Source organism: Colwellia sp. KS18-150 (assembly GCF_057551365.1).
On sequence record NZ_BAAJMC010000001.1, the window covers coordinates 403,701 to 461,371 of the forward strand.

The following is a 57,671-nucleotide window of genomic DNA, read 5'->3' on the forward strand; positions in this document are numbered from 1 at the left end:
GAAGCTTTGCAAAAGCGTAGCTTTATATTGGCTCATGGCTCAAGCACACCGCAAAACCGTGTTACAGAGTCATTAATATATGATCGAATTGCCGCTAGTTTTGATATCAACAGTTGGCCTGTTGTAGCGCCAAAAGCGTTTGTTGGACACACTATTGGGCCTGCAAGTGGTGATCAAATGGCGATGGCATTAGGTGTCTTTAACGATAATATAATGCCAGGTGTCACAACCATTGATAAAGTCGCAGATGACGTACATAGTGATAGATTACATATCGCTACAGACCACTGGCATTGCCCTGATATGGATATTGCTTTTATTAACTCAAAAGGTTTTGGCGGTAACAATGCTACCGCAGCAGTCTTATCACCGAAAGTGACCTTAGCCATGATTGCTAAGCGTTATAGTGATGAGGTGATGAGTGAATATCAACAGAAATTAGCTAAGATTGAGCAAGCACAAGATGTTTATCGTCAACGTGCTAATCAAGGAGAGTTCGATATCATTTATAAATTTGGTGATGGTTTACTCGATGAATCAGCTATTGATATTAATGATGAGAGTTTAACTTTTGCCGAGTTTAAACATGCGGTGACTCTGCCTACTAAAAACCCGTTTGCGGATATGACCTAGTAGGAACAAGTTAAATCATAATAAAGAAGCAGCTTAGGCTGCTTTTTTATTATCCATAAGTTGGTAAATGGCGCCAGAGAAAGGGAATCGATTATGATTGATTTTACCTTAGAAAATAGCATATGATTTCTATAAGAAATGAAAGCGCTTACATTCGTGCTTGTTATAAATATAATTAAAATAAATAAGCGAGTTAGCATTATGCAGGGTAAAAAAGTAAATTGTATCTGGGCACTAACATGCGTCCTTCTTATCTCTTGTGGCGGCTCAGGCTCAGGAGAAACTAGTAATCAAACCTCAACAGTCGTTGAGGAGACTCCAGCAGTAGAAACCTTGTTAGTAATCCCAAATGTTATTCAAAATACGTTAAATGATGAAATATCAGCTGATGATGCCATTCGCAATATGGCTATCGGTATTAACTTGGGGAATACACTTGATGCTCCGACTGAAGGTGAATGGGCTTTAGCAGCGCAAGAGTATTATATACAAGCGATTAAAGATGCTGGCTTTAAGCATGTACGTATTCCCATTACTTGGGGTAATCATATTGGCAGTGCTGTACCTTATGAAATAGAGGTTGAATTTTTAGATAGGGTCGAGCAAGTAGTAACTTGGGCGTTAGATAGAGAGTTATATGTCATTATTAATGTCCACCATGATGATTGGCTGAAAACTGATTTCGATAATATCAGTACCCGAAATCGATTTGATTCTATTTGGTTGCAAGTGGCTGAGCGATTCAAACATGCATCGGCTAAACTCATTTTTGAAATCTTAAATGAGCCACAAGGGTTAGCATTAGCTGATACCAATACCCTCAACCTGCGCGCATTAGAAATTATTCGTAATCAAACCAGCAATCGTTTAGTGGTTTTTTCTGGCACAGAATGGTCAAATGTCGACAAGTTAGTAGAGGTGGCAATACCCGATCCGCAAGATCAATTTTTAATTGGCAATTTCCATAGTTATGATCCTTGGGAGTTTGCAGGACAATGCCAAGCAGAGTGGGGAAGCGAAGCTGATAAAGCAGCATTAACAGCAATCTACCAAAAAGCTGCTGATTGGTCACAGCTAAATAATATACCAGTGATGGTAAATGAGTTTGGCTCAGCAAAATATGATTTCACACAACCAGAAAACATCTGCCAGCAAGCGCAGCGGGAAGCTTATATATTAGAACATGTAACGAACGCGAGAAGCTTTGGCATTGCAGCTACTTTTTGGGATGATGGCGGCTCATTTAGCACTTATAATCGCGCAGAAAATACTTGGGGCCCAGAAAAGGATATTCTTGTTTCTCAGTAGCTATTATTTTAAAACATCTATACTCAAGTATGGTGTCACTGGATTATTTTGGTAATATGCAGTTAATATTTTTGCTATTTATCTATTAACACTATGACGCCATTGATTTTTTGGGGAGCAATTTTCTTTACCCTAGCACTGATCTTTTACTCTGTCGGCATATGGGATGATTTTAGACATAAAACCCTTAAAAAATGGCATATTGCCATGTTTGGTTTCGGTGTTATTACCGATAGCATTGGTACCTTGTGTATGTACCTCCATGTCGGCCATCTGATTTTTACCGCCCATTCTATTTCAGGGTTTCTTGGTTTATTTTTGATGATTTTCCACTTCTGTTGGGCTTTTTTAGCGATATGGAAAAACGATCTGCCGTTACAAAAGACCTTTCATCGTTTTAGTATTTTGGTGTGGAGCTTTTGGATGATCTCTTATATTTCTGGCTTATATCTTGGGATTTCAAGACTTTAATACCATTCCATCTAAGAAAGTGGTCACTTCTTTAGATGGATTGGTATAATTTATTGTAAACGTTAACCAACATTTGGCGACTCTGTTCTGGGTTGCCACTCCCACCATTGCTGTTCACCATCAGTAGCTTTATCTTTGGCGTTATCAGGCGCTTTTGTTTGATAGATATCCCAAGTCACTAAATAGTCAGGATTGATAATTTTCACCCCTTTTTGACTGGTATGAAACTCGCCTTTAGGGGCATTAAACCAACAAGATAAATTAGTGGGTAAAATAAAGTTAGCGCCATCACCTACTTTAGGACTTGTAGTATCAGCAGTTGCTAACTCTATGGTAATGCCCATTTCTTTATCAACACTAATAACACGCCCTGCGACTATGTTCTGTTTTAATGGTTCGCCTTTTGAAGTGAAGTAACTAAGCCCCACTAAACAAGTTTTATTTAAGGTATCATCGATTGAATTAAGCATGAATTTATCTTTTGAAAATAGAATACTCAGTCATACTAGGTATGACTGAGTATAAAGTGGTTATTATTCTAGTCTATTTCAGTCTAGATAACTAATGTGCTAGAGGCGCAACACCGGTAGCAGGGTTATCTGCTAAACCTGTATCGCGAGCATGCTCTTCAAAACTTTTGTTTTTCCAAAAGAATGCGCCAGGCATGGTGGTTGGAATAACTAAGATATAAAACAAAGCTCTACCTATCATGGCAGTAAAGCAATTTAGCAATGCTAACACTATCCAAGCAACGAATAATGCAGAGTCACTGTAGCCTGCTATCTGTATGGCTAATAAGCCACCGGCAACCACAATGTTTAGTGCTAATAACCAGTTGCGGAAAAGGTAAGTTTTACCAAAGGTAGTACATTGTACATAATGGGCAGCACCACCTTCATTTTCGCTACGGTTTAAATCATGATTGTGGATGACTAAACCAATGGCTTCAATGATTAAGCCTAGGGTAAACGCGCTAGTAAAGACTAATGCTGCTTCTGTAATATCAATACCCATTACTATTAGGGTACTTATTACAATAACACCAGAAACTAAAGCGCCTAATGACAAGCTGTTACCCACAAATGACGTAGCAGTTTGCAAGTGATTCCAAAACGGTCTAGCTTTAATTTGGTAACATTTATTCATATAGAATAAACCTGCCGCACCTGAAACTAAGGCAAAAATTCCTGCGCCAGTGACAAAGCTATCGACAGGAACTCCTGCTACTAAATCTGCGATGTTTAAGTCAATAGATTGTTGGATAAACTCAACCGCCCAGGTATTATTAGGTAGTGCAAATAATGCCGTTAAACCACAACCAGCACTAAACATAGCTAAACCAAAACCTTCACGCGCCATTGGTGAATAACGTAGGTTGTTGAAACCACGATAGAAGCGCATCGGTTTTCCTAAATGCGTGACACTCATTAATAGCGCAAAGCTAGTCATCACTAAAGCGATAACTGAAAGTGGTAAAAACATGTCAGAGCTAACAAAAGTTGTTAACGACTCAATACCAAATAAAGCACCAATAAAAGGAATAGCAAAAGTACCTAATGCCGCTTGCGCAAACAGGGTAAATAAAACCAACGGATTCTCACGAGAATTTAAACGTGAAAAGTTCCAGTGTTTTGCTTTACCTGCTTTTTGATCAATGACAGGTTTATAGTTTCCTTCGCTATCTTTATGGTATTTAACTGGCATGGAGTCAGTACGACTCATTTCATCAGGCATGGTTTTCGTTTGTTGGAAACGAATGTTCGGATGCGTGATTTCAGGTGTAGGAAAGCCAGGTATTTCGGTTTTACATTGTTCACGATTTTCCGGTGTATTTTCAATAACACCAAAATCAAGGGCATTACCAACACAGGCGGAAACACAAGCTGGTTTTAAACCTACCTCAAGACGGTCTACACACATATTACATTTAGATACTTGCCCTTTTACTGGGTCAAGTTGTGGTGCGTTATATGGACATACCCAAGTACAATATCCACAACCAAAACAGGTTTCAGGATCTTGTAATACTGCGCCATATTCAGCATGTTTTGTATATGCTTTGGTAGGGCAACCTTTTAAACATACAGGGTCATCACAATGGTTACACGCCATTGAAATGTTCATTCGTTTGTAATCAGGGTAAGAGCCACCTTCAACATAACCTACAGAGCGGAAAGCTAAATGTGAAGGGTTTTCATTTTTTTCAGAACACGCCGCTTCACAGGCATGACAACCAATACAGTTATCAGCGGTGAAGAAAAATCCATGTTGTTTATTTCGATTTGGGTTACTACCCACTTCAGGGTTTTCGTTGATAAACATAGATCTTTCAGTCGGAAGGCCTGTTAGATCGACTAAATCAATCAGTTGACCATATCTATTTTTATCTTTGATCTCTTGATCCGGCAAGTAAGCATACTTTTGCTCTTGAGTACGTACTTCCCAATGGTTTGAACGACCTTCTTGCTCTTTACCTACCGACATGGTCGATGGATCAAAACTTTGCACGTCTTGTCCGGCGGAGTCTTTTGCTACTTCATTACTCATAATCTTTTCTACCTTATCTGCCGAATTAATATTCGCGACGTTCTACGTTCAAACGTGCCGCTTCTTCTTGATCCACTTTCTCAATGCGTGTTGAACATTGTTTAAAAGCAGGTTGGCGTGAATGAGGGTCTAATAACCCTAAGGTTAAGCGGTTCACACAGTCGTGGAAATGAAATGGTATAAATACCATATTACGTGGTACACGCTGCGTTAGCTGGACAAGCACTACCGCATCACCACGACGACTAGTTAAACGAACATAAGTTTGATGTTCAATGCCTAATTCGGCAGCAGCATCAGGGTTCATTTCCATGTATGGCGTTGGACTAAACTTATTACAGTTACCAATTTTACCGGTTCGAGTACGGGTATGAAAATGTTCTACAACGCGGCCGCTGTTTAACCAGAATGGGTATTCTGCACATGGCTGTTCATTGTTATTAAAGAATTTAATCGGAAGTAAATTTGCTTTACCTGAAGGTGTTTGGAATTTGCCATCAGTATATAAACGAGGATCACCTTTTATACCTTCAGCATCATCTCGATAAGGCCATTGAATACCACGGGCTTTAATGATTTTCTCGTAGCTCATGCCTGATATGTCTAACGTTCTCTCGTTACCATAAGCATTTTTACCTTTCGAAAGTTGTTTCATTTCATTAAAGGCTTCTTCTGGCTCTTCCGGGAATTTGATGATTTGACCGTTATCGAAACGCTTGGCCATTTCATTGAAAATATCAAAGTCAGGCTTTGAATTAGCGTAAGGAGGTAAAACGCGATCAATTAAATTAACACGACGCTCGGTATTAGTATGACAACCTTGTTTTTCAGCCCACACAGATGCCGGGAAGTAAACATGAGAATATTGATTCATTTCAACATCTTCGTACACATCTTGTACCACTAAGAAATCAAGTTTTTCTAGTGCTTTACGAATACGTGGCGTATTGGGCATTGAGGTCATCGGGTTGGTTGCGACTATCCATAAACCTTTTATTTCACCGGTTTCAATGGCTGGGAAAATATCAGTTTCCGCTAAACCACGTTTTTTCGGGAAAAACTCAGGATCGATGCCCCAAAAATCTGCGATTTCTTGACGGTCATCTGCATTTTCTAAATAACGATAACCTGGTAAACCTGAACAAGAAGACCATTCTCGAGTCCCCATCGCGTTACACTGACCGGTAATGGAAAGTGAAGTACCGCCAGGCTTACCTATGTTACCTGTGATCAAGTTAAGATTGTTAATATTGGCAACGCCGTCACTACCATGGGTTGATTGGTTAATGCCCATGGTCCAAATACTCATAGCAGCAGGCGCTTTTGCATAAAGACGTGCTACGGTGCGAATTTTATCTTCGTCAATACCACAAATATGTTGTGCTGATTTAGGATCATAATCTTGTACTAAGGCTTTAACTTCTTCAAAACCTTGAGTGTGGGCATCAATGTAAGCTTGATCTTGTAAGCCTTCATTAATGATAACGTACATCATAGCGTTAATTAACACACAGTCAGTGCCTGGGGTAATTGGCAAATGAATATCAGCAAATTGCGCTAACATAGTAACGCGTGGATCAACGACAATTAATGGAAACTTACGCTTCTCTAACGCTTCTTTTAAGCGCCAGTAAATAATCGGATGCTGCTCGGGTAAGTTTGAGCCAAAAGCCATAAAGCAATGTGTGTGCTCAAAATCATCATAACAACCAGGAGGTCCGTCACTGCCGAAAGAGCGCTTATAACCACTTACGGCTGAAGCCATACAAAGTGTGGTATTGCCGTCATAGTTATTAGTGCCAATACAACCACGAGCTAGTTTACCTAGCGTATAAAATTCTTCAGTAAGCAATTGACCTGTAGAGATAATTGCAAATGAGTCACGGCCATATTTGGCTTGAATTTCTTTTATTTTATCTGCCGTGGTATCAAGGGCATTATCCCAAGTGGTTTTCTCGAATTTTTCAAAATGTTTTTCACGAATCAGAGGATCAGTACCACGGCCAGGACTTTCAAAAAGCTCGTGCTCTAACAAGCCTTTAATACAAAGTTTTCCACGGTTAACATCTGCACCCGCGTGTCCACGAGTAGTTACAACTTTCTTTTCTTCATTCAAACCGATTTCGATGGAACAACCAGTAGAACAATAGTTACAAGTGGTATATTTCCATTCTTTTACCTTCTTACTCGGTATTGAAATCGGTTTTCTATTTTTTCTTCCAAACAACATAGAGGTGCCCTAATCTTAATGTTGATAAATAAGAGAGTCTCTTATTTTTTAATACTTTGCCTATATAAAGCAAAATACAGTCCAATATATTATTTCTTATTTTACAACACGTTAGTTTTTTACTCGTACTATGCGGTGCGCCTTAAAAGCTGTTTCGCTCCATGTTGGTGCGAATGACTTATAAAATTAGTTGTGAACCTATTGATTTTAAGGGTGTCTATTATTTGTTAAAAAAGTGTAATTTAAGCAGTTTTAGGTGATTTTGTGATAGATGGATTTACCATAGAAAAGGGGATAGTCGCCCCAGAAAATTATAAAAATGAACCGAAGGAAAATCGTTCATTTAAAAAGCTTTACATCACTATTGCTCTCTCCCTTTTCGTGCATGTTATATTATTTTGTCTGCTGTTTTTAATTTCTGATAAGCAAGCTATTAAAACGGTTGCTATTGAACCTAAGGCGATCAAAAGCTATGTGTATAAAATGCCAAGTAAGGCTAAAGCGCCAACTATCGTAGCTGAGATAAAACCAGAAGAAATTAAGCCTGTAGAGCCGCAAAAAATCAACATTGAAGAAAAACCAGTAGCGGTAAAACAAGTACCTGATCAGCTAGTTATTAGTAAGAAAGAGTTACCTAAAAAATCTTTGGTGAATACCCCTCAACCTACGGAGCAAAGCAAAGTGGTTAATGAGGTTACTGCTATCGCTAAGCAAGAAAGTTCGAAACCAAAAACTGCCGTTAAAGCAACATTTTCAGCATATAAACAACTCAACAATTTACGCAGCTCAATCAACGAGAAAATTATCGCTGAAGAGTTTTCTCAACTTCAACAATTTAGATCGCCTTCCGTGATGCATGGAGAGCAAATCCCGGTACCACATTCAGAGTTACAATTGACGCCTGAGCAAGAAAAAGAACAGCGAACCACACGATCCTCTGACAGTATTTCCATCACAAAATATGACAATGGACTTTGTACCATTGAGAGAAAACAGTTTTTAGGCAGTCCTATTGAAGGCTCAAGTTCGGGGTTTGCTTGCGGGGAAAGTAAATTTGATAAGAATTTTCGTGAACACATGAAGAAGGTGCAAGAAAAGATTATGCCTAAAAGGTGATAATCTTTTCTTATGATTGTTATTTAGTTTGCTACTTATCACTAGGCGTAAGTGATGTGATTAGAAAGATTAAGATAATGATTTTTTTAAAGCGTCTTTTTTAACCACTAGGGTAATATCATAAGCTAAACTTTTTCTTAACCTTAACAACCAGCCTTCTACTTTTTCATTATCAATTTTGCATTTACCTGAACATCCTTGACGATCAACAGAAAGTAATTGAATACGAACCGTTTTATTTTCTATCACAAGGGCTGTTTTAATATTGTAAGTTTTATGCAAAATAGTGGCATTAAATTGTTGATTTTCATCTCTCGATAATGACCAACGATTACGTTGAACAGACTTTCTAAATACTTTTTCAAATTGGCTTTCAACAAGGTAACCATAAAATGGAATCGGTTTTTTATAGGCACCTAGCTCATAAGAAAAGCTGGTAAATGAAATAAAACTAATAAGAAATACTGCGAATAATTTTTTCATAATGATTCCTATAATTTTCCAACTTGAAAAGCGATGCTACGACGTAGGTTTTTGATATAGTTGTAGTAACCACGAGAGTTTTTATAACAAATATCCTCAACCAGATTTTTACAAACAAAATCACCATAGGCATCATGATACTTAAGCTGTATTAAGTTATCGCTATACTCAATTCTCATAATGTTAGTATCACCTCGATAATCGAAACGAGTTAGAATATAACCTTCTCCTTCGCCTTCAAAAGTCCATTTATAGCCTTTAGTCGTCACCATACCTTCTAAAATAGCGTATCTAATACTAGCTATATTATCAGCAATAACAGGGATCTCTTGATGGACAGCTTTTATCCATTTATTTGAAGAGTGCGGCTTTATCTTACTGTTGATTGTTAAAGTACCAGGCTCGGCAAAAATGGATAGTGAGGTAAAACATAGGAAACTACAAACTAAACGGGGTATGTTCAACATTTATCCCTAAATTATTGTTAAGTTAAAATTATTTTTAAGCCATAATAATTAAATAAATTCATTTACGCTATCTAATAGTTTCAATTGTTCGCTGTACATAAAAACAGTGTTTTGTTATATTTACCAATATTAGATATTAATCGTCAGTTACTGTTGAAACTATATATAGCAGAAAAGCCTAGCCTAGGTCGCGCGATAGCCGCAGCACTTCCAAAACCCCATAAAAACCATAAAACTCATATCGAGCTAGCCAATGGTGATGTTGTTAGCTGGTGTATAGGGCACATTTTAGCGCAAGCGGATCCTCAAGATTATGATGCCAACCTAAAAAAATGGTCACTTGATGCATTACCTATTGTCCCACAGCAATGGCAGTTAAAGCCGATAAGTCGTACTCGTGCTCAGTTAACGGTATTACGAAAATTAGTTAAACAAGCTAGTGAGATTATTCATGCTGGCGATCCTGACAGAGAAGGTCAGTTATTAATTGATGAAGTGATTGATTTTTTTAAGGTGGCTAAAGCAAAAAAAGCTAACATTAAGCGCTTATTAATTAATGATTTAAATTTATCTGCGGTTAAACGCTCATTGAATTCGCTAAAAAGTAATCAAGATTATATGCCTTTGTCTGTTTCAGCATTAGCTCGCTCAAGAGCTGATTGGCTTTATGGCATTAACTTAACCCGTGCATGTACTTTGCAAGGGCAAAAGCAAGGGTACAACAACGTACTTTCTATTGGTCGTGTACAAACGCCGGTATTGGGTTTAGTGGTTAGAAGAGAGCAAGAAATCTCCGCTTTTGTTTCTAAACCTTTTTACCAAGTACTTGCACATTTATCGACAGAAAATAACAGCATTAATGATGATGAAAACTTCACCGTTAAATGGCAACCCAGTGATGCTTGTCAGCAGTATTGTGACGAGGAGGGTAGAGTACTGGTTAAAGCTTTAGCTGAAAATGTTGCGGCTCGAATTGACGGACAACCAGCCGTGGTAGAAAGTATGGCAACTGAACAGAAACAACAAAATCAACCTTTGCCTTTTAATCTCTCAAGCTTACAAATTTCAGCAGCAAAACAATTTTCTATGAATGCCAAGCTGGTGCTTGATGTATGTCAGGCGCTTTATGAGAAACATAAGCTAATTACCTACCCAAGATCAGATTGTCGCTATTTACCTAAAGAGCAGTTTAATCAAGCAGCATCGATCATTTCTACCTTAGCGACGAGTAATTTACCTTGTAATAAGCAAGCGCAAGGTGCTGACAGTAGTATTAAAAGTAAAGCGTGGAATGATAAAAAAGTTACCGCGCATCACGCCATAGTTCCCACCGAAAAGTCGGCTAATAATATTTCTTTAAATCCTTTTGAAAAAAATATTTACTTGTTGATTGTTAGACAGTATTTAGCACAGTTTTACCCCGTACATAGTTATCAACAAACAAAATTGGCGGTCAGAATATCAGGCGGATTATTTACCACGTCAGCAAAAATGCCTCAGCAATTAGGATGGAAAGTACTGTTTAGAAAAAATGATGGTATTGAAAAAACCGATAAAACCCTCCCTAAGTTAACTAAAGATCAAATACTGCATACTCATCGAAGTGAACTCATAGAAAAACATACTAGTGCACCTGAATATTTTACCGATGCAACGTTATTAAGTGCGATGACTGGCATAGCGCGTTTTGTCAGTGACGATAGTATTCGAAAAATATTAAGAGAGACAGACGGTTTAGGTACGGATGCCACGCGGGCAGGCATTATTGATTTACTCTTTAAACGAGAGTTTTTAGTGCGTAATGGTAAAAATATCCGCTCAACAGAAGTAGGGAGTAAGTTAATTACCACGCTGCCAGAGCAAATATCACTGCCTGATAGAACGGCGTTATGGGAGTCACAACTAGAATCCATCAGTACCAAATCGATAAGCTATCAACACTTCATGGGAGGTGTTGAGCAAAACCTGTATCAACTCACCAGTGATGTTAAAGGTTTATCTTTTGTTGGTTTACCTAAGGTTGCCATGAAACGGAAATTTATTAAAAAGCGAACAAAGAAGAAATAGAGAGCTCAACTACATAGCTTGAACTCGGTTTAAGGAGATAGTTAACTTATTTTTATAACAATTAAGGCGCTTAAAAGCGCCTTAAATAGAGTTGATTTGACACTGTTTATTTAGATTTCCATTTAAAAACTACAAATTTTAAATCTGTCTTTCCAGTGTTGAATATACCGTGTAAGTCTCCCGGACCGGCATATAAAATATCACCCGTATTAGCTTTAAATTTTTTATCGTTAATCGTCCATTCACCACTTCCTTCAATAACCATCAAGTATTCTTCTTCGTCATGTTTATGAGGAGGGTGTATTTCTTTATTTGGCTCAATAATACCAACACCAGTGATGACATCTTTGGCACCAACAGATTGACCTGCGAAATAGGTTAAAAATTTGCTGCCATCAAATTGAGTGACGTGGGCTCCTTCAACAGGTACTACTGTCGTAGTTATTTCTTTTTCTTCATCAGCAATGCCATTAAAAGCAATGAGTAAAGTTACAATAGCGAAGGTTAATTTAAAGAGTTGCATTTCATATCCTAGTTTTCGTAGTTAAGTGGCTTATTATTTGTTTCCAATGCCACTAAAAGTGATAACAAACTAGGCTAAGTTATCACTTTTAGTTGTCAATTAACAATATGAAATAGTGAAAGTTACCCTATCGCTTGTGTTGACCATTCGTCGTTAACTAAGCGTAAAATTCCTTGCGGATTAGCGTTTTGAAGTTCAACGGGTAATAAAGCGTCAGGGGTATTTTGATAGCATACTGGTCGCGTAAAACGTTCAATTGCTCTAGTGCCTACTGACGTTGATTGACCTGCTGAGCTACTTGGGTAAGGACCACCATGTGACATAGCTGAGCTAAGCTCAACACCTGTGCCATAGCCGTCAAAAAGTACTCTGCCAATTCGCTGTTGAAGAACAGGAAGTAATTTTGTAGCGACAGGATGATCTTGCTCGTTGGCAAAAATAGCAGCGGTTAAATGCCCCTTCATGCTAGTCGCAACTTCTAAAAGCTGTGCCTCATCATCACAAGCGATTACTAATGCGGATGGACCAAAAACTTCTTCTTCCAAAGCTAATTGCTTTAAATAATCATTAGCATCAATGCTATACAGGGCTACTTGTGCTTGATTAGCACTACTGCTTTCACCTTTTGCAATAACTTGTAGGCTAGCAATAGCATCACGCTCGGCGCAGTGCTTATTATAACTTTCGCAAATGCCTGCTGTTAGCATCGTACCTGCAGTTAACACGGGGGATTTTTCAGCTAAACTTGCTTTTAATCTATCAAGTGCTGAGCCCTTTATCGCGATTAAAATGCCAGGGCTAGTACAAAATTGTCCAACACCCATCATCAGAGATGCTAAAAATGAATCGGCAATATTTTCTGCATTGCTATTTAAAGATTCAGGGAGTAAGAATACCGGGTTAGTTGAGCCTAATTCACCAAAAAATGGGATAGGCTCAGGGCGAGAAACAGCTATATCGTAAAGAGCACGACCGCCAGCAACAGAGCCAGTAAAGCCAACAGCTTTTATTTTAGGATGTTTCACTAAAGCGGTACCAATGGTACGGCCACTGCCATGAAGCATAGCAAAAACGCCACTGGGTACTTGGCATATTTTGATTGCTGCTTCGATGGCGCTAGCAACGAATTCAGAAGTTCCTGGGTGAGCACTGTGGGTTTTAACAATAACAGGACAACCCGCGGCAAGCGCTGATGCGGTATCACCACCAGCAACAGAAAAAGCTAGTGGAAAATTACTGGCAGAAAAAACCGCAACAGGTCCCAGTGGTACCTGCGTTAATCTCAAGTCAGGTTTAGGAAGTGGCTGTCTATCTGGCTGAGGAAGGTCAATCACAGGTCTTTTCCACTCACCTTTATCTAATAACTGAGCGAACATATTCAATTGACCAATGGTACGTCCTAATTCGCCATTTATGCGCATTTCAGGTAAAGCGGTTTCCCAAGTAGCACGAGCAACAATTGTAGGGCGTATCTCTTCAAGCTGCTCAGCAATAGTGCGCAAGAATTTAGCTTTATCATTGTCAGTATATTGAGAGTAGCTATCAAACGCTTGAGCAGCGCTTTCGACGGCGTTATTAAGTTGATTCATATCGGCACAGCTGAAATCCTCTTGAGAAAGCTCTTCAGTGGTTGGATTATTGCCTTTAAAATTGCTACCAGCGCCTAATTGCCATTCACCATTGATGAAAATATTTCCTGAAATACTCATTGTTTAACACCTATTAGTCGAAATTAATTGAGTATTATTTTAGGTGTATCTTAAGTGTTGCACAAAAGAGAAGTTTTCAGTCTACAGTTGAGTGAATACTCATGTATACTAGGTAGGTGATTAACGAGAGAAAATTATCAGGAAATACTTGATGTCATTACCTTCATTAAACAGTTTACGAACGTTTGAAAGTGCCGCTAGGTTAAAAAGCTTTGCGTTAGCGGCACAAGAGTTATTTGTTTCTCCTTCTGCGGTTAGTCATCAAATTCGCCAGTTAGAAGAGCGTCTGGGGGTAGATTTATTTATTCGTTTAGACCGTAAGGTTGAATTAAGCAGTGCCGGAGAGCTTTATTACCCGCAAGTAAAATTAGGCATAACAACGCTGATTAATGCCACAGAGCAATTAGTTGAAGAAAAAGTGGCAGGCGATAACATTATTAAAATTTCTGCTGTACCATTTTTTGCCACTCGTTGGTTATTTCCTAAATTAGCCGATTTTAGACGCTTGTATCCTAATATTCAGTTAAAAATACAAACCAGTACTGCAGCATCTAACTTCTCGCAAGATGACGTCGATTTAGTGATCCGCCGAGGTATTGGTCCATGGCAAGGTATGGTGAGTGAATTACTTTGCAGTGAAAAATTAGCAGCGGTTTGCATACCAGAGCTTCAGGAAAAAATTAAACATACCAATGAGTTACTCAACCAGCCTTTGCTTTTTAACGTTGCTGTGATGAGTGAGTGGCGAGAATGGTTTGAAGCGCAACAATTAAGCTATCAAGAGCCGGCTTCATCTTTTGAATTTCAAAACACTTCACAGATTTTGGATGCATGTTTATCGGGGGCTGGTGTCGCATTAATAGATCCGGTAATGATCAAACAACATTTATCTCAAGGAGAGTTAGTACCGCTATTTGATAGCAGTGTCGATAGTTTGCGTAGTTACTTTCTTGTTTATCCTGAGCAACAACAAGAGCCCGAGAAAATTAAAATATTTAAACAATGGATCGACAAGGCGATGTCTGCAGATCCTTTAATGAGAGAGCGTTTGCCAGTCTAAATACTTACTATAGACTGGCATAAATTAACCTTTATATTTTTGATAAATTTAGGTTAGTTTTTATCTCTAACACAAGCGGCATAATGTAACTCTATTGATGTGGCCGTGAGGTTTTCTTGACCACTTTGTAAGTCAACCAGTCGATTACCATCAAGTGTGTCGTTTGCTGTGGAAGTACAATAATGTTGACCTACCGCCCATTTCTTCTATGTATATAAGGTATAGTTTTCATCGGCAACATTATCGTATTTTTGCCAAATACCTTGTAGCTATTCATAAGTAGGTAAGCGACATTCACTAACACCGTCATGATCACTACATGTTGATAACATTAGCAATAGTGCTATAAGCGGTAAAAAATAGTGTTTAAATAACATAAATAAATCCTTTATTAAAACTTATTAAATCGATGAAAGTTACTGGCTTGCACCTTGGAACGGGTTCCACGCGGCATCTACCGGTAAAATGTTGTTCTTTTGTGTATAAGAGTCATAAAGGGCAACCATTGCTTTTAGCTTTTCAGGCTGTTCAAGCTCTAGTGGCTTTGACTCAGAAGGGTCTGAAACCACGTTATACAAATGCCATTTGCCATCGCCAAACATTCCTGTTCTGACTTTCATCGCTTTTAGCTCACCTTGCATCACATAGCCGTTACCAAATAACTCAAACGCCCACCAATCCTTTTCGGTTCTGACATGATCTGATTTTTTATCTAAAAATGGTTTAATGCTGATACCGCTTGGTGGAACAACATCACGGTTTTTATAATGAGTCATCGGATGTTTTACATTGGCATATTCTAAAATAGTCATAGGTACATCTTTGACATAAGCGACGGCATTTGATTTTTCACCCGCACGGGCGTATTTAGTGTTAAAGGCGCCAGGAGGCACTATCATTAACGGAACGCGAGTACCACCTTCACCAATAAACCACTTCCACCATTGTAGACCGCCAGTAGCAGCGTTTGCCCAAGAAGTACCAATGACATTTTCAGAGTTAGCAGTACCAATAGCCTCAAAAGAAGAATCGAATTGGTTTTCAATCCACTTGGCAAGCTCAGGGTTACCTGTTTTAGGATTGGTTGGCTCTAGACCTTCAGGGCCATTATCTGTCATGTAAATCACAAGAGTGTTATCTAATTGGCCTGATTCTTCTAAATAAGCTAACAATTGGCCAATACGATTATCCTGATCTTCTATCATAGCGGCGTAGGTAGCCATTATTTTTGCTTGCTTCATTTTATCTTCTTCAGATAAATCATCCCAACGTTTAGTAAGTTCGTTAAATGGCGCTTCACTCGCCTCTGCTGAAATTAAGCCATGTTCTTTTAAACTTTCATAACGAGATTTTTTCAAGCCGGCATAGCCTAATTCAAGGTACTTAGGGTAATACTTCATGATCAGCTCTTGAGGAGCCTGTATTGGAAAGTGAGCCGTAGTGAAAGCCATGTATGCAAACCAAGGCTTGTCTTTTGAGGTACCATCTTTAATAAACTCAAGCATCTGATTGGTATAAATTTCTCCTGAGTAAATGCCACTAGGACGATCATAAGGTTTGCCATTGAGTGTCCAGTGCTCTTTGCGTTTAACATTAAGGCCATTAGGATCTTTAAAGTCGGGTGTCATAGCTAAATCATTCCAATGATTTGAACCACCTGAGAGTATGCCAAACTCTTTGGTAAAGCCCCAGCCTAAGGGACCTTTACCACCAGCTTCTTCACCGCCTAGATGCCATTTACCTGACTTATAGACTTCATAGCCATCATCATTTAATAACTCTGAGATAGTCACTGCATTATCAGTTAAATAGGTTTCATAACCTTTTTTACCGCGAGTTGCCGGGTAAACTGAATAGTCGAATGCACCTAAGCCCACTTCAATGTTGTCATTACCCGTAAATAGCATTGAACGGGTAACAGAGCACACAGGTGATACATGGAAGTTGGTAAATCGAACACCGGCCTCGGCGATTCTGTTTAAATTAGGGGTTTTTACTTCAGAGCCATAAGCGCCAATGTCACCAAAAGCAGTATCATCAGCAACAAGTAACAGTATATTGGGCTTTTTCTTCTGCTCTTCTTTACTGGATTGGGATACCTTAGTTTTTTCTGCGCACCCTGCAAGCAATATAACAACAGAGAGCATAGCTATTATTTTATTCATAATATTTCCATAGTTTTCATTTGAAAGTTATTCATGGTGTACAATTTTCATTATTCATTTCAGCAGCAAAGTGCATGGCAAAATACGAATGCTTTGATGTAAAACCATTGAATACGGTTGTTAATATTCTATTAATGAAGGGTAAACATTAGTATGCAATTTCCGAAAATTAGGGTATGTTATTTAGGTGAAATATAGTTTTAAAGGGACGTTTATAATTCTATGTCTACCAGCCAAAGCCTCTTCAGTGATAAAAAAATCAGAGCCGTATCAACTACAGATATTGATGAATTAGCCACTTTCCAGTTAAATAAGAATCGTCGCTATACGCAACTTCAAACAGGAAAATTTAATGGACAATATCTAGAGGTTAATCTAGGTGACGTGCAGGTTTTTCGAGAAAGTTTAGTGGTTGGTTCATTAATTGAAGCGGCGCCTATTAGTGCTTTTGTGCCATTTGCAGCTGTGCTTTCTAATGCTGATGATTTCAAATTTTGTGGTAAGCAACGAGAGAAGAATACTATTTTACAAGCAACAGGTGGTTTTTGGGATGCTTGTTTTAAAGATAACTTAAGCTTTGTGGTAGCTGCTTTTAATCGAAATGCTTTTGCAATTAATATTCAAAGGCTTACGGGTGAAGAAGTGCCAACAGAATGGTTTATTAGTAAAGCTTGTCATGCAGATCCAATCGCATTAGATAAGTATGCTAAGGGATTAGATAATATTATCACCATGGTTCAAGATAGACCTGAAATATTATCAACAGAAAACTCGAAACGTATGTTATCAGACAGTATATTTATACTGATCTTTGATGTATTGAAAAGCACCCGAGAATATACCTGTAAACAAGTTCACCGCTCTGTTCGTCTAAAAGGTGTACGGCGCGTAATTGATTATCTTCATGCTTATTCTGCACAACTACCTACTATAGCGGAGCTTTGTAAAGTAGCTCATCTCAGTGAAAGAAATTTGCAATATGGTTTTAAAGAATACTTAGGCATAACACCAATTAGTTACTTACGATTAATAAGATTAAACGGCGTCAGACGAGATTTGTTACTCTCTCACCCGCAACAAAATCGCGTGGTTGATGTTGCATTAAACTGGGGGTTTATTGAATTAGGTCGCTTCGCTGGTGAATATAAACGACTCTTTCAAGAGTTACCCTCTGTAACACTAAAAAGCCTAAATAAAGCTGTATAACACACTAACACTTTAAGCTTTTGCTAGACGGTTGTTGAGCGCTTTAATGCGGTAGTAAATAATAATTCCAAGCATGATTGGAGTTTGAATAACAAAAAATACCGCCGAAAAAAGTAAATAATCACTATTTTGAAAAACATTAATAGCAATTAAGGCGGCTAAGGCGAGATTTCTTACCGGAAATTCAATAATTACAGCACTTCTATTTTCAGCGGATATATCCAAGAATTTACACAAGCAAAAAGCAATAAATAAAGAGCAGAAGCTAAAGATTAATGCTAGCAAAACTAAGGAAGATAATTGCTCAAGGATCTTATCTTGAAATTTGATAAAAATAGACATCAATAAACAGAGTAAGCCAATTGCGCCGAGCTTTTCAAAACTTGGCATGATCTTCTCAAGCCAATGTGACTTTTTACTTTTAAGTAATAAACCAAGTAATACCGGGCAAAAAAGTAACAGCACTAATTGTAAGGCTTGATTGATGACTAGGTTATCTAAAGGGAGGTCTGAGCTAGAAAATGATGGTAAGGCAGTAAAAACCAGCAAAGGTAAAACAATAACAGATAACAAACCATTTAACGCGGTAAGGGTAACTGAATAGGCGATATTACCTTTGGCCATAAAGGTATAAATATTTGAAATAGCCCCACCTGGACAAATTGAAATGAGTAGCATTCCTTGAGCTACTAACGCTGGTGGTTGAAATAAAGTAATTAACACAAACGCTGAAAATGGTAGTAGTAATATTTGCCCGAAAGTGATGGTTAATAGCGTTTTTTTTTGCTGAGCTATATTGGCTAAATCTTTTCTGTCTATGCTGGCGCCGATAATAAACATCAACAAAAAAACTAATATTGGTGTGGCTAACTCTATTAACTCCATATTCGGTCACTTATACACGTCACTGTTAATTGATAATTTACAATATTTTAACATGGTCGGCAACGTGCTAAGGAAGTGTTATTGAGCAATATTTACTGGTAATAAATAGAATGTTAAAAGATATGCATTGTGAAAGTGATAAGAAAACGTCTATATAATTATTTATCATTACAATGAGTAAAGCTGCTAGTTAAGCATAGACTTTGTTGAAAAAGCTGTTTATTCTCATAGCACTAACCAAAGTTATTACCTATCTACATGGAGTTTTTATGCTTGAATATGTCGCGCTTGGCATCCTAGTCTTTGCTGCTGTTACCGTATTTTATGGCATTATTGTCATTCACGATATCCCTTATGAAATTGCCAAGAAACGCAATCATCCTCAACAAGATGCACTGCATGTTGCTGGCTGGGTTAGCTTATTTACTTTACATGTGTTGTGGCCTTTTCTGTGGATATGGGCAACCTTATACCGAGAGGACAGAGGTTGGGGGTTCTCTCACCAAGACAAAACAGGTAATAAACAACCCGATGAACAAGTTGTTTCACAAGATTACATGGCTTTAATTAAGCGTATTGAAGTATTAGAGCAGCAGTTATCACCGAACAATAAACCTTCGCAAGTGGAGGATAAATAATGGATTTACTATTAATTTTAACCTATACCGCAATTTGTATCGGCATATTTAAAATCTTTAAGATTCCTTTAAATAAATGGACGGTTCCTACAGCCGTATTAGGTGGCATTGTTTTAATTGGTGCACTGATTATGATGATGAATTATAACCATCCATACTCTGAAGTGACTCGTCAGTACTTTGTCACTACGCCAGTGATACCTGCCGTGAAAGGTGAGGTGGTTAGCGTTAATGTAAAAGCCAATACACCAATTAAAGATGGCCATTTATTGTTTTCTATTGACCCAATACCGTACCAAAATAAAGTGGATGCCATTAACGCTCAGCTAGTTTCGGCAAAACTAGACTATGAACGCGCTGTGGAGTTGATGAAGAAAAATATTGGTAAACAACGTGATGTTGATGTTACCAAAGCGGCACTAGATAACTTAACGGCTAATTTACACGACGCACAATATCAATTATCTCAAACTGAAGTAAGAGCTGATGGTGACGGTTATGTTACCCAAATGATGGTGTTTCCTGGTCTTTTCGTTGTGCCAATGCCATTGAGACCTGCCATGGTTTTTGTGCAAGAAGAATCCTTTATATACGTTGGTTGGTATCGTCAAAACAGCTCAATGCGTTTAATCGCAGGGAGCGAAGCTGAAATCGCTTTTGATGCTTTACCTGGCAAGGTTTTTTCTGCGGAAGTGGTAGAAGTGATACCTGTTTTAGCTGAAGGTGAAATTCAGGCTCACGGCACCATGGTTAATGCTAATACTAACGGTAGAATGCCAGGGCGTATTCCAGTAAAAATCAAAATTACCGACCCACGATTTGCTGAGTTAGCTAAGCATGTACCAGGTGGCTCATATGGTCAAAGTGCTATTTATTCAGAGCATTTTCACCATGTTGCCATAATGCGCAAAATTATTTTACGTATGTCATCTTGGATGAGTTACTTCTTCCCATTTCATTAATAGCTAGATGACTTCAGTCTAAGTAAAGGTGAGTAGCAAAAATCGTACTCGCCTTTTTTATTGCAAAAAATTAAAAGTGAAAAGTTATGCATGAACATATTGTTATTTTAACTATTGCCATCATGGTGTTGCTTTATGGTTATATTTCCAAGGCACTCACGCGATTTAATATTTCTGGCCCCATGGTTTTCGTCGGCTTAGGCTTGCTAGTTTCACCTTTAGGGTTAAATATTAGCCAAGTGGATGTTGATGCAGAGTTTGTCACCATCATTGCTGAGGTAGCGTTAGTACTGGTGTTATTTGGTGATGCTGCTTTGCTTGATTTAAAACTATTACGACAATCGTGGAAGTTACCGGCGCGCTTATTGCTAATTGGTTTACCACTAACCATCGTATTGGGAACGGTTGTAGCACAGTTTATGTTTCCTGATGAGCCTACTATTTATATGTTATTACTGGCTTTATTACTAACACCTACTGATGCAGCATTAGGAAAGGCGGTTGTTTCAGATCCTAAAGTTCCCAAGGAGGTTCGCTCAACCATCAATGTGGAAAGCGGCTTAAATGATGGCATTATTTATCCTATTTTATTCACTGTAGTGACTATGATTGCCAGTAATGTCACTGATGCTAGTGACTCTCATTGGTTTAGTTATGTCCTTAAGCAAGTGTTTTTCGGCGCTTTAGTCGGCACACTGGTGGGTTATATAGGCGCAAAGTTAACTGAATTTAGTTTAAAGAAAAACTGGATGGTGGGGGCATATCAAAATCTTATTCCTATTGCGTTAGCAATTTTGTCGTTTTATTTAGCTGAGGCGTTTGCTGGCAATGGCTTTATAGCCGCTTTTTTTGCAGGACTCTATGCGGGTAATGTTAGTCATAGCACGCGAGAGCGAATAGAAAACTTTGCCGAAAGTGAAGGGGAGCTACTTATTCTTATTTGCTTTTTCATTTTTGGCTTGGCCTTTGTGCCGATAGTGCTTAGCCATATCACTGTTGAAGTGGTTATTTATTCGATACTGAGTTTAACTGTATTAAGAATGTTACCTGTGATCTTGTGTTTAATTGGCGCTAGGGTAAATCATTTACCGATAGATTTTTCAACCATGGCATTTATCGCTTGGTTCGGACCACGTGGAATTGCTTCTATATTGTATGTGCTTATTGTTACTCATGAACTTGGGCGTGCCTTTCAGTTTGAAACGGTATATGCAATTGTCATCACTACAGTTTTAATGAGTATTATTGCTCATGGACTCAGTGCCCAACCGCTGGCAAACTGGTACAGTAAAAAGCATAAAATATAAAAACTATATTCACCTAGGTCGTTAGTGATTTTATTGAAAATAAATATTTAACCAGAGTTTAGGTTATTAGCATTGAGGCAATGATGAAATTAAAAGTCTTGTTATGGTCAATTATTCTATTACTGACGGCATGTAGTGGTGATAAAGCGGGGGTTGCTCTAGGGACACTTGAACGAGATAGGATAGCTCATACCGCTACAGAAAACGAAATCATCACTGCGCTGCCAGTAAAACCAGGGAGTTATGTAAAGAAAGGAGTCGTACTGGTTAAGCTTGATGATACCTTACAAAAAGCCTTGGTAGCAAAAGCAAAGGCACAAGTACAACAGGCGCAAGCAAACCTAGATAAAGTGCGAAGTGGTGCTCGTGAAGAAGAGCTTGCAGCTGCTAAAGCAGAAGTCTTTGGAGCGCAAGCAACTGTCGTTAAAAGTGAAGCTAATTATCAGCGAGCGATAGTGTTGATTAAAAAAGAGCTAGCTAGCCAAGCCACAATGGATAGCGCCTTAGCTGCTCGCGATGAAAGTTTAGCAAAATTACACAGTGCTGAAGAACAATTATCGCAACTAACTAATGGTGCTCGTATTGAAGATTTAGCCATCGCCGAGGCAATATTAGCCACGAATATTGCTCAGTGGCAAAATGAGCAAAAGAAGTTAAAGGATCTTACTATCACTGCTAAACGCGATGGTATTTTAGATAATCTACCATGGAATTTAGGTGAACGTGTCACAACAGGCAGTCCTGTAGCTATTGTGTTAGCAGGTAAAACGCCTTTTGCTCGAGTTTACATTCCTGAGCCATACCGTGTTTTTATTAAAACAGGAGATTCATTGCAGGTTAAAGTTGATGGTGTATCACAATTAATTACTGGTCAAGTTCGTAAGATATCCAATGAGCCGGCTTTTACTCCTTACTATGCGCTTAACCAAGAGGAGCGTGCTAGGTTGATGTATCTTGCTGAAATATTATTACCTGAAAGCGCATCAGATTTACCTAGCGGTATTCCAGCACAAGTCATTTTACCAACGGGAATGGCTGTTAATGACTGAGTTCGTAATTGATGCCAAGGGGTTAACACGAGATTTTGCTAATGTGACGGCAATATCGAATCTAGATTTACAAGTCGAAAAACAAACGATTTATGGCTTTCTCGGGCCAAATGGTTGCGGTAAAACTACGGCGATTAGATTACTGACCGGACTACTCAAACCAACAAGTGGCGCCATTAATGTTTTAGGTTGTTCCTTGCCAAATGAAGCCGAAAAATTACGTAGTCAAATAGGTTATATGACGCAAAAATTTTCTTTGTATGATGATTTATCTATTCAAGAGAACATGAAGTTTATTGCTCGTATTTATGGTTTAACGCCTAATGAGCAAAAATCTCGTTTAGCTGAGTTGGTAAGTGTTTACCAACTTGATGCGCTAAAAAATAAAATGGCGGGCAGTTTAAGTGGAGGTCAAAAGCAGCGCTTAGCTTTAGCCTGTGCGGTAATGCACAAACCAAAATTACTTTTTCTTGATGAGCCTACGTCAGCAGTAGATCCTGAAAATCGTCGTGAATTTTGGGAGCAGCTGTTCGACTTATGTGAACAAGGGATCACGATTTTAGTGTCCACTCATTATATGGACGAAGCAGAGCGTTGTCATAAGTTAGCAATCTTAGAGCATGGCGTGAAAAGGGCTGACGATTCACCTGATGTTTTAATGGCCAATATGCCAGCGCATGTTGTCGAAGTTTCAGGTGAGAACCTTAGGCAAATAAAAAAAGATTTGCTGCGTTTACCGCAAGTGATATCAGCCTCACAACTTGGGGTGCATTTAAGGGTGTTAGTGGCGAAAAGTGCTCATGATCCGGTTAGCATACTGCAAACAAGTCACCTTATCAGTGCCAGTAATAATGCTCATATTGTAAGGCCTAGCCTTGAAGATGTTTTTGTTACTTGTACTGGCGAGCATGCGTTGAATACAACGCTTAATAAGGTCAGCTAATGAAGTCATTATTAAGAATTCAAGCCATCACCTTAAAAGAGTTGTTGCAGCTAAAGCGCGATAGAATGACCTTTGGCATGGTGATTATGATCCCACTAGTGCAGTTGTTGTTATTTGCTTTTGCCATCAATACCAATATTCGCGATATTCCCGTTGGCATACTTGATCACAGTCAAACAGCGCTTAGTCGTGTATTACAACAAACGGTATCGGCAACTGGTGTCGTTAAATTCAGTAAAAGTTATTATTCGCAATCAGCAGCCCAAGCGGCACTTGATCGCGGCGAAGTAAGAGCGGTGTTAATTATCCCCGACGATGTCAGTCAACGTTTAGTGCGACATTCAAGTGTTGGTTTAGGCTCTCCTGCTGCTTCAGATGAAGAAACCAGTAGGCCTATTGCTCAATGGTTAGTGGATGCTTCGGATACCAGTATCGCAGCGAGTATTAAAAGTTTACGTAATATGCCCATGGCAGAATTGCTCGATAAGCCTGCCAATAGAAATACGCCGACCTTTGCTGTGACTCTGTTATATAACCCAGAGCAGCGTAGTGTTGTTAATATTGTGCCGGGCTTAGTGGCGGTTATTTTAACCATGACCATGATTATGTTTACCTCTGCCGCGCTAGTTCGTGAACATGAGCGCGGTAATATGGAAATGCTGATTACCACACCAGTAACGCCGCTTGAATTAATGATAGCGAAAATTATTCCCTATATTTTTATTGGCGCAGTGCAGGTGATAATTATTTTAGGCTTAGGTCACTGGCTCTTTGATGTACCAATTAATGGCGGATTAGGTCAGCTTGCTTTAGCTACCTTACTCTTTATCTGTGCAAGTTTAGTGTTAGGATTATTGATATCTACCTTGGCTTCTAGCCAGTTGCAATCGATGCAAATGACAGTGTTTATATTACTACCGTCAATATTATTATCAGGCTTTATGTTCCCTTATGAAGGGATGCCAACAATCGCTCAATATATTGCTGAAGCTTTACCCGCAACCCATTTTATTCGTTTGATACGCGGCGTAGTTCTTAGAGACGTACAAGTGATTTCGATGACTTTTGATATGCTTTGGTTAATGGCTTTTACCATCATAGGGCTGGTAGTAGCGGCATTTCGGTTTAAGAAGACACTCGATTGATAAATTTCTTGTTTTGTAACTGAATATTTATCCTACAGAGTTGTTGATTGGCTAGTTAGTGAGTCTTATAATCACAGGGCTTTCAAATGATAGAGTAAAAAAATGATATTACTGCGTAACACCATGGACAAAAGCAACTTGTATCAGGTAGATGAGTTTGGGGTCAAAAATTACAAATACAGAACTATAGCTGTGTTGTCATTTATTATTTTTACCGCACTCAACTTAAGCCTAGGCTATGTTACTTATCTCGCTGAAATTGGTGTCGACGGCTCTCCAGTGCAAAGTTATGCTGATGCGGTCTGGCTGATGATCATGTCTTCATCGACTATTGGCTTTGGCGATGTTTATCCGATTACCTTACTGGGCAGAACAGCCGTTTTTGTGATGTTTATTCTAGGAGTCGGCATTTTAGGTGGTGCAGGCGCTATATTTGCTAATAAAATCTTTGGCTTCGCAGATACCAATGTTAAAAATAGAGAATTACGAAAACAAAATGAAGAGATACTCGCTCAAAACCTAAAAATTTATGAAAAGCTTGAGGTTTTAGAGAAACAAATTAAAGCGCTTGATAAGTCTTGATATCTTGATAAAGAACGCTGGTTTTTAACGTCAAAGATATATACCAGCGTTAGAGGAAAGGTAATTAATTAGAGTGCTAATATCGAGGCAACAGCTTCATCTAATAACTTTTGCATTTTCATTCCAGCATCGATTACTAAGTTCTCATCACTTCCGGGCACAGCTACTTGTGCAGCAATAGTAAACTCTTTTCCTCCTTGATAGTCAGGCAGACAAACATGAGCAAGCATAACTGTTTCACCTGCACCTCTGGTTTCACTATAACCCCAACCAATTTTTTGAAATATCCGCCATTGACCATTTGTTGCTTGATTAAGAGTTTGCGGACTCTGATCTTCATTAGTTATCGATTTATTGTTATAACCGGAAAGGTTTTTAGCAACCGCATCTGCCATCATTCTGCTAACACCTTGCATCATACCGCCCACTGGCTGTTGAGTGTCTGTATGGCTAGTGGCATAAAATAGCTCTTCAATACTATTATTCGTGAGATAAGGGTGTTGTGTTTGTGGCTCTCGTTCATGGCTAGCGAGTCGTTTCAACCATTCAGCTTCAGCCAAAGTACTCATAGGTTTATTACCTGTTAAGCCGCAGGTATCACAACGATAGCCTTGGTAATAGGGATCGTCGGTACTGTTTTCATAGTGTGGTAATGTAATCGCTTTATTTGATGCTATTTCAGACCAGCTGAGGTTTGTTGGCTTAAATGGGCTAGTGCCATAAGCCCCCTGTAGTCTAACTTGAGGGTTTGATAGCTTCAGCCAGTTATCATGAAATAAAGAGGTAACATAGCGGCGGCCAACAATGTTTAGCATAAAAGTGGCAATATCATTTGATTGTGCTTTACTGCTGCCAAAGTCTTGATAACTATGAATACTAGTGATGAGATCCGCGAGGTAGCTATCTCCAACTTTACTTGTTGAACTGAACCCTTGTTTATTTAATTGCGACATTGTTGCTGTAATCGCCATCACTTTCGATGAACTCCAAGGCTCAAATAGTTGATGTTGAGTTTGAGAGTTCGCTAAGTACTTATAGGACAAAACTTCTTGTCCATTTACGATCTTTTTAGAAAAATCAATGGCTAGAATTCGCCCTTGCTCTTCAGGAATATCAAAAAAGTCCCAATCGGCGGCAATTCTTTTTTCCCAGCCTGACTCCTGATAGTTCACTTGCATAGCAGTACGGTAATCTTGTTTATTCTGGTTTTTATTGGCAGAAATAGGACAACTAATAAAGGTGTCATCACTATTGGCTGGAATGTAAGGCGTTGCTTCCATAATATGATTCTTAAAATGCATTTTTTCTGGAGAAATTATCTGATTACCATTAGCGAATACTTGGCCGATAGAGCAAGTAAACAAAATTATATAGATAAATGGAAGTCGCATTTGAGCCTCTGAAAATATTAAAGTGCTAATGGTTAACTAGTACAGACAATTATTATTCGTTTGTAATACTTTATCACTGAACTTCACGTTTGCAATACTAAAAAATTCCTAGTAGTCTGGCGGTATTGTTTATAAGTATCTTTCTTAAGGAAATATGTTGATTTCAAACATTCATGCATATAGCAAAAACATCGTAAATGGTATTCCTGCTGATAGGCTATTTTCTCTCGATGTTATGCGCGGCATAACCATTGCTGCCATGGTGTTAGTGAATAACCCAGGTAGTTGGAGCTATGTCTACAAGCCTATGGGCCACGCAGCATGGCATGGTTGGACGCCAACAGATCTTATTTTTCCATTTTTCTTATTTATGGTTGGCATTTCAATTGTTTTAGCCTTTGATAAGCGACTAGAAAGTGGTGTTAGTCCCAATACACTCTATAAAAGTATTATCATTCGAACTGTTAAATTGATTAGCCTAGGTTTGTTATTAGGATATTCCTACGCAAAATTTTACCACCCAGATTATAGTTTCTTTGACAGCTTAGCAGGAAAGCGATTTCCAGGGGTATTACAACGTATTGGACTTGTTTATTTATTTACTTCGATAATCGTACTTAATTTTGCCCAACGGGGAAGAGTTATGTGGTTCGTCGGTTTATTAGCTTTTTATAGTTTAGCTATGTTGTATTTTCCTTTTGTTTATACTGATGCTAATGGGATCGTACATCAGTTAGCGGGTAACTTAGCAATAGGGAAAAACTTTGCTAACTTTGTTGATCATCATGTTTTTGGTTTACATATTTGGAAAAAACATGTTGAATTTTTTGGTCATGATCCTGAGGGATTGTTATCAACCATACCGTCAATTGCTAGTTGTTTGGCTGGAGTGTTTACCGCAACCTTACTGAGAAATAAAGCTAAAACCACGGTCGAAAAAGTGGCAAAAATGTACTTTTTAGCGGTGTTTAGTTTATTGATAGGGCAAATGCTTGATTATAGTTTTCCTATTAATAAAGCGCTTTGGTCGCCAGCTTTTGTTTTTCATGCGACCGGCATGGCGCTGATATTTTTAGCGACACTGACTTATCTTGTTGATATCAAAAATCATAAGTTATGGTCGGCGCCATTCATTGTTTTCGGTGCGAATGCGATTGCTTTTTTCTCTATTTCTACCGTGGTTGGCGGAATTTTCAATTCACATATCAGCATTGGAGAGCAGAGCTTAGTGTCATTTTTGTTTAATGACGTATATCAGCCTCTTTTTGGCAATTATGGCGCTTCATTGGCCTATTCATTAACCTTAATGGTATTCATGTATTTTATTATGAATGCTATGTATAAGAAGGGAATTTTCTGGAAGGTATAGTCAGTTTAAATTAATCAAAAAAGGCTAACGCATAATAAAATGCGTTAGCCTTTTCAGTGAATGTAGAAAGCTAGCTGTTACTTTGCTTAGCTTTTAATTCTGACTTCACTTGGCGACGCCCTGTCATAATATCTTTGACTTCGCCACCAATATGTTTCTCTCCACGTTTGGCTGCTAAGTCTATTTGGCGTTCACGCTCAGCAAAACGATTACGCTGTTTTTCGCTGACTTTATCGTGACAGCGGTGACAACTGACGCCTTTAATGTAATGCTCACTTTGCTTTTCTTCTTCAGTGATAGGGAAACGACAAGCGAAACACTGATCGTATTGGCCCTGTTCTAATTCGTGATTAACCGCAACACGTCCGTCAAACACAAAGCATTCACCTTCCCACAATGTTTCTTCACTAGGGACTTCTTCTAAGTACTTTAAAATACCACCTTCTAAATGATAAACCTCTTCAAAGCCTTGCTCTTTTAAATAGGCGGTAGATTTTTCACAGCGAATACCACCGGTACAGAACATAGCCACTTTTTTGTGTTTGTTTTTATCTAGATTTTTTTCTACGTATTCAGGGAATTCACGGAATGTTTCGGTATTTGGGTTAATGGCATGTTTAAAAGTGCCTATTTCAACTTCATAATCATTTCGAGTATCAACGAGTAACACTTCAGGGTCTGAAATGAGTGCATTCCAATCTTTGGGTTTTACATAAGTACCCACCACTTGATTTGGATCTATACCCTCCACGCCCATGGTGACGATTTCTTTTTTCAATTTTACTTTAGTACGATGAAAAGGGTTTTCATCGTTGAAAGAGACTTTATATGAAATAGCGTCTAGGTTCGGCTCTTGAGCTAGAAAATTTAATACTTGCTCTATGCCTGCTTGCGTGCCAGCAATTGTGCCATTAATGCCTTCTTCAGCGAGTAATAACGTGCCTTTAACATCAAGGCTGGTCATTTTAGCAAGTAGTGGTGCTCGTAGCTTTTCAAAGTGAGGTAAGCGAACGAATTTATATAAAGCACAAACGGTTATTTTCGCTTGGGCAGCAGTGTTTTCTGATGCTGTCATCGTGTTCTCCATTGAACGAACTGGAACGTAAATCCAGTGCTGTAGATTAAATTGTTAAATCAATAATAAGAATACATTGATCTCATTTTTTCGGGGGCGGATTTTAGCAGAATTTTTGAGAAATGAACATAGGAATAAGACCGCTCGTACTGAACTTTTATGTTTAAAATTTAAGGGCGAAAAAGCAGTATGCTCTTGCCGTAGATAGAGTATATTGAAAAATTATGTTTGAAGATGTTAATTGTTACTATGCTCGCAACCCTTTTAAAACAGTTGTTTGAATAATCGGTCATAAAGCAATATAAGTAATATAACTAATTTTTCTACTTGCTATAATTTATGTGAATAGTGCTTATTTGAACAAATGATTAGTAGTCGTTAAAAAATCAGGTAAAATAAGCGCAAAAATTTATCCTGCTAATGAACTATAATTAGCAATCTTATAGCTAGAGAGAGTATCAAATGAGCCTGTATTCAGAATATATAGCGGAAATTGAAAACCGTAAGAAGGAGCTTGGTTTAGCGCCTAAGCCTATTGATAGCGCTGATTTATTAGCGGAAATTATCGAGCAAATTAAAGATCAAGGGAACGCGTACCGTGAAGATTCTCTAAATTTCTTCATCTACAACACGCTTCCGGGTACGACAAGTGCTGCTGGCGTAAAAGCTAAATTCTTAAAAGAAATTATCCTAGGTGAAGCTGTAGTTGCTGAAATTTCAGTTGAATTTGCTTTTGAATTACTTTCTCACATGAAAGGTGGCCCTTCAATTGAAGTGCTTCTTGATTTTGCATTAGCTGACAATGCAGCACTAGCTACTTCAGCTGCTGAAGTCTTAAAGACTCAAGTTTTCTTATATGATGCAGATACCGCCCGTTTAGAAACTGCTTATAAAGCAGGTAATGCTATCGCTAAAGAGCTTTTAGAAAGTTACGCTCAAGCTGAGTTCTTTACTAAACTTCCAGCTATCGAAGAAAAAATTGAAGTGGTTACTTGTATTGCTGGTGAAGGTGATATCTCTACTGATTTATTATCGCCTGGCCACCAATCTCACTCTCGCGCTGACCGTGAATTACACGGCCAATGTATGAGCACTCCTGAAGCTCAAAAAGAAATCCAAGCACTACAAGCTAAGCACCCTAACGCGAAAGTAATGCTTATCGCTGAAAAAGGTACTATGGGTGTTGGTTCTTCACGTATGTCTGGTGTGAATAACGTTGCTCTTTGGGCTGGTAAGCAAGCGAGTCCTTATGTACCGTTTATTAACATAGCGCCAATCGTTGCCGGTACTAATGGTATTGCGCCGATCTTCTTAACAACTGTTGATGTAACCGGTGGTATTGGTCTTGATCTTAAAAACTGGGTAAACAAAGTTGATGCGAACGGAAATAACGTTGTTGATGAGAATGGCGACGCAGTATTAGAAGAAGCGTACTCTGTTGCAACTGGTACGGTATTAACTATCGATACTAAAGCGAAGAAGCTATATAACGGCGACCAAGAACTTGCTGATATTTCGTCAGCATTCACACCGCAAAAGCAAGAATTCATGAAAGCTGGCGGTTCATATGCTGTAACGTTCGGTAAGAAACTACAAACATTCGCCGCAGAAACATTAGGCATTGAAGCGCCAGTTGTTTACGCTGCATCGAAAGAAATTTCACATGAAGGTCAAGGCTTAACTGCTGTTGAGAAAATCTTCAACCGTAATGCTGTTGGTGTTGCTTCAAGTACACCTTTACACGCTGGTTCAAACGTTCGTGTTAAAGTAAATATTGTTGGCTCGCAAGATACTACTGGCCCTATGACATGTCAGGAATTAGAAGCGATGGCTGCTTCTACTATCTCACCAATTGTTGACGGTGCCTTCCAATCAGGTTGTCACACTGCATCAGTTTGGGATAGTAAAGCACAAGCGAACACGCCTAAATTAATGGCATTTATGAATAAGTTTGGCCTTATCACTGCACGTGATCCAAAAGGCGTTTACCATTCAATGACTGACGTTATTCACAAAGTATTGAATGATATTACGGTTGATGACCGAGCGATTATTATTGGTGGTGACTCTCATACTCGTATGTCTAAAGGTGTTGCCTTCGGTGCTGACTCAGGTACTGTTGCAATTGCATTGGCAACGGGTGAGTCTGCAATGCCAATTCCAGAGTCTGTTAAAGTAACCTTTAAAGGTAACATGAAAGGACACATGGACTTCCGTGATATCGTGCATGCTACACAAGCACAAATGCTTAAGCAGTTTGGTGGTGAAAACGTATTCCAAGGTCGTATCATTGAAGTACATATTGGTACTTTATTAGCTGACCAAGCGTTTACTTTCACTGACTGGAGTGCTGAGATGAAGGCGAAAGCCTCTATCTGTATTTCAGAAGATGCTACCTTAATTGAATCTATCGAGCTTGCAAAGAGCCGTATTCAAATCATGATCGATAAAGGTATGGAAAACGATGCACAAAGTCTTAATGGCTTAATTGCGTTAGCTGATAAACGTATTGAAGAAGTTAAATCAGGTACAAGCCCAGCCTTAGCACCAGATAGCAATGCAAGTTATTACGCTGAAGTTGTTATTGATTTAGACGCCATTGAAGAGCCAATGATTGCTGACCCTGACGTGAACAATGAAGATGTGTCTAAGCGATATACGCATGACGTGATTCGCCCAGTGTCATACTACAATGATAAGGCCGTTGATTTAGGTTTTGTTGGCTCTTGTATGGTTCACAAAGGTGATATGCAAATCATTGCGCAAATGTTACGTAACATGGAAGCGCAAGGTCAAACTATCGAATTTAAAGCACCATTAGTTGTTGCGCCACCAACATATAATATTGTTGATGAGCTGAAAGCTGAAGGTGACTGGGCAATTCTTGAGAAGTACTCAGGTTTCGAATTTGATGATTCGGCACCTAAAAGCGCAGCACGTACTAAGTATGAAAACATCATGTATTTAGAACGCCCAGGCTGTAACTTATGTATGGGTAACCAAGAGAAAGCTGAACCAGGTGATACAGTTATTGCTACTTCAACACGCTTATTCCAAGGCCGTGTTGTAGCAGATACTGCAGAGAAGAAAGGTGAATCACTTCTTGGCTCAACACCGTTAGTTGTACTTTCAACTATGTTAGGTCGTTTCCCAACAATGGCTGAGTATAAATCAGCTGTTGAAGGTATTAACTTAACGTCTTTTGCTCCACCAACACATGAATTAACTACTGCTCCATCTACGGCTACGGCTGTTAAAATTGCTGATCCTAGCTAGGCTAAGTAATAAATAAACAGTAAGTTATAAAAATTAAAAAGGGTTAATTGTTTTAAAACAATTAACCCTTTTTTTATTTCATTATTGTTTACAACTCATCAATAATGTCCAATGTGAGCTTGCTAACTTTTCTTTATTTCAGCTTTGGCTTTACACTCTACCTTGGCTTTAAGCGATGGGAAAATATAATTTGGCATGGCTCGTTTATCGTCAAAACCTTCAATACCATCTATCATTTCAAGTTTATAGTGATAACCTCCGCAAATTCGATAAGATTTTCGTAATAAAAATGTCGCTAACCTTGAGAAGTTTACTTTGTAATTTGGTATGACTTCGAGTTGATAATATCCCTCAGCGAATTTGGTCTTTTTAAATTGTACGTGATGATCAAAATCCCATTCTGAGACTGTTTCATTAGTCGCTAATTCTGTAGTCTGATTAGCACAACTTGCGATGCCAATAGTTAGGGTTAAAAGGGTAAGTAATCGAGAGAGGTTATTCATCGGTGCTCCTGCTGATGTATGAGAAATAGAGGGCAAGTGTTTGCCCTCTATTATCCGACTATAATGCCATGTTAGTTTTGATTAATAAACAGCGTTTATCTTCTTGATGCTTGATAAGTAACTTGCGTTTAGTACCTGTAGACAATTCAGTAAGCTCAGCTATAGCTTTCGTTAACCTTGCGACACTAACGGGGTTACATGTTGCAGGAATTAAATTACCATAGCTACGCATAAATACAGGCCCTTTATCGCTATCGATAGCACTCAGTGTCGTTATACGTTGTACTGCGCTTTGCTCATTAAACTGATTTTGCTCGCTAGGGTAAAGTGCTGACATTGCTGTACGTAATTTAGAAAATGCTAACTCACTATCTTTTTGTTGTATCTTTGCCAGCCATTCATTTTTAACAGCTAAGTCAGGGCTTATGACCTGAGCGTAAATAGCCGATTTTTCACCAGTATCAGAGCTATCTAATGTTAACTCTTTGGCTATTATAACGTCAGTATTAGCATAATTGTATCGGCTAAGCTGAGCGATAATATCCCAACGAATGTCCTGATTAATGGTTAGGTTTTCTAAAGAGTATTGGCCGGTTAGCAATTTATGCAAATTAGATAAGGCTTGTGGCGAATGTGCAAAGTTTATATAAGCATTAAACCAGCGACGCTGCATATTTTTGTTATCGCTGTGAGCGCGAGTGCTTTGCCAAGTAATTTCTTCTAATTGCTGCGCAATTTCTTTCACATAGGTATGTTGGCTACCTAACCCTTTATTGAGGTATATTTTAGCCGATGAAATTTGCCCAATGATTTGACCTAAAGTCGTGTAATCTTGCTCTAATGGCGCATTAATTAGTGCTACTTGTAAGTATTCATTAAGGGGCAGTTTCCCATCTCTTACGCTATCCCATAGGCTTTGCCATAACATAGAGCGAAGGAGTGGATCTTGGATTTGCGCTAGGTAAGATTTTGTAGTCGAAAACGAGCGTTTGTCTAAGTTCACCTTCACAAATGCCCAATCTTGATAATTAGGGTAAACTAAATCAGGACAAGAAGTGCCAATTAATTCATCAACAACTGTGCTTTGTCCTTGATAAACAACCGCTATTTTATTGATTAGTTTAAAGCCAGGCTTTTGCGCTTTAAACAGTGCTAACTGTACTTTTTGCTCCCTTAAGGTGGGCTGTTTTGGATCGGCGGTTTGTAAAAGCTCAAAGGAGCTGATTTTTCCCGCATCACACTGGTAACTTGTTTCAATGGTGTTTACTCCCGCTTGGTAAAGCCATTCTTGCTGCCATTGACTTAAATCTTTACCACTTGCTTTGGCTAAGCTATCAATGAAGTCATCTAAAATAGCATTTTTATAAGCATTATCTTTAAGGTAATTATGAATACCTTGCTGGAAAGTTTTCTCGCCTAATAAATAACGAAGTTGATTAAGTACTGATGCACCTTTTGAATAGGTTATGGCATCAATATTATCAAAAGCATTAGCTGAAGAAGGTACAGGTACTTCTATTGGGTGAGTAGTAACTTGTTGGTCAGCGCGATAAGCACTTTGTTTACCATGAGCGTAAAAGGTGCGCCAGGCATTAGTAAACTCAGTTGCTTCACTGGTGGCTAAGGTTGCCATAAAGGCAGCAAAACTCTCGTTTAACCATAAGCCATTCCACCACTTCATGGTGGCTAAATTACCAAACCATTGATGTGCCATTTCATGCATGATCACATTTGCTAATCTTTGGCGGCGGCTTTGACTCATTTCACCGTTAGTTAAAAAACTGCCCTCAGCAAAAGTTACCGCGGCAGCGTTTTCCATCGCACCATATAAGAAATCAGGAACTAAGACTTGATCATACTTCTTAAAGGGATATTGAATACCAAAATAATCATCGAAGAATTCAAAGCCTTGCTTAGTGTATGTGAACCAGTGTTTTGGTGTTATTTGATCTGATACTGATTGGCGAGCAAACAGACGTAATGGGTATTTTCCTGTCTTGTCTTGCCACATTTTGTACGGGCCAGCATGCAGCGAAAAGTTATAAGGACTTAAGGTCAGGCTTTTTGGAAAGTACCAGGTATTAAAATCTCCTTGTTTGGTTATTTTATTTTCACGGGTGGCGGAAAATACTGTCCAATCTTTTGGCGCCGATACGGTCATCTCAAACGTGGCTTTAAGATCCGGTTGATCGAACAGCGCAAACATTTGTTGTGCGGCCGCAGGCTCAAAATGAGAATACAAATATACTTTATCATCGACAGGGTCTTTAAAACGGTGTAATCCTTCGCCATTTGTACTGTGTTTACGGGTATAATTTATAGCAACTTTATTATCACCTTTAACTAAATATTGCGGCGCTAAAGTAATGAACCAATTATTGTAGTTTTGTTTAAGTTGCTGAGCATCAAATGATTGCCCATTAATGACTAAGCTGGTGAGTTGTGCTTCGTTTAAATCAATTGTGAGTGGGGTACTGGCATCATTGAGACTAAAGTTAATGCTAGAACTCGCTGAAAAACTCTCTTTACCGGTAAGAAAAAAATTAAGCATATAACTGACATTACTTACACGCTCTGAGCGCTTAAATGCCTGCTCTTGTGATAAGTATTGATTCTCAGCGCGAGGCGAAAAACTCACCTGTGTTACAGGACTCTGTGCCGTGCTTTCATGCGTATTGCTTTGCGTATCTGTTGACTGACAAGCATTGAGTAATAATGTTGATATCAATGCAAAAATAGCAACCGAAGCGACGTTTCTACGTAGACTTTTCAAAGTGAATCTCACTATAGTTTTTATAAATTTTATTGAGTATAAAGTAGAAAGTGTTTTTGAAACAGTATCGTACTAACTTATACCAAATGATAAGTATCCGATTGTAAAGATGCGAGCACATCGGTTGATTGGATTTGCCATTATCAGCCTTCTTGTTTACTATCGGTAAAATCTACCTAACGTAAATATGGATATTATGTCTAGTCTCTCAGTTGAAAAAAACAAAGTTAACACCGCCATTTTTGAATTGTTGCCTGGTCAGTTACTTGATGTGCAGCTAGAGCAGTTAGACGATGTTCGCCTGAAGTTACCATTAATTGGCTATGCTTTTGGTCAATATATCATTTTAAAATTTCCAGTTGGCATTAGAACACACGATTACACTGAAGCATTGTCGGTGGGTAAATCGCTCTTTATTCGTTATCTTGCGCCTATTGAAGGGGAAAGCGAAGAACAAAGAGAGTGTTTTTCATTTGATTCAACCATCAAATCGATAGTGAACTTCCCTGAAAAATGCCTTGTTGTAGAATACCCTTTACATATTTTCAACCGACAATTGCGCCGCTATCCACGTACTCAAGCGCACTTACCTGGTAAGTTAAAATTCGAAGGTAATGATTTGCTGAGTATGCTTTCAGAATTTAGCGGTATTATTGTTGATATATCACCGCGAGGTTGTGGTTTTTCTTTTAAAACCGATGAAAAATTATCGAACTTAAAAAATCAAGAAGTAACGATAAGTGTGCAAAGCCCTATTGAAGGAGAATTAGAAATAACTGCTCGAGTTTGTAATCAACGCTACGAGAACGGAAAAATGACCTTAGGGACGCAATTCACCTCTAATTCAGCGAAAGTTGAGCGTTTATTAGTACATCTTTTTATCGAATGTTTATAAGCGTACATTCACGTTAAGTTGAGAAACACTTAACGTGAAAACGTTATCAACCCCATCCTAGTAAAACACCTTAATACTATATATTCACCAATATTTATCCACATTTCACCATGCTCTTCTATGGTATTGTTGCCAGTATTCATTATATCAAACGGAGCAATCAATTAATCCTATTGGTATTACTACTAAAATCGATATTATCTTCCACCCCTAATTTGGTAATGAATACAGCTAACGTAAATGAAAATATGAATAATAAAATACTAATAATAGATAATGATTTGGCACTGACAACACAATTAGAGAAATATTTAGGGAATGAAGGTTTTGAACTCTGTTGTTGTGATAGCGCGTTAGAAGGATTTAATAAAGCGAATACCGGTCAGTTTAGTTTGATCATTTTAGATATAGCCACGCCAAACTTTGACGGTTTTGAACTGTTAAAGTTGTTAATCGGCATTCAATCTTGCCCCGTTATGATCATGACAACTAGGGATGAGCATTTTGATCGCATTTATGCACTTGAAGTGGGGGCCGATGATTACCTACTCAAGCAGGTAAACCACAGAGAATTACTGGCACGTATCAAGGTCGTTATGCGCCGTGGAGCTAGGTTTACTGGTCAGCTAACGCCAAATAAAATCAACATCGATGAAATACGATTAAATCGTACGAGCCGGGAAGTGTACTGTGAACAGCATTTATTGAAGCTAACGGGCTCTGAGTTTGAAGTACTCTCTTTTTTGATGAGCAATGCAGGAAAAGTCCACTCAAAAGAGACGATAGGCAAGTATGCATTTGGTCGTACTATTTCTTATTATGATCGTAGTATTGATATGCATATTAGCAATATTCGTAAAAAAATAGCCCGGCATAGAGATAAGCCCTCTATCAAAACGGTTCGAGGTGTCGGTTATACTTTTTTAATGGAACAAGGACACCACAATCTTTCTGCTTATGGACAAAGTCTTATTGGAACTAACTCTTGCTAGTGCTAGTTTAAGGTAAAAGTTAGTCACGGCTATAAATAACATTGCTGTCTTTATCATAGAATGCTGTTTGTGTGTTTGTTTTAGGCTCTGCTGTGGTTAGTCCAGCATCGGTGGTACTGAAAGCGCTAAAGAAAAACTCAACATAATTGAATTGAGTAATAGCATCACTAATTGAGGTGCCGCTATAACTCTCAATTGCGATGTCTAACACTGAATAAGCTAACCCTACAGGTCCGCCGTAAATAAAATCACCTGCTAATTGTGCCATGGTACTAATGTCTTCTTGTTCAGTTACCGAGCTATAAATAGAAGAAACAACTGGAATGTGCTGCAAAACATTAACAGTGTCAAAGGCATCCTCTAATCCTATACCGTCATCGTTAAAAGAAAAACTGACAATATCACTGACTAAATTACTTTCAGGTAAGCTAACTTGCTCAATAGTAGGAAGAGGCGTATTGGCTTGTAATGTTGAAAGAATATTACCTTGAAGCGATTCCTTGATACTTGCCAATGAAAAGTCAGCGCTAATATCAGTAATCTGCTCAGTAGAGGCTAAAGCTAAGGCACCAGAATTATAGCCAAGCAGGTTTGATAGTAATTCATTCTGCATGTCTTCTAAGCTGCTGCTGACACTATCTAAAGTCAATGGGGTAAGTTGTTCTTGTACTGTCTGAACGCTATTTACTGCTTGACTCTGACTAAGCAGATCACTAAAACTCTCGCCAATATTATTACCAACACTTGTTAAAGCGTTAATGGATTGTTCAGTAAGATCATCTAAAAGTGAGCTTTGTTGATTACTGGTTGAAAGTAAGCCACTACTGGCTCCTTGCAGGTTGTCAATTGAACTCATCATTTTACCTTATTGATTCATTTATTCAGTAGCGAATGCTTTCAAGTACTAGAGTGTACTGCAGCAAGTACCATTGCTATTGCAGCGAATACAATGAAGGTTTTCAAGTCAATTTACACTGATTTACATTTCCTGACATTGACGTTTGGGGCTTTACTATTTGCCGACATTTACCGACAAACAAATCATGAAAAAAATGGAATAATTATCTGTAATTCAAATCTTTACAGTAACCTTTAGCATGAATAAAAATACTAATATCGCTAAATTTATCTTTGTATTTTTCACTCTCTATATTGTTTCAGCTTGTAGTAGTAGTACGGTAGATGAGCAATTAGTTGCCGATAGCCCAACCAATCCCAACGTGAGTCAGCGTATTGCTAAACAAAAAGCTGAAGAGGCAAGCCCAGGTCATGTCAATTTTAGACCGATGAGGGCTAGAGATATGGATACGGTAGCAATACCTTCTGGGTCATTGTTTATTCCTAATAAAGCCATCGGTCTTTATCAACCTAGCAATAAATATGACATCGGAGACATGATTTTAGTCAGGCTTGATGAAAGTATGTCAGCGAAAAAGCAGCTTAATTATAAAACTCAAAAGAATGATAGTTTTAAGTTAGATCCTGTGAGCTTAAACGCGGGCTCAATTCATATTGGCGGAGACAATCTTAATGCTGAATATGACCAAGAAAAAGACTTTGATAGCTCAGCAGAGTCAAAACAAAGTAACTCTTTGATAGGAGACATTACGGTTTTTGTCCGAGAATTTACTCACAACGGCAATTTAATTGTTGCCGGTGAGAAATGGATGACACTCAATAAAGGCAAAGAATATATTCGCTTTTCAGGTGAAATAAGAGCGCAAGATATTGCGAAAGATAACACCATCAGCTCAGTGAAAGTAGGTAATAGCCAGATAGAATTCACCGGTAAAGGAAGCTTGCAAGACAATCAAGATAACAGCTTGATAGGCACTCTCTTTAGTATCTTGGATTAATACTATGGCTAATATCAAAAGCACATTCCAAGTTATCTATTTTCTGCATTTATTGCTCTTTAGTTCATATACTTTTGCTACTTGGTTTCAAGGTAGCGCCCAACAAGAAATAGTAGGGCTGAATTACGATTTAGACGCGATTAGAACGGCGACAATCAAGCAAGCTATCACCAATGCGTCACTTAAAAGTGGTGTTTATGTTTCGCTAGAGTCAGTGGTACTTGATGGCTTATTGCAAAGTAGTAAAAGTGTTTTTAAAAATAAAAGTGATATTAGACGTGTCGAAATACTCAGTGAAACTATAAATAATGATGTTTTAACGGTAGTCGTTAAGGTGGACGTTAACACCACATTAAGTTGTAACCGTGATCATTACTCCAAATCACTTGTACTGGCACAGTTTCCTTTATTAAGTTCTTTACAAGCAATAAATGGCGAATTGTTTGAGTTGGGTAGTCAAGTAAGTGAGCGATTTGAAAACCAATTGACTGAACATGATGCTATCTCTGACGTGCAATTGCTTAATGACGCATTCGTACAAATGCCGTTATTAAAAACATTAGATCACAAAAAGACATTAGAAACGGCATATTACCTGGCAACAAAATACCATAGCCAGTTTATTGCCTTTGGCTATATACAAGACATTAGTCTTTTTGAACAAGTGAAAGATAACTTGCTCATTGATGATGTCAGTTTACGCCGTAATTTTACCTTTCAACTGTATTTATATGATGCTTTTCAAAGCAAAATCTTAATTAATAAACGCTATCACAGTGAAGCTGATTGGGTTTACGGTGAACATGACAAGATAGACATGAATAACAGCGTTTTTTGGCGCAGTGATTATGGTCGCGTGGTATTAAATACCGTTAACAGCGCAGTAATAGATATTAACGATAATCTTACTTGCCAAACCAGCCTTAGCCAAATAGTTAATAAACACCAAGATGAAATAACCATTCATTTAGGTAGCAAGCATGGCGTTAAAAAATCAGATGAGTTTGAAATCATTCGAAAAAAATTAATACATAACAATCAGGGCAGTGTCTTTCCAATGCTGATCCCTGATGAAAACATCACTTTGCGCGCCAAACATGTTAATCACAATAGCGCCATACTCATTAGCGATAACCCTATTGTTATCAATGCTAGCCAATTATTTGATCTCGTCAGCCCCAAAGGTATTTTTTAACATGAACAACAGCATTATTAACCAATCTACAATTTTTTCCTTGATCAGCATTTTTTTTATCACAGCGTGTGGTGGCGGCTCATCCAGTAGTTCAAGTGAAACAGAAACAAAAACTTATAGCTTCGAGTTAACCGCTTCGTTAACTAATCAATGTGGAGTAAAAAGTCCGTTTACAGATATTGAATTGCTAATACAGGACGATGATTGGCAGGTAACAGAGCGTTATAGTGCCGATAGCAACGGTCAAATTAGCTTTACCTCAACCGATGAATTTATAAATTATACCTTGGTGGCTCAAAGTCAGTCGGGTGATGACACTGCCGGTTTAGATATTAACAGCTTTTATCAAGCTGAAACGGCGAGTTCAAATACTTATACGGCCACTTACGATGCACTTATTGATAATGAAACTTGCCAATGTATTACTAGCAATCTGCTCTTAACTCATCGAAGCCTAACCGAGCGGGGCGACTATCACAGTTCATTAACTTATGAATCGGTAGAGGCGATTGATAGTAATACCACACAATTTAATAATGTTGAGGTTTGCCGAGAAACGACAGCTAATTGGCCCATTGCTTCTTTTATGGTGACAGGAGAGAGTAGCTCTGCAAACTTGATTGGTGCGGCAAATTTTTTAACCACCTTTACTGAGGGGGAAGTCTGGTCTTTATCAGCAATTGAAATACCCGAAGATATTACATTGATAACTAATGAACTTGTAGCTTTTACTTCTTCACAAATTATTGACGCCAATGAACACTTTTTAATTAATATCTCAGCTGGCGATGGGGAGTTACTGGTATTTAATAGTCATCAATATTTAAGTGATGCTTATTATAAGTTTTATACCGAGCAACAACTGGCTGATACAAGTACGCTCTTTAGTGAGTCATATTTTGTCAGTGCCAATAAAATTCTATCGACTTCTTATGATGAAGCTTACAACACTGAAGTGAGTTTAGTTGAGTTGGCAGATATTGATGTAGATTACACTAATTTTTCTGAGTTATCCGCTGATGGCAGTTATGATTACAGCGCTATTAAGAACCACCCCATGTCGATTATTAAATTAACTTATAATGTTTTAGATACAACAGGTAATTATTACCCTGTTACTTGGACAAATTACGGTGAAGATAATGGTATGTTAGCCTCCTCAGTTGCTTTAACAGACTATCCCGATTTTATTAATGAAGCATCAACTATGTTAGACGGTACTGAAGTTATTCTATTGCAAAGTGACAAGGCTAATAGTTACCAAGATTATATTAACTTTTTTCAGCAAGGGAATAGTTTGACTAGTGATGAAAATGTAGCGGATGAGTTTAACGCTAACCTTCATTATTATCAGATAAGTTATACGCAGAGATAATGACTTATCTGATAGAATAAAAGGAAAATAACATTTAAAACCAGAGGCTAATATCAGCCTCTGGTTTTTTTATACTTGCAGTTTAGCACTAATATCTATTTGTTTAACAAGGCTTATCTACACCTCATTTTAGGGCTTTATAGTGTGAATATTTGTGCAATACTATTTTATATTTTAAAACTACAAAGGTAAGTTGTTGAAATTTAACTGTTAATTTATTGGCTTGAATTTTGTATTACAAACAATTCATGATTAACATTATCTGGATTAATAAGGATGAGCTTCTCAGATTACAATATTAACAAGTCAGCTTCCTCGTCTCGAGAAAATAAACGCCCTAGTAATTCATTGGGTGATGTACTGTTAATTGAAAAGCGAGCTAGCAGTAGCTCTTTATTGAAGAAAACCTTGATAGGCTTTGGCTACTATATTGTTCATCATTCAACATTAGATGTTGATATCATAGAGAATATTACTATATACCAACCGAGTGTTTTAGTGCTGGCAACTGATTTGCCCGGTGAAGCTATGCTATCTACTTTAGCCGAAATAAATCAATTGCTACCTTTGCCTATTATTATCATTGCAGAAAATGACTCACCCAACTTAATCAAACATGCGATCAAGTCTGGGGTGAGTGCTTATGTGGTCAGTGAAATGATCCCGCAGCGGCTAAAAAGTATTATTTCTGTGGCTAATGAGCGCTTTAAGGCCGAGCAATCATTGAGAAATGAGCTAAAGCGAACCAAAGATCAGTTAGAAAGTCGCAAATACATTGAAAAAGCGAAAGGTATTATTATGGAGCAAAAGCAACTTAATGAGCAACAGTCTTATGATATCTTGCGGAAAATGGCTATGGATCAAGGAAACTCTTTAGCACAAGTGGCGAAAAATATTATTGAAGTCCATGCTCTGTTATCACCGTCTTAATCGATTACAACTTGGAGCAAATTTGGAGCAAAATTGGTGCAACTAACTACTTTTGTGCATCATAGGACTTAATATCAACGTGGTATTTTTTATAGGTTTTTGTAAAAAGCCTATAAAAACAAAAGGTTGTAAAGTTGGCACGTAAAGTGTAATCCATATGTAAAGAACAGATAAGTAAACCTGTATTTTTATCAACGGCGATAAAAATATTACAAATACTGCTAGTAGCAACGATGCTGCTAGGTAATGCTAAACAAGATGTTAAGCATTAAACGAGCAATGGCGCTCACTAAAAATCGACCTATTTAGGTGGATGTTTGGTGGGCGTTTTTTTTTGAATTTTTTTAACTTTTATCGATACCTATAAGGAATTAATAATGACTTGGACAAAATCAATCACCTCGGTGTTGAAATGTGCATCACTATCTATAGCAGTAGCTTTATCAGCGAGCAGTGTAGCGCTCAGTGAAGAATTGGGAGAGCCAGAAAAAGAAGAATTGAAATTTGGTTTTATTAAGTTAACTGACATGGCGCCTATTGCTATCGCCTATGAAAATGGCTATTTCGAAGACGAAGGCTTGTATGTCACTATCGAAGCGCAGGCCAATTGGAAAGTATTACTCAATGGTGTGATTGATGGCTCGTTAGACGGCGCGCATATGCTGGCGGGACAACCTATTGCTGCGACTATGGGCTATGGCACAAAAGCTCATATTATTACGCCATTTTCAATGGATTTAAACGGTAATGCGATTACCGTATCCAATGATACTTGGGCAAAAATGAAACCAAATATCCCCAAAATGGCGGATGGAAGACCTGTACACCCCATTAAAGCAGACTCATTAAAGCCTGTTATTGAACAATTTAAGGATGATGGTAAGCCGTTTAAAATGGGCATGGTATTTCCAGTTTCGACTCATAACTATGAATTACGTTATTGGCTAGCCGCCGGTGGCATTCACCCAGGCTATTATGCACCACATAAAGGTGATACCTCTGGTCAGATTGATGCTGAAGCATTACTGTCTGTAACACCACCACCACAAATGCCATCTACCATGGAAGCAGGCACTATTGAAGGTTACTGTGTTGGCGAACCTTGGAATCAACAAGCGGTATTTAAAAACATTGGCGTACCTGTGGTAACTGACTATGAAATTTGGAAAGACAACCCAGAGAAAGTGTTTGGTATTACTGCTGAATTTGCTGAGAAATATCCAAATACCACTATCCGTTTAACGCGCGCCCTAATTCGTGCTGCTAAGTGGTTAGATGAAAACAATAATGCTAACCGGCCAGCCGCCGTGAAAATATTGTCACAATCTAACTATGTTGGCGCTGATTACGATGTTATTGCAAATTCGATGACAGGTACTTTCGAATATGAAAAAGGCGATAAACGTGAAGTTCCAGATTTCAATGTTTTCTTTAGGTATAACGCTACATACCCTTATTACTCTGATGCTATTTGGTATCTAACGCAAATGCGCCGTTGGGGACAAATTTCAGATGACAAAAGTGATCAATGGTATAAAGATTTAGCAGCCAAAGTGTATCGTCCTGATATTTATACTAAAGCCGCAAAGTCTTTAATAGCAGACAAAACTATTCCGGCTAACGAGTTTCCAGATTTTACTAACGAAACCGGCTTTAAAGCGCCACAGCAGCACTTTATTGATGACATAGTCTATGACGGTACGCAACCAAATGCTTATCTAGAGAAATTTACCATTGGCTTGAAAAAGGGCGACAAACTTTAAGGAACTTGTGCCGCCTTGAAATAAGGCGGCTTAAGCTACCACGAAGGAGTAATAGTAATGAACTCAACAACAGTAAATATAAATAACTTAACCATGAATGAACGTTTAATTAAATCAATGAAGAAGATGCTAGTTAAAGTCACAGATAGCCTAATGTTACCGCTGGCCGGAATTACCATCTTTTTGTTTTTATGGCATATTTCAGCACAAAGTATTCACACATCTCTAGGTGAGTTCCCTGGTCCTAGTTCGGTTGTTGAGCAGTTTTCAGCCCTTTATGATGAACATGTCACAGAAAGAGATAAAGCAGAGGCCTTTTATCAACGACAAGAAGTACGTAATGCCGCGAAGCTGGCTAAAAATCCAGACTATGTTGCTAAAATTAGAGCATATACAGGTAAAGAAACTTTTGTTGATCAAATTTTTACCAGTTTGATTACAGTAACTAGTGGATTTTTAGTGGCGGCGATAATTGCCATTCCATTGGGTATTTGGATGGGGTTAAGTCAGAAATTAAATTCAGCCTTTAACCCGATAGTACAAGTGTTTAAACCGGTATCGCCATTAGCTTGGTTGCCATTGGTAACTATGGTGGTAAGCGCGCTTTATGTGTCTGACGATCCTTTAGTGTCGAAATCATTTTTAACCTCGATGATCACGGTGAGCTTATGTAGCTTATGGCCTATGGTGATAAATACATCCATTGGTGTTGCCACAATCGACAGTGATTTACTTAATGTCAGTAAAGTGTTGCGTCTACCCACGTTCACTCATATTAAAAAAATAGTATTACCGGCATCAATACCAATGATTTTCACAGGTATGCGTTTATCGTTTGGTGTCGCATGGATGGTATTAATTGCCGCTGAAATGTTAGCGCAAAATCCTGGATTAGGAAAATTTGTGTGGGATGAGTTTCAAAACGGTAGCTCTAACTCATTAGCGAGAATTATGGCAGCAGTCATTGTTATTGGCTTTATTGGTTTCTTATTAGACCGAGTCATGCTGCAAATACAGCGAAAAGTGTCTTGGGATAAATCGAGTTTAAGTGTGTAAGGAAAAATATGATGAATGCAGTAACAAATAACGAACAAGCTTTTTTAAATATCAGTCAAATTGGCATGGTATTTCCAACCGCGACGGGAGGCTTTACCGCGTTAAAAGAGGTGGATTTACAGATAAATAAAGGTGAATTCATTTCATTAATTGGTCACTCAGGCTGTGGTAAATCGACCGTATTGAATATTGTTGCCGGTTTACATCAAGCAACAACCGGCGGCGTACTATTGAAAAATAAGGAAGTGAATGAGCCGGGACCTGAGCGTGCTGTGGTTTTTCAAAACCATTCATTGCTGCCTTGGTTAACGGCTTATCAAAATGTTGAATTGGCGGTTAAAGAAGTCTTTAGTAAAACCATGTCAAAAGCTGAAATGAAGGATTGGATTGAATATAACCTAAAGCTTGTTCATATGGATCACGCTTTGCATAAGCGACCAGATGAGATTTCTGGTGGTATGAAACAAAGGGTTGGGATTGCTCGGGCTTTAGCTATGCAGCCAGAAGTCTTATTGATGGATGAACCGTTTGGTGCACTTGATGCTTTAACACGTGCGCATATGCAAGACTCATTAATGGAGATTCAAAATGAGCTCAACAATACCGTTATTATGATCACCCATGACGTGGATGAAGCGGTATTACTCTCAGATAGAATTGTCATGATGACGAACGGTCCGGCAGCCACCATAGGTGAAATTTTAGATGTTAATCTTGAGCGCCCTAGAAACCGAATCTCATTAGCTAAGGACATTGAATATAATCGTCTGCGCTCAGAGGTACTAACATTCCTCTATGAGAAGCAACGTAAAGTAGAAAATATTTCAGAAAAGAAAATTATTACGCCAGTGACACCTAAGCAGCGTACGAACAAATAACCATAATTTATAACTCATAAAAAATTAAACATTAATCACAAAGGAAAATAATCAATGACTTTAAATAAAGTTGCATTAACACTTTCAGCGATATTAGCCACGACCTGTTCGTCGGCAGCTTATTCAAATGCCATTACTGAAGCGCTCGCTAGTGGAAAAACCAGTGCTAATTTAAACTTACGCTATGAAAGTGTTTCTCAAGATAATGCATTAAAAGATGCTGATGCGTTAACTTTGCGTACTCGATTAACTTATGAAACGGGTAGTGTGGAAGGGTTCTCTGCATTAGTAGAATTTGAAGATTCACGAAATGTATTAGGCATGGATGATTACAATAATACTTTAGGTAAAAATACTGATTACTCCGTTATCGCCGATCCAGAAACAACTGAATTTGATCAATTCTTTTTAAAGTATAAGCAAGGCGGCTTTTCAGCTAAAGCTGGTCGACAAGTTATTGCGCTAGATAATCAAAGATTTGTTGGTCACGTTGGCTGGCGTCAAGATAGACAAACGTTCGATGCAGTATCTTTTGATTATGAACCTATCGAAAAGCTAAGTCTAAAATATGCCTATATCACTAAACGAAATAGAATATTTGCCGAGGCGAAAGATATAGACTCGAAAGATCATTTACTTAACGCATCTTATAAAACATCAATTGGTAAAGTTACCGCTTATAGTTATTTACTTGAAGAAGACAGTGGTGTTGAAAATGGCTTAGATACTTACGGTATAAGCTTTAACGGCACAGCACCAGCGGGTGATTTAAAAGTATCTTATAAAATAGAGTATGCAACTCAAGACGCAGAGTCGGCTACAACATCTTATAGCACTGACTATTTAGCATTAGAAGTCGGTACAGAAATCTCTGGTTTTGGTATTAAAGCGGGTTATGAATTACTAGGCTCTGATGATGGTATGAAAGGCTTTAGTACTCCGTTAGCAACGGGCCACAAGTTCAACGGTTGGTCAGATCAGTTTTTAGGAACACCTAATGAAGGGTTAGGTGATTTATACGCCAGTGTTGGTGGTAAATTAGCGGGTGGTAAATGGGCGGTTATTTATCACAAATTTGATGCCGACGAAGCTTCTGACACAGTTGATGACTTAGGCTCAGAAATTAACGCAGTTTACACTAAGGCATTCACTAAAAACTACTCAGCGGGTATTAAGCTTGCTTCATACTCTGCTGGTGACAGCGGTGCTGGTAAAGTTGATACAGACAAAATTTGGGTATGGACAAGCGTTAAATTTTAATAATACCACTCCAACTAAGAAAGTGATCTCTTAGCGAGAATTTAAAGGTTTAGAGGCAAGGCATTGATTGCAAATAATAGTTATTCTATTGTTAAAATCCATAACGCAGCATATGAACCTTTAAAACTCGCCCTTCGGGAACGTATGAGCATCATGATAAAGGCACAAAATTTGTTTGATGTAGAATAACTATATCTAAACCTATTTTGTTTGTTCTCATATCGCCCATGTCGTTCTAAGTGGTCACTTCTTTAGATGGATTGGTATAATATCTACTAGGAAGTAACCCACAAACAGGAGGCTATATGAATTATTTAAGTGTGATTGAACGATATCATGAATATCAGCACTCAATTCATGAATTAATGGCCTCCATCATTGCAGGGATATTTGATGAAGGGTTATTTACTGATGTTAATTTACTGCAAGATTCAATGTCTTGGTTAACTAAAAACTACCCTTTTGTTGATATCATGTATACCTTGGACAGTGAAGGAATACAGGTTAGTCCAAACATCAGTCAAACAATTGATAAAGTAGATAAGACGATAGGTGTCGGCGTTGATAGATCATATCGTCCTTATTTTCTACAAGCCTGTGCGAGTGATACTATTGTGGTTACTGAGCCCTATTTATCAACCTCGAGCCATAAACTTTGTATTTCGGCGGCGTTAAAGCACTGTAACAAAGCTGGTGAAGTACTAAGTGTACTTGTGTTGGACATAGATTTAAATCACGCGATTGAATTTTTAATGGGGGATAGAAAGCGTAAAAAATTCCATCCTTTTTTTACCAGTATTTATTCATGTATTGTGCTCGGATTGTTTTTCATTGTCGCTATTTTATTATTTTCAGCAGGCAGTGAAATAGTCGATTTATTACTAAACCCCAATCAAGATAGCCTACAAATAAAGCCCTTTAGCATTATTATTTTTTTGACACTCGCCTTGGCTATTTTTGACTTAGCTAAAACCACTATGGAAGAGGAAGTGTTAATGCAAAAAGATATTCTTCGCCATAGCTCAACCCGTAGAACCATTACTCGCTTTATCGCCACCATTTTAATTGCTGTGTCAATTGAGGCGCTACTATTAATGTTTAAATCAGTATTGGGCGCGCCTGAGTACTTAGCTAATGCGGTATTGATGATGGCTACATCCGTCGGTTTATTAATAGGTTTAGGTTGTTATGTTTATTTAGGAGCTAAAGCGGAGGCAATTTTGAAAAATACCCATGTGATGAAATGATCATTATGTAGTAGTATGAAATCACCATATTTTGATCGTTGTTTTTCAAGATGCGAGTTTATTGCTTTTTAATAGTAGCCTTAATGGCTCGTTTTGTTAATGCGGATGATATTCGAGTAGTAACGGAGCAGCTGCCACCTTATCAAGTTGTAGAAAATGGCAAACTAACGGGTGGATATTCTTTCCTCATCATGGAAGAAGCGTTAAAGCGAGCAAATATTAATGCTCACTCAGAAGTGATGCCTTGGGCTAGAGCTTATAAAACGGCCCTTAATGAAACGAATACCATCATTTATTCCATCACTCGAAGCCGTAAAAGAGAAAGCCTTTTTCAATGGGTTGGTCAGTTACACTCACTTGAATATGGCTTTTTTTCTATGAGTTCAAATGACAAAATAAAGGTTGAAACACTTGAAGATGCACTAAATTACAATGTTGTTTCAGTGCGTGATAGTTTTGAAGCTTCTTCATTGCAAAGTAAGGGGTTTATTGAAGGAAAAAACCTAATCCTCGTTATTGATTACGCCAGTGCATGGAAAATGTTACAGCTTGGCAGGGCAGATCTAACTTATGGTAATGCTCCTGTAGCATTTGCAAATAATCACCTCAATACTACTTCCTTTGAAAGACAAGGAGATGTTATCGAGTCATTTGATTTATATGTTGCTGTAAACTTAAAGACAGATAAAACCGTGGTAAAAAACTTAACTAATGCGCTGCAAAGTGTAAAAGAAGATGCTTTATTTACCCCTTTATTTCAAGTCAATACTTTTTGATAAGTCCGCAATAACCTCACCACAATACATATAGTGACAAAATTTATACGCTTTCTTAATGAAAAAATTGCTAAGATATCGGCTTTTATTTATCGTTGAAGTAATTTTTTACGATACTGAAAGGCAGATGATGATAAAACGTATTAAAGCACTAAGCATAGCAACGAGTTTAATGATGATCTCAAGCCAGGCTTTAGCGCAAGCTCCTTTGGTTTCCATTACCAGTCAGGATAACTTTTTCAAGAGTTTAAAGGCGCTTTGCGGTAAGTCTTTTGAGGGAAAAGTTATTGTGGATAATGCACCACCAAGTAGCTTCAATACTAGCAAGCTAGTGATGCATATTCGAAAATGTACAGCGACTGAATTACAAATACCATTCCATGTTGGAGATAATGCTTCACGTACTTGGATAATCACCAAAACAGGCAGTGGTTTGAGCCTTAAGCATGATCACCGCCATGAAGATGGCAGTAGTGATGTTTCTACTATGTATGGCGGTCACACTACCGATGCTGGTTGGTCACAAGTACAAAGCTTCCCTGCCGATCAATACTCAAAAGAACTATTTGTCAGTCAGGCTATTCCTCAATCCATAGAAAATACCTGGCAGATGTATATTTACCCTGAAAAGTTTACTTATCGACTTACCCGCCCAGGACGAGAGTTTAGAGTTGATTTTGATTTAACGAAAGAAGTAGCTCAACCAGTTACCCCTTGGGGATATGAGAAATAGCTTACAGTAAAAATCAAAACTATTTAGAAAAATGTTTGGTTGTAATTTGCAAATTGAAAGTGACATTCAATTTGCAAATCAATCCGCAATTAATGACCTTCATTGAGTTTTATTCTTAAATAAACTTTTAATAGCAGAAATAGGAAATGTTTAAAAATTCATTATATATTAACTGTTTATAACTAACTGTACTTTTCTTAAGTATCAATAATCATTTCTGGTATTAAAGTTGCTCTTTTCACTAAAAGAAAGGAGCATTACTATGAAAAATTCATTAATGATTATCTTGTTAACATGCTATTTCATACCAACTAGCGAAGCGACTTTAATTAATTTCACGGATTGTGTTGGTGCAAATCAATGTAATGTAATTACAACACCACCGAATCCTATTCTTGCTAATCCAAACAATGGCCTTTTGTTAGGTTGGGATGAAAGGCAAAATACCTTGTTAACGCAAGATTTAAGCGTTGACCGTGTTTTTGATGAAACTGTCGAGTTTGTTAAAAATACTAATACCGGAACACTATTCATTAAAGCGGGAACAATAGTGTCGAGTCATTATTTTCAGTGGGATCCCGGCTTGGGTAGCAGCAATAAGGTTTCAGCGACAATACATTTAGATTCTCAAGTTTTCGCTTTTATTACTTCTGATAATAACCTCTTTAGTAGCGATGCGCTATTAGGGCTACCGGGCCTTGATTATGCAGATTTTAGATTAAGAGGTTTAGAAAAAAAAGATGTTACTGATTTTAATGGCAGTCATGTTAACATTCTTTGGAAGGCAAGTAAGCCAGGGGATTGGGCGAGATTGCTTACGGCTTACTCTCCAAATGCTAGTAATGCTCTTTCGCAACAAATACCTGAGCCAAATATTTTAATGCTCTTTGCCATATCATTATTAATCGCGGCAAGAGTAAAACACAGTTATTGAATTTGTAAGCACCTATAAAAAAGCCAGACACTCTAGTATAAGTAGTCTGGCTTTCATCTTGATTAAGACTGAAGTTTTACCGTCTTAATGCTACTGATATATTACTTCTTTTTCTTAACTGCTTTCGCGTTAGGTAAATCAGTAATTGAGCCTTCGAAAATTTCAGCTGCTAAGCCAATAGATTCGTTCAAGGTTGGGTGAGCATGAATGGTTAAACCAATATCTTCAGCATCAGCGCCCATTTCAACCGCTAAACAAATTTCACCTAGTAATTCACCAGCATTGATACCAACGATACCACCACCTAATATACGACCAGTGTCTTTTTCAAAGATTAGTTTAGTTTTACCTTCAGTACGTGCAGAAGCAATAGCACGGCCAGAAGCTGCCCATGGGAAATTAGCCGCTTCAATGTTTAAGCCTTGCTCTTTCGCTTCACGTTCAGTAACACCAACCCAAGCCATTTCTGGATCAGTATAAGCGATTGAAGGAATGCAACGTGGGTCAAATTCATGTTTCTTACCAGAAATCACTTCTGCAGCACAATGTGCTTCATGAACAGCTTTATGTGCAAGCATAGGTTGACCAACTACATCTCCGATAGCGAAGATGTGCGGTACATTAGTGCGCATTTCTTTTGAAACATTGATGAAACCACGTTCATCAACATTTACACCGGCTTTGTCAGCAGCAACTAAGTGACCATTTGGCTTACGGCCAACAGCAACTAAAATTTTGTCGTAACGTACTTGCTCTGCAGGTGCATTTTTACCTTCAAAAGTAACATATAAACCATCATCTTTTGCATCAACAGCGACAACTTTAGTTGAAAGCATAATTGATTTAAAACGTGGCTTATTATGTTTGGTGTAGATTTTAACAATATCAGCATCAGCCGCTGGCACTAGTTGGTCAGCAAATTCAACAACGCTAACGTTAGAGCCTAATGAGCTGTATACAGTACCCATTTCTAAACCAATGATTCCGCCACCAAGTACTAGCATTTCTGCTGGTACATCTTTAAGCTCAAGTGCACCTGTTGAATCGATAACACGTGGATCTTCAGTTGGAATGAAAGGTAGGTCAACCACTGATGAACCACAAGCGATAATAGCATTATCAAAAGTAATGGTAGTTTTCTTACCATCGCTGCCTTCTACTTCAACTGTTTTATCTGAAGCGAATTTACCATAGCCAGTAACAGTGTTAACTTTACGCATTTTGGCCATTCCGCCAACACCTTGCGTAAGTTTGCCAACTACGTCTTTGTCTTTCCATTGACGAATTTTTTCTAAATCAATTTTTGGCTCACCAAAGGTAACGCCGTGAGCTGCCATATCTTTAGCATCATCAATTACTTTAGCTACATGTAATAATGCTTTTGATGGGATACAGCCAACATTTAAACAAACACCACCTAAACTATCGTATTTTTCTACTAATACAACATCTAAGCCTAAATCTGCTGCGCGAAAGGCGGCTGAATAACCGCCAGGGCCTGATCCTAAAACGACTACTTGAGTTTTGATATCACTCATAATTTTCCTCGTTAACCTTATTTATTGGTTGAAAATATTTATGGCGAAATTCTACGCTTATCTGCTGAATTTCGCCAATATTAATTTTAAATTTTGACTAAAGTATTAACTTACGAATGTCAGACATTACGCTAGCTAGATGTACGGTAAAGCGAGCAGCTAAAGCGCCATCAATTACGCGATGATCGTATGACATTGATAAAGGTAACATTAGCTTAGGCTCAAAATCTTTACCATTCCACTTAGGTTTCATTTCAGATTTTGAAACACCTAAAATAGCTACTTCAGGCGCATTAACGATAGGCGTAAATGCTGTACCACCAATACCGCCAAGGCTTGATATAGTGAAACAACCACCTTGCATATCAGCCGCTTTTAGCTTACCGTCACGTGCTTTCATACTGATTTCAAGCAATTCGCGAGATAACTCATGAATACCTTTTTTATCAACATCGCGCACTACTGGTACCACTAAACCGTTAGGAGTATCTACAGCAACACCTATATGGATGTATTTCTTCAAAATCAAGCTCTCGCCATCTTCACTCAAGCTTGAGTTAAAGGTTGGGAAAGCACGTAAAGCATCAGCTGCAGCTTTTAAAATAAATACTAATGGCGTAATTTTAAAACCAAGTTTTTGTTTTTCACAAACAACATTTTGTTCTTTACGGAAGGCTTCAACATTGGTGATATCAGCTTCATCAAATTGCGTAACATGTGGAATCGTTACCCAGTTACGGTGTAAGAATGGGCCAGATATCTTTTGAATACGTGATAAAGCTTTTGTTTCAATTTCACCAAATTTTGAGAAATCAATTGGCTTAGCGCTAACAACTTGTAAACCGCCTTCACCGGCAGATACAGAACTACCTGCATTAGCTTTAGGACGAGAAAGTTCATATTTAACATAAGACTGCACATCTTCTTTTAAAATACGACCCTTATTGCCAGTACCTTTTACTAAAGTAAGGTCAACACCAAACTCACGAGCAATACGGCGAATTGAAGGAGAGCTATAAATTGTACCCTTCTTACTTGTACCTGCTTGTGGGTGGTGTGGAACTGGTGAGCTCGTTGGTGCCGTTGTAGGTGCAACTTTCGCAGGCGCAGCTACTGGAGCAGCAGGAGTCGCTGGTGCTGGAACAGGTGCAGGAGCATCAACAGGAGCTCCACCTGATGTTTCAAGCTTGATAACTATGCTACCTTGCTTAACTTTATCACCAACGTTTATGAATACTTCTTTGACAGTACCGGCGTGGCTTGAAGGTACGTCCATAGTCGCTTTATCAGTTTCAAGGGTGATCAAACCATCTTCTTCTTCGATAGTATCACCAGCACTGACTAAAACATCAATAACTTCAACTTCACCGTCTTCACCAATATCTGGAACTGCAACTTCAATAACTTCTGACGCTGCTGGTGCAGAAGGTGCAGCTACAGGAGCTGGAGCTTCTGCAACAGGTGCAGCTTCGGCAACTGGAGCTTCAGCGGCAGGGGCTTCTGCTTCAGGAGCTTCTTCTACCGCAGCTTCACCTGCAGTGATTTCACCAATAACGTCGCCTTCTTTGATTTTATCGCCAACTGACACTGATAAGCTTGCCAAGGTACCAGCGAAAGGTGCTGGAATATCCATAGAGGCTTTATCTGTTTCAACAGTAACAATACCTTCATCAGCTTCAAGTGCATCGCCAACAGCAACACAAATTTCTATGATTTCAACTTCTTCGCCGCCAACATCTGGGACTAGAATTTTTTCATTAGACATGTTCTTTTCCTTATCTAGTCACTAATTAAGCGTAAAGTGGGTTAAGTTTATCAGCGTTGATGTTAAAGCGTTTAATCGCTTCACTTACAACACTACGCTCAACGTCACCACGGTTAGATAGTTCAAATAATGCAGCAACAACAATGTAGTTTTGGTCAACTTCGAAATGTTGACGTAAGTTGTCACGGCTATCACTACGGCCAAAACCATCAGTACCTAAACAGCGGTACTCAGTATCGATATAGGCACGAACTTGATCAGAATAGTTTTTAATGTAATCCGTTGCAGCAATGGCAGGGCCAGCTTCTTTAGTAATAACACTAGTGATGTATGGAACACGTTGCTCACTTTCTGGGTGAAGCATGTTCCAACGCGTCACATCTTGACCGTCACGAGCTAGTTCATTAAATGAAGTTACCGAGTAGACATCACTTGATACATTGTAGTCTTCAGCTAGGATTTGCGCAGCTTGACGTACTTTTTCTAAAATAGTGCCTGAGCCCATTAATTGTACATTAGCAATAGCTTTTTTCTTCGGAGCCGCTTGCTCTAACTGATAAATACCTTTGATAATTTGATCGCTAATATCTTTGGTATCAGGAATAGCAGGGTGCTTATAGTTTTCGTTCATTAACGTTAGGTAGTAGAAAACATTTTCATTATCTTCATACATACGACGTAAACCATCACGAACGATTACCGCAATTTCATAACCATAAGTCGGATCGTAAGTAACACAGTTTGGAATTAAACCGGCTTGAACGTGAGAATGTCCATCTTGATGTTGTAAACCTTCACCGTTAAGTGTTGTTCTACCAGCCGTTGCACCTAATAAGAAACCACGTGCTTGGCTATCACCAGCAGCCCATGCTAAATCACCAACACGTTGGAAACCAAACATAGAGTAATATACATAGAAAGGTATGGTTGTTGCGTTACAAGTTGAGTAAGAAGTACCCGAAGCAACCCATGATGCCATGGCGCCTAACTCGTTAATACCTTCTTGTAATACTTGACCTTTTTTATCTTCACGGTAGTAAGCGACTTGGTCAGCATCTTGTGGTACGTATTTTTGACCTTCGTTAGCGTAAATACCTACTTGGCGGAATAAACCTTCCATACCAAAAGTACGCGCTTCATCAGGAATGATTGGTACGATGCGTTTGCCGATTTTCTTGTCTTTAAGTAATGCATTTAATACACGAACAAAAGTCATGGTAGATGATACTTCACGTTCACCTGAGCCTTTTGTTATTGCGTCAAAAGATTTCAATGGTGGAATTTCCATTGACTCTTCTGGTTGCTGACGACGTGCAGGTAATGAGCCACCAAGTGCTTCACGACGAGCCATCATATACTTGTATTCTTCACTATCTTCAGGGAATTGATAGAAAGGTAAGTCTTCGATGTTTTCATCACTGATTGGCATATTGAAACGATCGCGGTAATGCTTGATTGATTCAACATCCATTTTCTTAACGTTGTGAGCAATGTTTAATGCTTCACCTGATGCACCTAAACCAAAACCTTTAACGGTTTTCGCTAAGATTACTGTTGGACGACCTTTAGTGTTCATTGCTTTTTCATAAGCAGCATACACTTTCACAGGATCATGACCACCACGGTTTAAACGCCAGATGTCTTTATCAGACATATTAGCAACCATAGCTTCTGTTTCTGGATATTTGTTGAAGAAGTTTTCGCGGGTGTACTTACCGCCTTTCGCTTTACAGTTTTGATATTCACCATCAACGGTTTCATTCATTAACTGTAATAATTTACCTGAAGTGTCACGTGCTATTAATTGATCCCAATAGCTACCCCAAATTACCTTAACAACTTCCCAGCCTGCGCCACGGAATGTACCTTCAAGTTCTTGAATGATTTTGCCGTTACCACGAACAGGACCATCAAGACGTTGTAAGTTACAGTTGATGATAAAAGTTAAGTTATCTAAACCTTCACGAGAGGCTAAACCGATTGCACCTAATGATTCAGGCTCATCCGTTTCACCATCTCCTAAGAAACAGTATACACGTTGGTCAGAACAATCTTTAATACCACGGTTAGTTAAGTACTTAAGGAAACGTGCAGTGTAAATTGCTTGTAGTGGACCTAAACCCATAGATACAGTAGGGAACTGCCAGAAATCATCCATTAAATGTGGGTGAGGATAAGAAGATAAACCTTTTCCATCACATTCTTGACGGAAGTTAGCCATTTGCTCTTCAGTTAAACGACCTTCTAAAAAGGCACGAGCATAGATACCCGGTGAAATATGGCCTTGTGCGAAAATGAAATCGCCGCCGTCTTTGTCTGTGGCTGCTTTGAAAAAGTGGTTAAAACCAACATCATACAAAGTTGAACTTGAAGCGAAACTACCAATGTGACCACCAAGCTCTAAATCTTTTTTAGAAGCACGAAGTACTAGCGCTAATGCATTCCAACGAACAGCAGCACGAATACGTGCTTCAATGGTTTGGTCTGCAGGCATATGTGGCTCTTGACCCGGTGGGATAGTATTTACATACGCAGTCGTTGCGTCAAAAGGTAAATGTGTTCCACCGCGACGAGCACGATCAATTAAGGCTTCAA

General features: G+C 38.4%; 47 protein-coding genes (2 of these 47 cut by a window edge). 30 read left to right on the top strand and 17 right to left on the bottom strand.

Annotated elements, in window-relative coordinates; all coding sequences use genetic code 11:
- From AC27IF_RS01920 to AC27IF_RS01930, 3 genes are all read left to right on the top strand, one after another.
- A protein-coding gene (locus tag AC27IF_RS01920; RefSeq protein WP_487051633.1) for a beta-ketoacyl synthase crosses the window boundary here: on the top strand, positions 1-633 show its final stretch. Its footprint begins 1,263 nt before the window's first position; the window shows 633 of its 1,896 coding nt (coding positions 1,264-1,896); its start codon lies off the left edge, out of view; its stop codon occupies positions 631-633.
- Positions 634-834: 201 nt separating this feature from the next.
- Positions 835-1,941 carry a glycoside hydrolase family 5 protein gene (locus AC27IF_RS01925; protein WP_487051635.1) on the top strand — a complete coding sequence of 369 codons (1,107 nt, stop codon included), beginning with the start codon at positions 835-837 and terminating at the stop codon, positions 1,939-1,941.
- A gap of 93 nt (positions 1,942-2,034) precedes the next feature.
- Complete coding sequence (locus AC27IF_RS01930) at positions 2,035-2,412, top strand: HsmA family protein (protein WP_487051637.1); 378 nt, start codon at positions 2,035-2,037, stop codon at positions 2,410-2,412.
- 62 nt (positions 2,413-2,474) lie between these two features.
- Here the strand turns inward: AC27IF_RS01930 and AC27IF_RS01935 are convergent, their stop codons facing one another.
- The 3 genes from AC27IF_RS01935 to AC27IF_RS01945 form a co-directional block, all read right to left on the bottom strand.
- Positions 2,475-2,882: a hypothetical protein gene (locus AC27IF_RS01935; protein ID WP_487051639.1), complete on the bottom strand. Its 408-nt coding sequence runs from the start codon at positions 2,880-2,882 to the stop codon at positions 2,475-2,477.
- A 91-nt stretch (positions 2,883-2,973) separates the two neighbouring features.
- Positions 2,974-4,896, bottom strand: a complete 1,923-nt coding sequence (locus tag AC27IF_RS01940) for a DmsC/YnfH family molybdoenzyme membrane anchor subunit (protein ID WP_487052209.1) — start codon at positions 4,894-4,896, stop codon at positions 2,974-2,976.
- Positions 4,897-4,984: 88 nt separating this feature from the next.
- The gene (locus AC27IF_RS01945; RefSeq protein ID WP_487051641.1) at positions 4,985-7,189 is read right to left on the bottom strand and encodes a molybdopterin oxidoreductase family protein; all 2,205 of its coding nucleotides are present in this window, start codon (positions 7,187-7,189) and stop codon (positions 4,985-4,987) included.
- A 264-nt stretch (positions 7,190-7,453) separates the two neighbouring features.
- Here AC27IF_RS01945 and AC27IF_RS01950 point away from each other — a divergent pair, with 264 nt between their 5' ends.
- The gene (locus AC27IF_RS01950) at positions 7,454-8,305 is read left to right on the top strand and encodes a hypothetical protein (RefSeq protein ID WP_487051643.1); all 852 of its coding nucleotides are present in this window, start codon (positions 7,454-7,456) and stop codon (positions 8,303-8,305) included.
- Between the two features lie 69 nt (positions 8,306-8,374).
- On the opposite strand, the gene AC27IF_RS01955 is transcribed toward AC27IF_RS01950, so the two are convergent.
- On the bottom strand, positions 8,375-8,788 hold the full coding sequence (locus AC27IF_RS01955; protein WP_487051645.1) for a hypothetical protein: 414 nt from the start codon (positions 8,786-8,788) through the stop codon (positions 8,375-8,377).
- An 8-nt stretch (positions 8,789-8,796) separates the two neighbouring features.
- Positions 8,797-9,255 (bottom strand): hypothetical protein, encoded by a 459-nt coding sequence (locus AC27IF_RS01960; protein ID WP_487051647.1) that lies wholly within the window; start codon positions 9,253-9,255, stop codon positions 8,797-8,799.
- 153 nt (positions 9,256-9,408) lie between these two features.
- On the opposite strand from AC27IF_RS01960, the gene AC27IF_RS01965 reads away from it, so the two are divergent.
- A complete protein-coding gene (locus AC27IF_RS01965) occupies positions 9,409-11,322 on the top strand; it encodes a DNA topoisomerase III (protein ID WP_487052211.1) in 1,914 nt (637 codons plus the stop codon).
- A gap of 106 nt (positions 11,323-11,428) precedes the next feature.
- Here the strand turns inward: AC27IF_RS01965 and AC27IF_RS01970 are convergent, their stop codons facing one another.
- The gene (locus tag AC27IF_RS01970) at positions 11,429-11,845 is read right to left on the bottom strand and encodes a cupin domain-containing protein (RefSeq protein ID WP_487051649.1); all 417 of its coding nucleotides are present in this window, start codon (positions 11,843-11,845) and stop codon (positions 11,429-11,431) included.
- A gap of 122 nt (positions 11,846-11,967) precedes the next feature.
- Entirely contained in the window at positions 11,968-13,554 is a 1,587-nt protein-coding gene (locus AC27IF_RS01975; protein ID WP_487051651.1) for an aldehyde dehydrogenase (NADP(+)), read from the bottom strand.
- Between the two features lie 151 nt (positions 13,555-13,705).
- Here AC27IF_RS01975 and gcvA point away from each other — a divergent pair, with 151 nt between their 5' ends.
- A complete protein-coding gene (gcvA, locus tag AC27IF_RS01980) occupies positions 13,706-14,614 on the top strand; it encodes a transcriptional regulator GcvA (protein ID WP_487051653.1) in 909 nt (302 codons plus the stop codon).
- A 416-nt stretch (positions 14,615-15,030) separates the two neighbouring features.
- Here gcvA and AC27IF_RS01985 read toward each other — a convergent pair whose 3' ends face one another.
- The gene (locus tag AC27IF_RS01985) at positions 15,031-16,779 is read right to left on the bottom strand and encodes an arylsulfatase (protein WP_487051655.1); all 1,749 of its coding nucleotides are present in this window, start codon (positions 16,777-16,779) and stop codon (positions 15,031-15,033) included.
- Positions 16,780-17,001: 222 nt separating this feature from the next.
- Here AC27IF_RS01985 and AC27IF_RS01990 point away from each other — a divergent pair, with 222 nt between their 5' ends.
- Positions 17,002-17,985: a helix-turn-helix domain-containing protein gene (locus AC27IF_RS01990; RefSeq protein WP_487051657.1), complete on the top strand. Its 984-nt coding sequence runs from the start codon at positions 17,002-17,004 to the stop codon at positions 17,983-17,985.
- A 12-nt stretch (positions 17,986-17,997) separates the two neighbouring features.
- On the opposite strand, the gene AC27IF_RS01995 is transcribed toward AC27IF_RS01990, so the two are convergent.
- Positions 17,998-18,870 (bottom strand): bile acid:sodium symporter family protein, encoded by an 873-nt coding sequence (locus AC27IF_RS01995; protein WP_487051659.1) that lies wholly within the window; start codon positions 18,868-18,870, stop codon positions 17,998-18,000.
- A gap of 269 nt (positions 18,871-19,139) precedes the next feature.
- Here AC27IF_RS01995 and AC27IF_RS02000 point away from each other — a divergent pair, with 269 nt between their 5' ends.
- The 7 genes from AC27IF_RS02000 to AC27IF_RS02030 all read left to right on the top strand — a co-directional run bounded on the left by AC27IF_RS02000 (position 19,140) and on the right by AC27IF_RS02030 (position 25,496).
- A complete protein-coding gene (locus AC27IF_RS02000; RefSeq protein WP_487051661.1) occupies positions 19,140-19,508 on the top strand; it encodes a DUF3302 domain-containing protein in 369 nt (122 codons plus the stop codon).
- Positions 19,508-20,470 carry an HlyD family secretion protein gene (locus AC27IF_RS02005; RefSeq protein WP_487051663.1) on the top strand — a complete coding sequence of 321 codons (963 nt, stop codon included), beginning with the start codon at positions 19,508-19,510 and terminating at the stop codon, positions 20,468-20,470. Before AC27IF_RS02000 ends, AC27IF_RS02005 begins: the two co-directional genes overlap by 1 nt.
- An 86-nt stretch (positions 20,471-20,556) precedes the next feature.
- Positions 20,557-21,777, top strand: a complete 1,221-nt coding sequence (locus tag AC27IF_RS02010) for a cation:proton antiporter (RefSeq protein ID WP_487051665.1) — start codon at positions 20,557-20,559, stop codon at positions 21,775-21,777.
- Positions 21,778-21,857: 80 nt separating this feature from the next.
- Positions 21,858-22,826: an HlyD family secretion protein gene (locus AC27IF_RS02015; RefSeq protein ID WP_487051667.1), complete on the top strand. Its 969-nt coding sequence runs from the start codon at positions 21,858-21,860 to the stop codon at positions 22,824-22,826.
- On the top strand, positions 22,819-23,769 hold the full coding sequence (locus AC27IF_RS02020) for an ABC transporter ATP-binding protein (protein ID WP_487051669.1): 951 nt from the start codon (positions 22,819-22,821) through the stop codon (positions 23,767-23,769). The genes AC27IF_RS02015 and AC27IF_RS02020 overlap by 8 nt, the downstream gene beginning before the upstream one ends.
- Positions 23,769-24,914 (top strand): ABC transporter permease, encoded by a 1,146-nt coding sequence (locus tag AC27IF_RS02025; RefSeq protein ID WP_487051671.1) that lies wholly within the window; start codon positions 23,769-23,771, stop codon positions 24,912-24,914. The genes AC27IF_RS02020 and AC27IF_RS02025 overlap by 1 nt, the downstream gene beginning before the upstream one ends.
- Before the next feature lie 102 nt (positions 24,915-25,016).
- Positions 25,017-25,496, top strand: a complete 480-nt coding sequence (locus AC27IF_RS02030; protein ID WP_487051673.1) for a potassium channel family protein — start codon at positions 25,017-25,019, stop codon at positions 25,494-25,496.
- A 68-nt stretch (positions 25,497-25,564) separates the two neighbouring features.
- Here the strand turns inward: AC27IF_RS02030 and AC27IF_RS02035 are convergent, their stop codons facing one another.
- Positions 25,565-26,887, bottom strand: a complete 1,323-nt coding sequence (locus AC27IF_RS02035; protein WP_487051675.1) for a hypothetical protein — start codon at positions 26,885-26,887, stop codon at positions 25,565-25,567.
- Between the two features lie 154 nt (positions 26,888-27,041).
- Between AC27IF_RS02035 and AC27IF_RS02040 the strand changes: the two genes are divergently transcribed.
- Entirely contained in the window at positions 27,042-28,256 is a 1,215-nt protein-coding gene (locus AC27IF_RS02040) for an acyltransferase family protein (protein ID WP_487051677.1), read from the top strand.
- Positions 28,257-28,326: 70 nt separating this feature from the next.
- On the opposite strand, the gene trhO is transcribed toward AC27IF_RS02040, so the two are convergent.
- A complete protein-coding gene (gene trhO / locus AC27IF_RS02045; protein ID WP_487051679.1) occupies positions 28,327-29,331 on the bottom strand; it encodes an oxygen-dependent tRNA uridine(34) hydroxylase TrhO in 1,005 nt (334 codons plus the stop codon).
- 462 nt (positions 29,332-29,793) lie between these two features.
- On the opposite strand from trhO, the gene AC27IF_RS02050 reads away from it, so the two are divergent.
- The gene (locus AC27IF_RS02050; protein WP_487051681.1) at positions 29,794-32,607 is read left to right on the top strand and encodes a bifunctional aconitate hydratase 2/2-methylisocitrate dehydratase; all 2,814 of its coding nucleotides are present in this window, start codon (positions 29,794-29,796) and stop codon (positions 32,605-32,607) included.
- A gap of 122 nt (positions 32,608-32,729) precedes the next feature.
- Here the strand turns inward: AC27IF_RS02050 and AC27IF_RS02055 are convergent, their stop codons facing one another.
- Both AC27IF_RS02055 and pepN read right to left on the bottom strand, forming a co-directional pair.
- Entirely contained in the window at positions 32,730-33,146 is a 417-nt protein-coding gene (locus AC27IF_RS02055; protein ID WP_487051683.1) for a hypothetical protein, read from the bottom strand.
- 22 nt (positions 33,147-33,168) lie between these two features.
- Entirely contained in the window at positions 33,169-35,883 is a 2,715-nt protein-coding gene (pepN, locus tag AC27IF_RS02060; RefSeq protein ID WP_487051685.1) for an aminopeptidase N, read from the bottom strand.
- A gap of 196 nt (positions 35,884-36,079) precedes the next feature.
- Here pepN and AC27IF_RS02065 point away from each other — a divergent pair, with 196 nt between their 5' ends.
- Together AC27IF_RS02065 and AC27IF_RS02070 are read left to right on the top strand one after the other, a co-directional pair.
- A complete protein-coding gene (locus AC27IF_RS02065; protein WP_487051687.1) occupies positions 36,080-36,778 on the top strand; it encodes a PilZ domain-containing protein in 699 nt (232 codons plus the stop codon).
- Positions 36,779-37,026: 248 nt separating this feature from the next.
- On the top strand, positions 37,027-37,770 hold the full coding sequence (locus AC27IF_RS02070; RefSeq protein ID WP_487051689.1) for a response regulator transcription factor: 744 nt from the start codon (positions 37,027-37,029) through the stop codon (positions 37,768-37,770).
- A gap of 19 nt (positions 37,771-37,789) precedes the next feature.
- Here AC27IF_RS02070 and AC27IF_RS02075 read toward each other — a convergent pair whose 3' ends face one another.
- Positions 37,790-38,629, bottom strand: a complete 840-nt coding sequence (locus AC27IF_RS02075) for a hypothetical protein (protein WP_487051691.1) — start codon at positions 38,627-38,629, stop codon at positions 37,790-37,792.
- Between the two features lie 238 nt (positions 38,630-38,867).
- Between AC27IF_RS02075 and AC27IF_RS02080 the strand changes: the two genes are divergently transcribed.
- The 12 genes from AC27IF_RS02080 to AC27IF_RS02135 all read left to right on the top strand — a co-directional run bounded on the left by AC27IF_RS02080 (position 38,868) and on the right by AC27IF_RS02135 (position 51,773).
- A complete protein-coding gene (locus tag AC27IF_RS02080) occupies positions 38,868-39,626 on the top strand; it encodes a flagellar basal body L-ring protein FlgH (RefSeq protein ID WP_487051693.1) in 759 nt (252 codons plus the stop codon).
- Positions 39,627-39,630: 4 nt separating this feature from the next.
- On the top strand, positions 39,631-40,821 hold the full coding sequence (locus AC27IF_RS02085) for a flagellar assembly protein T N-terminal domain-containing protein (protein WP_487051695.1): 1,191 nt from the start codon (positions 39,631-39,633) through the stop codon (positions 40,819-40,821).
- A 1-nt stretch (position 40,822) separates the two neighbouring features.
- Entirely contained in the window at positions 40,823-42,196 is a 1,374-nt protein-coding gene (locus AC27IF_RS02090) for a hypothetical protein (protein ID WP_487051697.1), read from the top strand.
- A 276-nt stretch (positions 42,197-42,472) separates the two neighbouring features.
- The gene (locus AC27IF_RS02095; protein ID WP_487051699.1) at positions 42,473-43,126 is read left to right on the top strand and encodes an ANTAR domain-containing response regulator; all 654 of its coding nucleotides are present in this window, start codon (positions 42,473-42,475) and stop codon (positions 43,124-43,126) included.
- Between the two features lie 377 nt (positions 43,127-43,503).
- Positions 43,504-44,889 (top strand): CmpA/NrtA family ABC transporter substrate-binding protein, encoded by a 1,386-nt coding sequence (locus AC27IF_RS02100; RefSeq protein WP_487051701.1) that lies wholly within the window; start codon positions 43,504-43,506, stop codon positions 44,887-44,889.
- Positions 44,890-45,006: 117 nt separating this feature from the next.
- Positions 45,007-45,945, top strand: a complete 939-nt coding sequence (locus AC27IF_RS02105; RefSeq protein ID WP_487052213.1) for an ABC transporter permease — start codon at positions 45,007-45,009, stop codon at positions 45,943-45,945.
- Positions 45,946-45,953: 8 nt separating this feature from the next.
- Positions 45,954-46,823 carry an ABC transporter ATP-binding protein gene (locus tag AC27IF_RS02110; RefSeq protein ID WP_487051703.1) on the top strand — a complete coding sequence of 290 codons (870 nt, stop codon included), beginning with the start codon at positions 45,954-45,956 and terminating at the stop codon, positions 46,821-46,823.
- 54 nt (positions 46,824-46,877) lie between these two features.
- A complete protein-coding gene (locus AC27IF_RS02115) occupies positions 46,878-48,083 on the top strand; it encodes an alginate export family protein (RefSeq protein ID WP_487051705.1) in 1,206 nt (401 codons plus the stop codon).
- Positions 48,084-48,388: 305 nt separating this feature from the next.
- Entirely contained in the window at positions 48,389-49,330 is a 942-nt protein-coding gene (locus AC27IF_RS02120) for a PDC sensor domain-containing protein (RefSeq protein ID WP_487051707.1), read from the top strand.
- An 83-nt stretch (positions 49,331-49,413) separates the two neighbouring features.
- Positions 49,414-50,106, top strand: coding sequence for a substrate-binding periplasmic protein (locus AC27IF_RS02125; protein ID WP_487051709.1), 693 nt, complete (start codon positions 49,414-49,416; stop codon positions 50,104-50,106).
- 142 nt (positions 50,107-50,248) lie between these two features.
- Complete coding sequence (locus AC27IF_RS02130) at positions 50,249-50,839, top strand: hypothetical protein (RefSeq protein ID WP_487052215.1); 591 nt, start codon at positions 50,249-50,251, stop codon at positions 50,837-50,839.
- A 262-nt stretch (positions 50,840-51,101) separates the two neighbouring features.
- Positions 51,102-51,773 (top strand): hypothetical protein, encoded by a 672-nt coding sequence (locus AC27IF_RS02135; protein ID WP_487051711.1) that lies wholly within the window; start codon positions 51,102-51,104, stop codon positions 51,771-51,773.
- 101 nt (positions 51,774-51,874) lie between these two features.
- Here the strand turns inward: AC27IF_RS02135 and lpdA are convergent, their stop codons facing one another.
- The 3 genes from lpdA to aceE all read right to left on the bottom strand — a co-directional run.
- The gene (lpdA, locus tag AC27IF_RS02140) at positions 51,875-53,311 is read right to left on the bottom strand and encodes a dihydrolipoyl dehydrogenase (RefSeq protein WP_487051713.1); all 1,437 of its coding nucleotides are present in this window, start codon (positions 53,309-53,311) and stop codon (positions 51,875-51,877) included.
- A 97-nt stretch (positions 53,312-53,408) separates the two neighbouring features.
- Positions 53,409-55,076, bottom strand: a complete 1,668-nt coding sequence (gene aceF, locus AC27IF_RS02145) for a dihydrolipoyllysine-residue acetyltransferase (protein ID WP_487051715.1) — start codon at positions 55,074-55,076, stop codon at positions 53,409-53,411.
- A gap of 25 nt (positions 55,077-55,101) precedes the next feature.
- Positions 55,102-57,671, bottom strand: the 3' portion of a protein-coding gene (gene aceE, locus AC27IF_RS02150; RefSeq protein ID WP_487051717.1) for a pyruvate dehydrogenase (acetyl-transferring), homodimeric type. Its footprint extends 109 nt past the window's final position; 2,570 of the gene's 2,679 nt are visible here — the last part of the coding sequence; the start codon falls outside the window, past its right edge; the stop codon is at positions 55,102-55,104.

What these genes read in the sequence shown, in the direction of transcription:
- AC27IF_RS01960 (WP_487051647.1), bottom strand. Translation starts at nt 9,255, where the DNA reads ATGTTGAACATACCCCGTTTAGTTTGTAGTTTCCTATGTTTTACCTCA.
- AC27IF_RS02115 (WP_487051705.1), top strand. Translation starts at nt 46,878, where the DNA reads ATGACTTTAAATAAAGTTGCATTAACACTTTCAGCGATATTAGCCACG.
- AC27IF_RS01930 (WP_487051637.1), top strand. Translation starts at nt 2,035, where the DNA reads ATGACGCCATTGATTTTTTGGGGAGCAATTTTCTTTACCCTAGCACTG.
- AC27IF_RS02085 (WP_487051695.1), top strand. Translation starts at nt 39,631, where the DNA reads ATGGCTAATATCAAAAGCACATTCCAAGTTATCTATTTTCTGCATTTA.
- AC27IF_RS02080 (WP_487051693.1), top strand. Translation starts at nt 38,868, where the DNA reads ATGAATAAAAATACTAATATCGCTAAATTTATCTTTGTATTTTTCACT.
- AC27IF_RS02015 (WP_487051667.1), top strand. Translation starts at nt 21,858, where the DNA reads ATGATGAAATTAAAAGTCTTGTTATGGTCAATTATTCTATTACTGACG.
- trhO (WP_487051679.1), bottom strand. Translation starts at nt 29,331, where the DNA reads ATGACAGCATCAGAAAACACTGCTGCCCAAGCGAAAATAACCGTTTGT.
- AC27IF_RS02125 (WP_487051709.1), top strand. Translation starts at nt 49,414, where the DNA reads ATGGCTCGTTTTGTTAATGCGGATGATATTCGAGTAGTAACGGAGCAG.
- AC27IF_RS01975 (WP_487051651.1), bottom strand. Translation starts at nt 13,554, where the DNA reads ATGAGTATTTCAGGAAATATTTTCATCAATGGTGAATGGCAATTAGGC.
- lpdA (WP_487051713.1), bottom strand. Translation starts at nt 53,311, where the DNA reads ATGAGTGATATCAAAACTCAAGTAGTCGTTTTAGGATCAGGCCCTGGC.
- AC27IF_RS02090 (WP_487051697.1), top strand. Translation starts at nt 40,823, where the DNA reads ATGAACAACAGCATTATTAACCAATCTACAATTTTTTCCTTGATCAGC.
- AC27IF_RS02095 (WP_487051699.1), top strand. Translation starts at nt 42,473, where the DNA reads ATGAGCTTCTCAGATTACAATATTAACAAGTCAGCTTCCTCGTCTCGA.
- AC27IF_RS02030 (WP_487051673.1), top strand. Translation starts at nt 25,017, where the DNA reads ATGATATTACTGCGTAACACCATGGACAAAAGCAACTTGTATCAGGTA.
- AC27IF_RS02065 (WP_487051687.1), top strand. Translation starts at nt 36,080, where the DNA reads ATGTCTAGTCTCTCAGTTGAAAAAAACAAAGTTAACACCGCCATTTTT.
- AC27IF_RS01935 (WP_487051639.1), bottom strand. Translation starts at nt 2,882, where the DNA reads ATGCTTAATTCAATCGATGATACCTTAAATAAAACTTGTTTAGTGGGG.
- AC27IF_RS02025 (WP_487051671.1), top strand. Translation starts at nt 23,769, where the DNA reads ATGAAGTCATTATTAAGAATTCAAGCCATCACCTTAAAAGAGTTGTTG.
- AC27IF_RS02070 (WP_487051689.1), top strand. Translation starts at nt 37,027, where the DNA reads ATGAATAATAAAATACTAATAATAGATAATGATTTGGCACTGACAACA.
- AC27IF_RS02110 (WP_487051703.1), top strand. Translation starts at nt 45,954, where the DNA reads ATGATGAATGCAGTAACAAATAACGAACAAGCTTTTTTAAATATCAGT.
- AC27IF_RS02005 (WP_487051663.1), top strand. Translation starts at nt 19,508, where the DNA reads ATGGATTTACTATTAATTTTAACCTATACCGCAATTTGTATCGGCATA.
- AC27IF_RS01925 (WP_487051635.1), top strand. Translation starts at nt 835, where the DNA reads ATGCAGGGTAAAAAAGTAAATTGTATCTGGGCACTAACATGCGTCCTT.
- AC27IF_RS02050 (WP_487051681.1), top strand. Translation starts at nt 29,794, where the DNA reads ATGAGCCTGTATTCAGAATATATAGCGGAAATTGAAAACCGTAAGAAG.
- AC27IF_RS02000 (WP_487051661.1), top strand. Translation starts at nt 19,140, where the DNA reads ATGCTTGAATATGTCGCGCTTGGCATCCTAGTCTTTGCTGCTGTTACC.
- AC27IF_RS02105 (WP_487052213.1), top strand. Translation starts at nt 45,007, where the DNA reads ATGAAGAAGATGCTAGTTAAAGTCACAGATAGCCTAATGTTACCGCTG.
- AC27IF_RS01970 (WP_487051649.1), bottom strand. Translation starts at nt 11,845, where the DNA reads ATGCAACTCTTTAAATTAACCTTCGCTATTGTAACTTTACTCATTGCT.
- AC27IF_RS02040 (WP_487051677.1), top strand. Translation starts at nt 27,042, where the DNA reads ATGTTGATTTCAAACATTCATGCATATAGCAAAAACATCGTAAATGGT.
- aceF (WP_487051715.1), bottom strand. Translation starts at nt 55,076, where the DNA reads ATGTCTAATGAAAAAATTCTAGTCCCAGATGTTGGCGGCGAAGAAGTT.
- AC27IF_RS02100 (WP_487051701.1), top strand. Translation starts at nt 43,504, where the DNA reads ATGACTTGGACAAAATCAATCACCTCGGTGTTGAAATGTGCATCACTA.
- AC27IF_RS02010 (WP_487051665.1), top strand. Translation starts at nt 20,557, where the DNA reads ATGCATGAACATATTGTTATTTTAACTATTGCCATCATGGTGTTGCTT.
- gcvA (WP_487051653.1), top strand. Translation starts at nt 13,706, where the DNA reads ATGTCATTACCTTCATTAAACAGTTTACGAACGTTTGAAAGTGCCGCT.
- AC27IF_RS02135 (WP_487051711.1), top strand. Translation starts at nt 51,102, where the DNA reads ATGAAAAATTCATTAATGATTATCTTGTTAACATGCTATTTCATACCA.
- AC27IF_RS01955 (WP_487051645.1), bottom strand. Translation starts at nt 8,788, where the DNA reads ATGAAAAAATTATTCGCAGTATTTCTTATTAGTTTTATTTCATTTACC.
- AC27IF_RS02120 (WP_487051707.1), top strand. Translation starts at nt 48,389, where the DNA reads ATGAATTATTTAAGTGTGATTGAACGATATCATGAATATCAGCACTCA.
- AC27IF_RS01990 (WP_487051657.1), top strand. Translation starts at nt 17,002, where the DNA reads ATGTCTACCAGCCAAAGCCTCTTCAGTGATAAAAAAATCAGAGCCGTA.
- AC27IF_RS02075 (WP_487051691.1), bottom strand. Translation starts at nt 38,629, where the DNA reads ATGATGAGTTCAATTGACAACCTGCAAGGAGCCAGTAGTGGCTTACTT.
- AC27IF_RS01945 (WP_487051641.1), bottom strand. Translation starts at nt 7,189, where the DNA reads ATGTTGTTTGGAAGAAAAAATAGAAAACCGATTTCAATACCGAGTAAG.
- AC27IF_RS02035 (WP_487051675.1), bottom strand. Translation starts at nt 26,887, where the DNA reads ATGCGACTTCCATTTATCTATATAATTTTGTTTACTTGCTCTATCGGC.
- AC27IF_RS02020 (WP_487051669.1), top strand. Translation starts at nt 22,819, where the DNA reads ATGACTGAGTTCGTAATTGATGCCAAGGGGTTAACACGAGATTTTGCT.
- AC27IF_RS01995 (WP_487051659.1), bottom strand. Translation starts at nt 18,870, where the DNA reads ATGGAGTTAATAGAGTTAGCCACACCAATATTAGTTTTTTTGTTGATG.
- AC27IF_RS01940 (WP_487052209.1), bottom strand. Translation starts at nt 4,896, where the DNA reads ATGTCGGTAGGTAAAGAGCAAGAAGGTCGTTCAAACCATTGGGAAGTA.
- AC27IF_RS01985 (WP_487051655.1), bottom strand. Translation starts at nt 16,779, where the DNA reads ATGAATAAAATAATAGCTATGCTCTCTGTTGTTATATTGCTTGCAGGG.